Consider the following 55,594-nt stretch of genomic DNA (forward strand, 5'->3'; position numbering starts at 1 on the left):
CTCCGCTCAGTCATACGAAAGAATGTTGTTCGATCGTTTGAGGGATATGCCCAAGGCGAAACAGCGGGAGCTGTTCGATCAGCTTGGCGTTGCTTAAGACGATTAGAAAGCGCCAGCCGCGAAGGCCGGCGCATGCTTTCAGTGTTATGCCAGGAAGGTTATTCGATGTCAGAAGGTTCAGCAAAATAGCCGGCAATGCGCTGAACCTGTTTACGGTCTTTTTCAGATATCTGTCGGTATAGCTTGATAAGCCGGATTTCTAAATCCGTCAGTTTCAGGCATTCACATCCCGCCGAGTCACGAAAACCACTTTCCAATTTGTTGCGATCCAACATGCGTACTGCTCCGTTTTTTGCATTTGCTGAATCGACGGTATTGGGCAGTGATCCCTGCCCTGACACAGCGATTTCATTGGAGATACGCAGTTTGTTACAAGTTAATCGAGTGGGTCAGCGGCCTCTGCAGCCATGGACTTAACGATACGCCGCACAGTTTTTTGATCATCAGGCGGTAGCCGCCTGAATTGTTCGACCAGATCCGCCTCTGCAGGAGCTAGCCCCTGGCCAGGCGGCGGAGATCGATGCCCAGAAAGCACGTAACCCGCGTCAACCTTATGTTCTACCAACGCAGAGACGTAGCGCAGGTCCAGCGAATTGGCGCCTAACTCATAATTTTTTTGAGTTCCACGGCTAACCCCCAACAACGTCCCAAAATCAGTTTGATTCAAACCTAAGCGCTCGCGCTCTTCCCTTAGGCGATCACCTACTCCGTCAGCTATGAGCATTTTTTTATTCACCAAACTTGACCTGATCAATTTTTTGACCAAGAATCGCCACAGACAAACAGAAACAACCACAAACGAACAGAGTAGACATGATGCCCGCCACCGTTACACCCGAGCAAGCCCGGGCCGCTCTTGATCACAAGGGAGTGAGCATCGCGGAGTTCAGCCGAAAACATGGACTGAACAAAAATTTAGTCAGCGACCTATTGAACGGTCGGATCAAAGGTCGCCGGGGGGAGGCACATCGCGCCGCCGTGTTACTCGGTATCAAAGACGGCGTAATTGCACAGTAATGGTCAGCACACGTAGGGAACAGCAGAAGATGGAAAGCCAGGTTCTAAAAACACGCCGTGAAGTTGTCAGTGCCATTATTTGCACCTTTGAAGGTGGCCGCGAATGCGCCGCCGCCCTAATCGGTTTACCACTCAAAAAGTTTGATAACCACGCCTATGAGAACAACAACTGCCGTCCTTTGACAGACGCCCAGATCTTCCAACTGGAGCAAGTTACCGGCACCCAGCACTTGGCCAACTACGTGGCGGCAATGTACGGCGGCATGTTCGTACCTGTCACCAGCCCTGAGAAACTGGATAACGTGGAGATGTACTCACGAGCTATACAGAGTGCGGCCAAACGGGGAACGGTCGATCAGATCATTGCTCAGGCGCTTGATGATGGCGTGATCACCGAGGCCGAAGCCCAGGCAATACAGAACGCTCACACCCTGCACTTGGCTGCACGGACTGCCGAAGTTTATGCCGCCATCGACCTCTACCGCGCCAAGTTGGGGAAAACCATATGAACGCTCAGACCAATACCCTGGACTATCAGGAATGCATACAAAACGCTGCACTGGCCTTCCTTGAGCGTCATCAAGCCGAACACCTGGGCGACCTGTCTGCGCTTTTCAACCACACCATCAATCACCTGGTGAGCAGCTTCGACGTGGCGGAATCGATTGCAATCAAATTGACTTCGCTTGCCCACATCGAGTTGGTGGAAATTGCCTTCCGCCAGCGCCTTGATCTGGATTACAGCAGTGACACCGTTGTGGTGATCAAGGATCCGATCAAGGGACTGTGCTGGTCCGTACCCGTCAGCCTGATCTACGAACGCATCTTGAACGCCCCTGACAACGTGCGTTTGCGCTCCACGAACCCGTAACACCCGCCCCCAATCAATCGCCGGTCCCACATCCCGTGGGTATGGGTGAGCTGCGCCCGAAAACGAGGTTTAACGATGGCAAACGCCGTAATTGTCACCACTCAACTGCCCCCCGCAGAGGCCGAAGCGTTATTGGCGGCCCTGCGCGAACAGTATCGCTTGAGCCTCAACGAGCATTGGTACGCCGACCAGTTTCGCCTTGTTGCAGACGGCCAGCGCCACGGCGCAATTCTCGCCCACGTCCCGGTAATGGCTGCGCAAAAACGCCTTATGGCAGCCCTGTCCCACAGCCTTAAAGCAGTGAAGTAACCCATGAAAGAAGATCTTCGCCACGACGTGCTGCAACGCCTCCAATCTGACTTCGGGCTCAAGCACCGCGTGGGCACCGACTACATGCGCGGCGGCACCTGCCCAAAGTGCAAAAAGAAAGAGCTGTATTCCCGGTTTGATACGCCCTGGATGGTGATTTGTGGTCGCCCTGAGAAGTGTGGCCACACCCTGCACGTAAAAGAGTTGTACGACGATCTGTTTGAAGATTGGAGCAAGCGAGCGCCGGCAACAGACCAGCACCCCAACGCGACGGCACGCGCTTACCTGGAGTTCGCCCGGGGCTTTCGGTTTGAGCTGATCCAAGGCTGGTTCACCCAGGAAACCTTCTACTCTGCTGAACACAACGCCGGCAGCGCCACTGTGCGCTTCGCACTGGAGAAAGGCGGCTGGTGGGAACGCCTGATTGATCAGCCCCACCGCTTCGGCAAGATGAAAGCCCGCTTTAAATCCAAGGACAGTTATCGCGGCGTCTGGTGGTGCCCGCCTTGCGTAGACCTTCTTGAGGCCAAGGAAATCTGGATTGTCGAAGGGATCTTCGACGCCATCGCCCTGGTGCATAACGACATCGCTGCTGTCTCGGCCATGTCTTCCAATGCGTTCCCTGGCGATTCGCTCAAGGCCCTAATTAAGGCCCGCGAGGGATTGAAGCTGCCCAAGCTGGTTTGGGCGCTTGATAACGAACCCAGCGCCAACGCATACACCCGGCGCTGGGTGCGCGAAGCCCGAGCCCTAGGTTTCGTCTGTGAGTCTGCACAAATCCCCCAACGCGACGGCCGCAAGTCTGATTGGAACGACCTACATCAGCGGTGGACCTTCATCCAGGACGATACCAAGCGTGCCGACCAGATCGCTACCGACCTCAAGCAAGCCCGTCACCAAGGAGCCTTGCTACTGGCAGAGAGCGCAGCGGAAAAAGCGTTGCTCATGTACGACTGGAACAAGCGAGGTGAATTTCACCTGGGCTTTGGTAGCCGTCTGTACTGGTTCAAGTTGGACATGGAGAAGTTCAACCGAGCCATGTCCGACATCGAGGACAGCGAGAACCACGACGACCAGTTGCTCAACCAGGCGCAACAACGCGAAAAGGCGCTGCAGCAGTCGGGCAGTGTTGTAGAGATTGCCAACTGTTATCCCCAGGCCCTGTACTTCCAGCGTAACGAGGTAACGGACGAGTCCTGGTACTACATGCGTGTGGACTTCCCCCACGACTCCGAAAGCGTAAAAAACACCTTCACCAGCGGCCAGTTATCGGCCGCAAGTGAATTCAAAAAGCGGCTGCTCGGCATGGCGGCGGGCGCCATGTTTACCGGCAGTGGCCAGCAGCTCGACAAGCTCATGAAAGATCAACTGTTCGGCATCAAAACCGTTTCGACCATCGACTACGTGGGCTACAGCAAGGAATACGCCTGCTACGTCTATGGCGATATCGCGATCAAGGACGGCGCCACCTACAAGGTCAACAGCGAAGACTATTTCGAGTTCGGCAAGCTGCGCCTAAAAACGCTGCAGAAAGGCGTCCCCATCAAGCTGCAGCGCGAAGCAAAGGGCTTCGACGAGAAGTGGGTGCAGTTGCTGTGGACCTGCTTCGGTGCCCAGGGATTCGTCGCCCTGGTGTTCTTTTTCGGCTCGCTGTTCTGCGAACAGATCCGCGCTCGCTACCAGTCGTTCCCATTCCTGGAAGCCACTGGTGAAGCCGGCGCGGGCAAAACAACCCTGTTGAACCTCCTCTGGAAACTACTCGGCCGCGAAGGCTACGAAGGATTTGACCCAATGAAATCTACCAAGGCCGGGCGTTCTCGCTTAATGGGCCAGGTCTCCGGTATGCCGGTGGTATTTCTGGAAGCTGATCGCCACGGTGACGATCGAGCGCACGCTAAGACCTTTGAATGGGACGAGCTGAAAGACTTCTTCGGCGGCGGCACCCTGGCCACGAAAGGGGTCAAGACGGCAGGCAACGAGACGTACGAGCCGCCATTCAGGGGAACGATTGCTATCAGCCAGAACGCGGCCGTGGTTGCCCACGAAGCGATCATGACGCGGATTGTGAAGCTGCATTTTGTGCGCCCGACCGTCACGCCGGAAAGCCGTGCTGCAGCTGATCAACTCAACGCTCTGGACGGCGGCACCCTCAGCCACTTCCTGTTGCGGGCCGTGGGCAAGGAATCTGCGGTGCTTGAGCTGTTCGCCCAACGTATGCCCGAACACGAATCGAAGCTGCGCCGTTTACACACCCATTGCTTCGCCTGCAGCACGGCCTATGCCAGTGACCAGGGCAATTGCACCAGTTGCGGCTATGACCTGCGAGGCTACATCCGCGTGGAGCGCATCAGCAAAAACCACGCGCAAATGCTCTCGCTGCTGGACGGCATTCGCCTGGTACTGAAATTGAGTGCCCCCCAAGTCGCTGCCACCCAGCGCCAGATCGTGCGGATGGCCATCGAGCGCCAGGCGTCGATCAGCTCCGACCATGCCGCTGTGGCCGAGTTTTGGGAGGTTTACGACTACCTCGAATCCTTGAGTGAGGATCCGGTCGTTAACCACAGCAGCGATCCGGCCGTGATCGCAATCAACCTCAATGAATTCTGCGAGCGCGCCGCCGAACACAAACAGAAGTTGGCCGACGTGGCCACGTTGCGCGACCTGCTCAAAGAATCCCGCTCCCGCAAGTTTCTGGATAGCAACAAGGCCGTTCACAGCGCTGTACGTGCTGCGTTCAACAGCCGAAATCCCTGTTCACAACCCCGGCCGACGACAGTGAAGTGCTGGACATTCAAGGCGTAAAGGAGAGCAAGACCGATGCAAATCCAAGTGTTTATGGGCAGTGCCGGCGACGGCAAAACAAGCAAACTGCAGTCAATGCAAGACCGTTTGGACTTCACAGGGCAAAGCGCGCCAGTCATCCAGGCAGGTGCTTATGGGGAGGATGGTTTGCTGGAGATCCTAGAAGTCCGGGCAGCAGGTGGCCAGCGTGAAATCCTGGTGGACGACTGCAGCAGGCAACAGATTTTGAGGGTATTGGAATGGCAGTCATGTGTTGAACATGAGCCAGATTTTGACGACCTGGTGATTCACCTGGCCCGTAAGGACTGACCTTGTAAGAAACAGTGCCGAGGAGTTGCAGCTCCTCGACACCTAACCACCACCGAGGGCTATACCATGCAAGCACAGAACCAAAGCAGCAGCGGCACGAAGGCTACCACACCGGCGCGGCACCTGGTGGCCACCGCGATTATCGGCGCGGCCGTCATTGGCTACTTGGTACACAAAACCCCTGAATCACGAACCCGCCTCGAAAGCCTGAGCCAGATGGCCAGCACCCTGGGCGAACTGAGCGAAACAGATGCAGCCGTGATTGCCCAACTGTTGGCCAACCCCGCAACCCGGGGAAAACCGCGCCATGTCTAACAGACCCCCTGCCATGTCATCACGACGCTTTCCCTGGAACATTGACTACACCAGCGTTTGCGACCAATGCGGTAAGTGGCGCGCCCACGGCAACCATCTGAAATGCAGCCGGCGACGCCAGCTGCAGAATGCTCATTTACGTAACCACAAGCCGAAACGGTAAGTCGCGTCCACCAGAAGATGTGCTACCAGATACTTGGCCCGGAAACGGGCCTTTTTGTTTCCGATCGTCAGACTGTCGATACACGAGCACAGCGTTAGGGGTTTACATGAGTGGGGTCGAAGCTCGCGGCAATTCCGTGAGAGTCTATTTTCAATACAACGGCGAAAAATGCCGCGAAACGATACCAGGAGGAAACAAACCGGCCACTGTGACCCAGGCGAAGCGCTTGCTCGCCATTATTGAGTACGAGATCGACTCCGGCACCTTTGATTACGCACGCCATTTCCCTAACTCGGCCAGATTGGTGGAAAACACCTTCGGCCACTACCTAGACCTATGGTTGCGTATCAAGGCCAACAGCGTGGCCGCATCCAGCTACCGAGGATATGCCAATAAAGCTGAAGTGCATGTGCGACCACGCTGGGGCAAGGTCCAAATCAACGCGATCGACCATCTTGACCTGCAGGAGTGGATCCAGGGACCACTGTCTAAAACACTCAAAAACAAGACCATCCGCGACATTATCAGCAACGTGCGCCAGGTGTTTCGGCTCTACCGTACACGGATGAAAGTCGCCCACGATCCTACCGAGGGTTTGATGGTACGCCTGCCAGATCCCGAAGCGCCGGACCCTTTCACCCGGGCGGAAATCAAGCAGATCCTGGAGACACCAACCACCCGCACGCATGAGTTGCTAATGGTGCAGTTTATGCTGTGGGCCGGTCCTCGGGTGTCTGAAACCATCGCATTGGCGTGGGAGGACGTCGACCTGGAACAAGGCACGGTGACGTTTCGCCGATCGAAGGTGCGTGGTGCCTACAGAGTCACAAAAACCCGGCGCTCGATGCGCAAAGTTCGTCTGTTGGCCCCTGCGTGGGACGCCTTGCGCAAGGTGGATGCGCTAACGCGACATCGAAAAGCAGAAACCGTGGAGATTGTTGAGCGGGACAATAAGACCGTACGCCGGCACACGCTGAATTTTGTTTTCTTAAACACTAAAAGCGGCTTGCCACACGCTAACGATTTTGTCGTGCGTGACCGGTTTTTCAAAGCTCATCTACTCGCTGCCGGCGTTCGCTACCGTGGACCAGGTCAATGCCGCCACACGTACGCCAGTCAGTTGCTGACCACTGGTATTGCCTCAATCGATTGGATTGCCGAGCAGATGGGGCACACCAACGGCAATATGATCCGTCAACACTATGGGACCTGGATCAATGAGGACGGGCCAGACGTGGTAGGAATGCTACAACTGGCACTCAAACTTTAACCAGCTAACGGGGGATTGGTTTCCATGCCCACACAAAAAGCCCCCCGCACCTGGTTAAAGTGTGGGGGCCTTTTTGACATAAGCGGCGTTATTGGAAAGACCTCGCTTAACGGCATCAATGCCCCATCAAGGTATCGATCCCGTCCGGTTTATCATGAACGCCAAATCGGTCAACCAGCGTTGCAGTGGCCTGGTTCATTCCAATCACATCCACAACTGCGCCAGCTTTACGTAATTTCAAAACCACCTTATCCAGCGCAGCTACCGCTGTAATGTCCCAAAAATGAGCCTCTCGCAAATCAATGGTCAAGGTTTCCAATTTCTCTTTGAGATCAAAAGCGCTCGTAAAACGATCGGCAGAACCAAAAAACACCTGCCCTACGACGTAGTAGGTACGGCGGCTGTTTTCAGGGTCTCGCTTGGACGTGACATCCAGGTAATGGCCGATTTTGTTAGCGAAAAACATCGCTGCAAGCAAAGTCCCCGCAACAACGCCGTAAGCCAAGTTGTGCGTGGCAACAACGACAACTACGGTGACCACCATTACGATGTTCGTAGACAGCGGGTATTGTTTGAGATTACGAATAGAAGCCCAGTTAAATGTGCTGATCGATACCATGATCATGACGGCTACCAGAGCGGCCATAGGAATCCGAGCCAGCCAGTCACCAAGAAACAACATCATTACCAACAACAGGACCCCAGCGCTCAACGTGGACAGACGCGTGCGTCCGCCCGACTTCACGTTAATCATTGACTGGCCAATCATTGCGCAGCCCGCCATACCTCCGATCATGCCGGTAGCAATGTTTGCGATGCCCTGACCTTTACACTCACGATTTTTATCGCTGGGGGTATCAGTAAGATCGTCAACAATCGTAGCCGTCATCATCGATTCAAGCAGACCTACAACGGCCAGCGCAGCCGAATAAGGCAGGACGATAAGCAACGTATCGAGGTTTAACGGAACACTTGGCCACATGAAAATTGGCAAGCTATTAGGCAACGCCCCCATATCACCCACCGTATGTACCTTGAGTCCAAGATACATAGCGATCGCGGTCAGCACGATGATGCACACCAATGGCGAAGGCAGCAGTCGGCCAATCACCGGAACGCGAGGAAAAAGATAAATGATAGCCAGACCGCCTGCTGTCATCGCATACACCGGCCAGGTCACTCCGGTCAACTCTGGCAGTTGAGCCATAAAAATGAGAATGGCCAGTGCATTGACGAAGCCCGTGACTACGGAGCGAGACACGAAGCGCATCAGTTCACCGAGCTTAAGGTATCCCGCGATAATCTGGATAACGCCACACAGCAGTGTGGCGGCCAAAAGATACTGAAGTCCGTGATCCTTAACCAGGTTCACCATAAGCAAAGCCATTGCACCGGTAGCGGCGGAGATCATCGCTGGTCGACCGCCAACAAACGCGATCACAGTACAGATACAGAACGATGCGTATAGACCCACTTTAGGGTCAACACCAGAGATGATCGAAAACGCGATAGCCTCAGGAATGAGCGCCAGTGCAACTACGAGGCCAGCCAGAACGTCAGCTCGCACATTAGATAGCCAGTTGGCTTTGATCGTTTCAAACATTGAATTACCCATAGGCAGACGCAGCAAGATGCACAGCGACTCACGCTGTGGATTGCGGCTATGTCTGATTCGTTAGAAGTTTGGGATCGCTACGACAATTAATGGACGCAGCAGAAGGTGACCGCAGCTAGATGGCAGTCAGGGTATTGCGAGAGGGCGTAGCGCTAAGGCGGCGTAGGCAACCAATTTTGAAAAGACAAGAGTTATTCCATAGTCGGTCAATTTTCGACCGTGAAATCATACGGGACCAGTCCATAGTTATCAAATCGTTGCACGGAAAATGCCCCAAACCCTGAGCAAGGTAATCACCGCGATTTACGCACCAAAATAGAGCGCCAGTCCCATGATGGTCCCATGGGGTTATTTTCTGGCCTCTAAAAACCGAAAACCCCCGACTTTCTCTAAGAAAATCAGGGGTTTGCGTTTTAATAATTTGGCGGTGAAGGAGAGATTCGAACTCTCGATACAGTTTCCTGTATACACACTTTCCAGGCGTGCTCCTTAAGCCACTCGGACACTTCACCGTATCTCTTCAAACTGATTCAGTCTGTCGAGGCGCGCTAATGTAGTCGAAAGCTTTTCTGATGGCAAAGGTTTTTTTCAGAATTTTCATGCGCTTAGCCAATTATCTCGGCGCGCGTCGCTCTGGCACGGTGTGAAGGGCGGCGATTCTGCCATTCTCAAGGCGCGGTGGCATAGCTCGATGGTAGCGGCTGAGCCCTGTTGTAGGCTGCTTCGGGCGGGGTGTACGGGAAAAGTCTGACTGCCCAGTCAGTCATGGTGCTTTACCAGGGCGGCCATGCTGGGTAACGTCTGCGACCTGCCCTTCTATTAAACGTATTACAAGGAATCGCGTCATGAGTGAGTTGATTGCCTACCACCTCGAAGACGGTATCGCGACCCTGACCTTGAGCAACGGTAAGGTCAATGCCATTTCCCCTGCCGTGGTCAGTGCGTTTAATGAAGCGCTGGACCAGGCCGAGAAGGATCGGGCGGTGGTGATTATCACCGGCACGCCGGGAATTCTGTCGGGTGGTTATGATTTGAAGGTGATGACTGCCGGCCCTAAAGAGGCAGTCAGCCTGGTGACATCGGGCTCGACCCTGGCGCGCCGTCTGTTGTCGCACCCGTTTCCAGTGATTGTGGCGTGCCCCGGGCATGCGGTGGCCAAAGGCGCGTTTCTGTTGCTGTCGGCTGATTACCGGATTGGTGTCGAGGGCCCCTTTAGCATTGGCCTGAATGAAGTGATGATCGGCATGACCATGCACCATGCCGGGATTGAACTGGCGCGTGATCGCCTGCGCAAGTCGGCGTTTCATCGTTCAGTGATCAATGCCGAGATGTTCACCCCGCAGGATGCCTTGAATGCCGGTTTCCTCGACAAGGTAGTGGCGCCAGAGGCGTTGCAGGCGGCGGCACTGGAAGTTGCGCGGCAGTTGAAGAAGATCAACATGAACGCCCATAAGCACACCAAGCTGAAGGTACGTAAGGCTCTGCTGGATCTGCTGGATAACGCGATCATCCAGGACCAGGAGCATTTGGGCTGAGTCGCCCAAGCCTGTAGTGAACAAAGCCCGACCTCGTGTCGGGCTTTTTCTTACAGCCGATTCGGAATCACCCTGCAAGCGCTCTAGATAGCATCTGTCGCCATCTGTTGAAACATGTACTTAAACATCGCCCATCTCCTACCTCTACAGGGGTAATTGCCGAATACAGTGCACATCCGTACACTGCGCCACCTTTTGTTCCGATGGTCCGTGTCGATGCTCTATTTTTTACGCATGTTATTGATGGGCCTACATTTTCTGATCGCCGGTGTACTCGGGGTGTTACTGGGCGTATGCCGGCCGTTCAACCCGGACAACAGCCGCCTTTGTGCACGCCTGTATGCACTGCCAGCCATGTGGATCCTGCGGCTTGGGCTCAAGACGCAAGTGGACTCGCTACGCAACAAGCCAAGCAGTTGCGTGATTATTGCCAACCACCAGTCCAACTATGATTTGTTCGTGTTCGGCAACGTAGTGCCCTATCGCACCGTCTGTATCGGCAAAAAAAGCCTGAAGTGGGTGCCACTGTTCGGGCAACTGTTCTGGCTGGCGGGCAATGTCTTGATTGACCGGGGCAATGCACAGAAGGCGCGGCGGTCGATGTTGACCACCACCCATACCTTGCAACACGAAAACACGTCGATCTGGGTGTTTCCGGAAGGCACACGCAACCTGGGTGAGTCGTTGTTGCCATTCAAGAAGGGCGCGTTCCAGATGGCGATTGCCGCCGGGGTGCCGATTGTGCCGGTGTGTGTCAGTACCTATGTAACGCAGATGAAGCTCAATCGTTGGAACAGTGGCGACATTTTGATCCGATCCCTGGCGCCGATTCCTACGGTAGGCTTGACGATGGATGACATGCCCGGGCTGATGGAAAAATGCCAGATTCAGATGGCCGAGTGCATCGAGGCCATGGATCAAGAACTGCAAAACCGCTGAATGGCAGGAGCCGTCTTACCAGCGATGGCGATCTTGAGGCTGCCATCGCCGGCAAGCCGGCTCCTACAATGTGGCGTTTCAGGCTAAGCTGGCCGGTTACTGCCACTTGTAAAGAAGCGATCCGCATTATGGGTAGAGTTGTTGCCGCAGCCGTCTACAGCGCCGGGAAAAAAGTCAGGGATATCACCCTCGATGAAGGCGCCGCCTGGGCCGCCAAGCCCGGTCACTTTGTGTGGATCGGCCTGGAAGAGCCCGACGCCCAGGAGCTGGCCAACCTGCAACGCCAGTTCAACCTGCATGAACTGGCCATTGAAGACGCCCTGGAAAAACACAGCCGGCCCAAGTTGGAAACCTTTGGCGACGCACTGTTTATCGTGACCTACTCGCCGGTACGCCATGAGGGCAAGCTGGAGTTTATCGAGACCCATATCTTCGCCGGCAACGGCTACATCATCACTGCCCGTAACGGCCACTCGGCGTCCTACGGCTATGTGCGCCAGCGCTGTGAGGCAAGGCCCCTGTTGTTGGAGCACGGGGAAGATTTCGTACTCTATGCGCTGCTGGATTTTGTCACCGAAAACTACCAGCCAGTGAGCGAGGCCATTCATGCCGAGATCGATGCGCTGGAGCACAACGTATTGTGCAATTCCCTGAATGAGCGGGACATCCAGAACCTGCACGGCCTGCGCCGGGATGTGCTGCGGTTGCGCCGGCATGTGGCACCGATGGTGGAAATCAGCGAAGAATTGCAGAAGCTGAATTTCCCGTTTATCGACAAGAACATGCGCCCGTACTTTCGCGATGTGGAGATCCACGTCACGCGGCAGATGGAAGACCTTTCGACCCTGCGCGACATCGCCAGCCAGACCATCGAGATCGGCGTGCTGCTCGAAGCCTCGCGCCAGAGCGTGGTACAGCGCAAGTTTGCAGCCTGGGCGGCGATCCTCGCATTTCCCACAGCGGTGGCCGGGATCTACGGGATGAACTTCCAGAATATGCCGGAGCTACAATGGCACTACGGCTATTTTGCGGTGCTGGGGTTTATCACGGTGGGGTGTACGGGGTTGTGGGCCAGCTTCAAGCGCTCGGGGTGGCTATAAGCCTGCCCACCCCAGCCGCTCAGGGTCAGGCAACCTGCGGTTTGTGAGCCACAAAGCGCATCATCCATTCCGCCACGGTGACGCCGTGGTGGTCGTGTGCAAGGCTGGCGACGCCTTGCCGGTAGATCTGCTCGCCCAGGTTGAGTTGGCGAATGTCGAGCAAGGCCCGGGAGTAATCGTGGATAAATTCTGGGTGCCCCTGGAAGCACAGGACCTGATCATTGATGTGATAAGCGGCAAACGGGCAGAAATCGCTGGAGGCAATCACCGTGGCGTTTTCCGGCAATGCCGTGACCTGGTCCTGGTGGCTGATCAATAGGGTCAGTTCCTCCACCACCGGGCTCATCCACGGCGCTTTGGCAGCCAGTTGATAGTTGTGGATGCCCACGCCCCAGCCCTGGCTTGCGCGCTCGCTCTTGCCGCCCAGCAGCAGCGCCAGCAGTTGATGGCCAAAACAGATACCGAGCAGCTTGTCGCCCCGCTCGTAGCGGTTCAACAGGTAGGCCTTGAGGGTTTCGATCCACGGGTCGGTGGCAAAGGAGTCCGCCTTGCTGCCCGTGACGAGGTACGCGTCGAACACTTCACTGTCAGCCGGATAGTCACCTTGCATCACGTTGTAGACGATGAACTCGGCGGCAATCGGCTGCTGCGAAAACAGACGCTGGAACATCTGCCCGTAACCTTGATATTGATCGACCAGTTCTGGACGCAGGATATCGGTTTCCAGAATGCAGACGCGTAGCGACATAAAAAATACCTGACACGGTGATGGGAATAACGCACACCCGCCAGCCTGCCCTGAAATACCCCTCCAAGGCAAGCCCCACCCATGCCTTGCAGGAGCCGGTTTGCCGGCGATGAGGCCCTTGAGTTCAACGTGGAATTCAAGATCGCTATCGCCGGCAAGCCGGCTCCTACGGGGGATCGGCGTGTGGCTAGAAGGTGGTGCCTTGGGCGGCCTTTTCCAGCAGCAGGGCCGGCGGGGTGAAGCGCTCGCCGTACTGCTCGGCCAGGTACCGTGCCCGCGCCACAAAATCGTTGAGTCCGTACTGGTTGATAAATTGCAACGCCCCGCCGGTCCAGGCCGCAAAACCGATACCGAAGATCGAACCGACGTTGGCATCGGCGGTGGACATCAACACGCCCTCCTCCACACACCGCACCGTTTCGATGGCCTGGATAAACAGCAGGCGGTCGCGCACGTCCTGGGCCGAAATCTGCTGGCCGGGTTTCTCGAAGCGCACCTTGAGTTCTGGCCACAGGTATTTCTGGCCACCGTTGGGGTACTCGTAGAAACCACCGCCCGCCGCCTTGCCCGGGCGCTTGTACTCATTGAGCAACAGATCGATCACCGCAAATGCCGGATGCTCGGGCAGTGTCTTGCCTTCAGCGTGCAGATCCTTGGCAGCCTGCTGGCGGATGTGGCTCATCAGGCTGAGGGAAACTTCGTCAGAGATCGCCAACGGACCAATCGGCATCCCAGCCTTGCGCGCCTCAGTCTCGATCATCGGCGCGGCCACGCCTTCGCCAAGCAGGGTGATGCCTTCGTTGGTGAAAGTGCCAAACACCCGCGAGGTGAAGAAGCCGCGACTGTCATTCACCACAATCGGGGTTTTCTTGATTTGCAGTACGAAATCAAAACCGCGAGCCAGAGTTTCATCGCTGGTATTGGCGCCCTTGATAATTTCCACCAGAGGCATTTTTTCCACCGGGCTGAAGAAGTGCAGGCCGATAAATTTCCCCTGATCGGGCACCGCGCTCGCCAGGCCGCTGATGGGCAAGGTGGAGGTATTGGACGCAATCACCGCCTCGGCTCCCACGACACGCTGGGCCGCCGCTGAAACCTTGGCCTTGAGGTCGCGGTCTTCAAATACCGCTTCGATGATCAGGTCGCAACCCGTCAGATCGGCATCGCTGTCTGTAGGATGGATCCGCGCCAGGGTGTTTTCCCGCTGTTCAGGCGTCAGTTGCCCACGGCTGACTTTCTTGTCCAGCAGCGTCGCCGAGTGGGCCTTGCCCTTCTCGGCCGCCGCCAGCGTCACATCCTTGAGCACCACATCCACCCCCGCCGATGCGCTGGCATAGGCAATCCCCGCGCCCATCATGCCTGCGCCGAGGATGCCGACTTTACGCGTGACATACGGCGCACACCCCGTAGGGCGTGAGCCACCGGCATTGATTTGGTTGAGCTGGAACCAAAAGGTGCCAATCATGTTCTTCGCCACCTGGCCGGTGGTCAGTTCCGTGAAATAGCGGGTCTCGATCAGGTGCGCAGTATCGAAGTCCACCTGGGCGCCTTCCACGGCAGCACAGAGAATTTTCTCCGGAGCCGGGAAACAGCCATTGGTTTTGCTGCGCAGGATCGATGGGGCAATCGCGAGCATTTGCGCGACTTTTGGATTGGACGGTGTGCCACCGGGAATCTGATGGCCCTTGATGTCCCAAGGCTGCCTGGCCGTCGGATTGGCCAGGATCCAGGCTCGCGACTTGGCGAGAAGCTCATCGCGATCCGCCGCCAACTCATCGATCAAACCCGCTTGCAGGGCTTTTTGTGCGGTGACCTTCTTGCCTTCCAGCAGGTACGGCAAGGCTTTCTCCAAGCCCAGCATGCGCACCATCCGCACCACTCCGCCACCGCCCGGCAGCAGACCGAGGGTGACTTCCGGCAAACCGATCTGCACGGCGGGATGATCCAGCGCCACACGATGCTGGCACGCCAGGCACAGCTCCCAGCCACCGCCTAAGGCTGCACCGTTGATCGCGGCCACCACCGGTTTGCCAAGGGTTTCCAGGCTGCGCAGTTGCGCTTTCAGGCCCAGGACCATGTCGTAGAACGCCTTGGCGTGAGGCTTGTCGACTTTGATCAGTTCATTGAGGTCGCCGCCGGCGAAGAAGGTTTTTTTCGCCGAGGTGATGATGACCCCGGCAACCTGATCTTTTTCCGCGTCCAGGCGCGCGACGGTGGCGGCCATGGCTTCACGGTAGGCCGCGTTCATGGTGTTGGCGCTCTGGCCAGGCATGTCGAGGGTCAGCACCACGATCTGGTCCTGGCCTTTTTCGTAACGAATAGCGTCGGTCATGACAAATTCCTTAGGCTCAGAGGCGTTCGATAATGGTGGCGATACCCATGCCGCCGCCCACACAGAGCGTGGCCAGGCCGTAGCGCTGCTGGCGCGCCTCCAGCTCGTCGAGCAGAGTGCCGAGGATCGCGCACCCCGTGGCCCCCAGTGGGTGGCCCATGGCAATCGAACCGCCATTGACGTTAACCCGGGCGGCGTCGATGCCCATGTCCTTGATGAACTTGAGCACTACCGAGGCGAAGGCTTCGTTGACTTCAAACAGGTCAATGTCCTCGACCCGCAGGCCGGCCTTGGCCAGGGCCTTGCGGGTGGCCGGCGCGGGGCCAGTCAACATGATCGTCGGGTCGGTACTGGTCACGGCGGTGGCGACAATGCGCGCACGGGGTTGCAGGCCCAATTCGCGGCCCCGGGCCTCGGAGCCGATCAGCATCAAGGCTGCGCCATCGACGATCCCGGAGCTGTTACCCGGGGTGTGCACATGGTGGATGCGCTCGACATGGCTGTAGACCCGCAGGGCGGTGGCATCGAAGCCCATCTGGCCGATCATTTCGAAGCTGGGCTTGAGTTTGCCCAGGCCCTCGAGCGTCGAGTCGCCCCGGATAAACTCATCGTGATCCAGCAACACGATACCGTTCTGGTCCTGCACCGGGATCAGGGATTTCTTGAAGGAGCCGTCTGATCTGGCCCGTGCCGCTTTCTGCTGGGAGTGCAAGGCAAAAGCATCGACCTCTTCGCGGGTGAAGCCCTCCAAGGTGGCGATCAAGTCGGCGCCAATCCCCTGGGGCGTGAAGTGGCTGTGCATATTGGTCTGCGGGTCCAACACCCAGGCCCCGCCGTCGCTGCCCATGGGCACGCGGGACATGGACTCGACACCGCCGACCACCACCAGGTCTTCGAAGCCGGACCGCACCTTCATTGCACCGAGGTTGACCGCCTCCAGGCCCGACGCACAGAAGCGGTTGACCTGTACACCGGCGACGCTCACATCCCAGTCAGCCACCAGGGCCGCAGTCTTGGCGATATCCGCCCCCTGGTCCCCGACCGGGGTGACGCAACCGAGCACAATGTCATCCACCTGACGGGTATCCAGGTCGCTGCGCTGTTGCAGAGCGGTAAGCAAGCCGGCCAGCAGGTTCACCGGCTTGACGCTGTGCAAGGCGCCATCGGCCTTGCCTTTGCCCCGGGGCGTACGTATCGCATCAAAGATCAAAGCTTGGGTCATGACGTCCTCGAACCACTGTGCAATGGAGCTCTCAAGGGGAGAGCCGACCGTGCTCTTACCTTAAGCGCCGCAAGGGCAGATTCAATGACCGATGCGCTCATTGACCTTGACGACCACGCTCAGACGAACGGTAAGAGACTACCGGAAACCTCGGGTTAATCGTTTTAGCTGTCTAGCCAAGGGGCTGGCGCGAAGATGGCTATATGCCTCATGCCTTTTTTAAAAGATTTCAATATAACTTGATATGAAAGCGATCTAAGCCACGCGCTACAAGGGCTCTAAGGTTGAATCAGTAAGACATATATGACGCTGCTGCCGGGTCTTGCTGGAGCAGCTGTAAGAAAAATGCCATCTAGCCGGCTTAACGTAGCCAATGATGGTGCATACATCGGCGCATTTGACGCTCAGGAATAACAACAAAAGGCAGTCAGCCATGTTCAAACAATCGAAAGTTCGCCAGGCGGGACTTATTCTCTTCGCCACCACACTGATTCTGATTTTGCCCAACCTGACCAAGATCATTGGCTGAACGGGCAGATCACACCCAGGCATTGCAACCCTTGGCAGCACCGCCCGGGAAACCGCGTAGAGCGTTCCCGTGGCTGGGGCTGTCTTTTTTGCATACGGTTAAGCGTCGGTTTTCCGGTATCGTGGGCCCGTATCGCCATTGCCACACGGGCTTCGTCTTGAAACACCTAATCGTCCTGCTGATGCTGGCGCTGACCTACCCCGCCAGCGCCGCCGAGTTGATCATCGAACTGGATCACAGCCGCACGGCCTGGCAAACCGCCGACCTGCTCAAGCACCCGGCTGCCCAGACCGTGCAGATTGTCGATGACGTTTCCTACAAGCGCGATATGACCTATCGCGCAGTGCCGCTGGCTGCACTCTTACCGGGCCTGGCGGCGCAAAGCCATGTACAGGCAGTAGCGCTCGATGGTTTTGCCGCCGAACTGGCTGCTGCGCCGCTGCTTGCGCAAAGCGGCGCACAGGCGTGGCTTGCGGTGGAAGATCCGGCCCATCCATGGCCCCCGTTGGCCAATGGCAAACCCAGTGCCGGGCCGTTCTACCTGGTGTGGACACAGCCGCAGGCAAGCAGGATCAGCCCGGAACAATGGCCATTTCAGCTCGCCTCTCTCCAACAACTGAAAACCGTGGCCGAACGTTTTCCAGCGCTGCTGCCAGACCCTGCCTTGGCAGCCGATGATCCGGTCAACCAGGGGTTTGCCCTGTTTCAACAGAATTGCCTGGCTTGCCATCGCCTAAATGGCGCGGGTGACGCGCAGCTAGGTCCGGACCTGAATGTGCCCTACAACCCAACCGAGTATTTCGGCAGCGACTTCCTCAAACGCTACATCCGTGATCCCCAGAGCCTGAGGCATTGGCCGCAGGCGAAGATGCCGGCGTTTACCGCCAGCGTGTTGCCGGATACCGACCTGGAGTTGCTGGTGGGGTATTTGAAGCATATGGCCACCCGCAAAACCGACGCGCCCTTGTAGGAGCTGGCTTGCCGGCGATGGCGATCTTTCAGGCCTCATCGCCGGCAAACCGGCTCCTACACAAGGGTGTGATAGTGGCTACTGCTGCTGCACCAGGATCACCGGGGTCGGCGCCACAAAGACCCTGGCATGCATCTGCTCATGCCCACCGCCACGGCGCATGCCGCGCACCGGGCATGCGTCGAGGTAATCCAGGCCCACTGCCAGTTTCAAATGCCGCTCCGGGCGCGCAAGCTGGTTGGTCACATCAAAGCTGTACCAGGCGTCATCCAGCCAGGCTTCAGCCCAAGCGTGGCTGGCCAGGTGTTCGCTGTCCTCGCTGTACAAATATCCCGATACATACCGCGCCGCGATCCCCAAACTGCGCGCGCAGGCCAGGAACGCATGGGCATGATCCTGGCAAACCCCGGCGCGTCCCGCAAACGCCTGCGCTGCACAGGTATCAACCTGTGTGGCACCCGGCTCGTAGACCATCTGCTGGTTGAGAGCGTGCATCAGGTCGATCAGGGCATTGCGATCCCGACGCTTGCCACAGTGCTGCCCGGCAAAACTGCGCAGGGCTTCGTCCGGTTCGGTCAGGCGTGTGCAACGCTGGAAGGGAAATGGCGACTGGCTGTCATGCTCGGCCTCGCGCCACTCGTCGATGTCTACCTGGCCACGGGCGCCGATGATGATCGATTCATGGGGTTCATCCAGGGTCAGCACATGCAGGATATTGCCAAACGGGTCCAACTGGGCCCGCACCGGACGCGGCAGATCCAGTTGCCAACTGAGTACGTGCTGGCGCTCACTGTCATGCGGGGTCAGGCGCAAGTATTGGATGCTGGCGCGCACCTGGTCTTCATAGCGGTAGGTGGTTTCGTGGCTGATGGAAAGTCTCATGCCGCCTCCAGGTAGGAATGATGAATGGCATTACCCAACTGGCGTACCAGAGGGATGAAGTCGGTCAGCCAGGCGTGCAGGCCTTCCTCAAGGATTTCGTCAATGGCGGTAAAGCGCAGGCGCGCGTCCATCTCGGCGGCCAGGCGCTGGGCCGGGCGGCCGTTGATGCCAGGCAGGCTCGCGAGGATCTGGTCGATTTCTTCGCTGCACGCACGCAAGGAGCGCGGCACGTCGGCGCGCAGCAGCAACAGCTCGGCCACCTGGCGGGCACCGGGCGCATCACGATAAATCTCGGTATAGGCCTCGAAGGACGACAAGGCCCGCAGCAACGCACTCCATTGGTAATAGGCATGGGCGGTGCCATCAATCACCACGTCGGCCTGGTCCCCGGCCATCTCATAACGGGCGTCCAACAGCCGCAGGGTGTTGTCGGCCCTTTCGATAAAGGTGCCCAGGCGGATAAAGCGGAAGGCATCGTTACGCATGATGGTCCCGTAGGTGGCGCCACGAAACAGATGGGAACGCTCTTTGACCCACTCGCAAAAACGGCTCATGCCGTAGCGGCTCAGGCCCTCTTGGGCGATGCCGCGAATATCCAGCCAAGTGGCGTTGATGTTTTCCCACATGTCCGCAGTAATCCGCCCACGCACGGCATGGGCACTGGCGCGGGCGGCGCCCAGGCAACTGTAGATGCTCGCCGGGTTGGCCGCGTCCAAGGCAAAAAAATGCAACAGCCGCTCGGCATGTAACTCGCCGTGGCGCTCACGGTAGTCGTCCAGGGTACCGGTGATCAGCAGGGGCATCGCCAGTTCATGCAGGCCATCGCCACGCCCATCCTGGGGCATCAGCGACAGTGAATAGCTGACATCCAGCATGCGCGCGAGGTTTTCCGCGCGCTCCAGGTAGCGCGACATCCAATATAAATCCGAGGCAGTTCTGCTCAACATGGTTTTATTCCTCGACCACCCAGGTGTCTTTAGTGCCGCCGCCCTGGGACGAGTTGACCACCAGCGAACCTTCGCGCAGCGCCACACGGGTCAGCCCGCCTGGCACCACGCGGGTTTCCTTGCCGGACAGGACAAACGGCCGCAGGTCAATGTGCCGGGGGGCGATGCCGTTTTCGACAAAGGTCGGGCACGTCGACAGACACAGGGTCGGTTGGGCGATGTAGGCATGGGGCTTGGCCTTGATCCGCGCACGAAAGGCTTCGATTTCGGCGGCCGTGGCCGCCGGGCCGACCAGCATGCCGTAGCCACCGGAACCCTGGGTCTCCTTGACCACCAGTTGCGGCAGATTCGCCAGCACATGGGACAGCTCGTCAGGCTTGCGGCACTGGAACGTCGGAACGTTCTTAAGGATCGGCTCTTCATCCAGGTAAAAACGGATCATGTCCGTGACGAAGGGATACACCGACTTGTCATCCGCCACCCCAGTGCCGATGGCATTGGCCAGTACCACGTTGCCCGACCGATAGGCGGCCAGCAGCCCCGGCACGCCGAGCATCGACTCCGGGTTGAAGGCCAGCGGATCGAGGTAGGCATCGTCAAGACGCCGGTAGATCACATCCACCGCCTTCGGTCCGTCGGTGGTACGCATGAACACGCGGTCGTCGCGTACGAACAGGTCGGCGCCTTCCACCAGTTCCACCCCCATTTCCCGGGCAAGGAACGCATGTTCAAAAAACGCACTATTGAAGCGCCCGGGCGTCAGTACCACCACGCTGGGGTTGTCCAGGGGGCTGGAGCTTTTCAGGGTGTCGAGCAGCAGGTTGGGGTAATGATCGATCGGCGCGATGCGCTGGGCGGCGAACAGTTCGGGGAACAGGCGCATCATCATCTTGCGGTCTTCGAGCATGTAGCTCACACCGCTGGGCGTGCGCAGGTTGTCTTCCAGCACGTAGTACGTGCCGTCACCATCGCGTACGAGATCGACACCAGAGACGTGGGAGTAGATATCTCGATGCAAGTCCAGGCCCTGCATCGCCAACTGGTATTGCTCGTTGGCCAGCACTTGCTCGGCCGGAATAATCCCGGCTTTGATAATGCGCTGGTCGTGATACAGGTCGGCAAGAAACAGGTTCAACGCCTTGACCCGTTGAATGCAGCCACGCTCGACCACACGCCATTCGCTGGCTGGAATGCTGCGCGGGATGGTATCGAAGGGAATCAGGCGCTCGGTGCCCTGCTCGTCACCGTACAGGGTGAAGGTGATACCGGCGCGGTGAAACAGTAAATCGGCTTCGCGCCGACGCTGTGCCAGCAACTCGGCAGGGGTTTCAGCCAGCCAGCGGGCGAACTCGCGATAGTGAGGCCGGACGTGGCCGGCCTCATCGTACATTTCATCGTAATAAGTGCGGATCATGCCGAACTCCTTGTCACCCGGACGCAACGGACTGTCGCAAGGCCCGTGCCAGCGGCATAAACACTTAAGTATCAATCAGTTGGATATAGTCAAAGGGCTTATCGCACCGTCCTGGTGCAGCAAATACCCGGGCCTTGCCACATGCGCTTCATAGAGGCGCAGGCATTGCCTATCAGCAGCATAGCCAGAGTTGATTTCACTGCCCGGTCAACCCTGCGGATAATCGCCTACATTCGCTGAACAGGATTCGTCCTACAGCATCAGCACATCACCGCCGGTACTTTGCTTGTGCAAGTATCGACCGGTTCCCCTTCTCTCCGGTCTTCCCTTTTGGCCACCCTGCTCGGGTGGCCTTTTTTTTGTCGAGGTTTTTTCGCAATAAGTTCCAAGTACCTTCTAGCACCACAAACAAAATCGGCCGACCCGAGGGTCAGCCGATACGCTGCTTTTTTCATAATGCGACTACATGGGTAACCCACGAACCTCGTGCTTCACGCCCCATCCCTCGATAATCCCGCCCAGGGGCTCGACTACCGCCTCAAAGTCCTGCTCGAAATCACCGATACCGTCATAGGTGGCGAACATGACTTTGCTCAATTCCAGGAACCAGGCACCGTCATCCCGTGCGCTGACCTGGGCATTGATCGATTCCCCACGAAACCGACCCGCAGCTCGCCGCGCACGTTCCTCATCCGGGAAAATGGCGTAGAACTCGATGGGGTGGAAACGCGAGAAGTCAAAGCCGCCCTCTTTCATGCGGCGTAGTACGTGGGTGCTGATGTCTTCTTGATAGGCTGTGCTCATGAAACGTCCTCCTAAACCGATGGATAGACTTTCCGTGCTTCCCAGGGCCTGTGCGTGAACAGCGCAGGTAGACGGCAATGACATCGCCGCAGGAAAACAAGCATGTAGCTGACAAGACCAGACCTTAGCGATCCATTCGCTGATCTCCCTTGCAGAGTAGCGCGAAGCTATCACCTCCACCAGCGGCGCTTTACGGCAGTCAGGGAATATTCAGGCGACGGGGGAAATGTCGAGGATCTGGATACTGTTCTGGTCCCTCAGGCTTTTGACCGTCGGCTCGGCGATACGCCCGTCCAGGTCATTGAGGTCCAGCTTGGCGGAAATGGGCAGCAATTTGGCGCGAATCATCTGCGCAGCGTCTTCGAGGCTGGGCTTTTGCGCGCAGGTGAACAGCTCAACGGACTTCTCGCCGTGATCATCAACGAAGGTAACTTGCCACTTTTGCATCAATGCCTCCTCGATAAAGCCCATGGATGGACTTACCTCTATCTGGACCTTGAGGGATCGATGATCGTTCCACCCAAGGCAGGAGGCAATTGCTGGGTTGCGCTTAAGGCTTCTCGGCACGTTCCTTGAGGGCTTTCAAGGTGTTGAAGGGGGCCTCAACCACAAACTTGTTGGCCAACCAGGAAGGTACGCTGCCGCCAGGCTCGGTGTGGACCTGGTAGGTCACTTCGGTCTGGTCGGCACCTTTGGGCACCAGTTTCCAGAAACCTTCGACCTGGGCCACACGCACATAGCCTTTCTCTTCCGGCAGATAGGTGGGCACTTCCAGCAGCTTGCGGGTCACGCTGCCGTCGGCATCCTGGGTGGTGGTGATTTCCAGGATCGAATCACGATCGGTCACTGGGAACGGAGCCTTGAACTGGGTGTAGGTCCAGCTCTTGTCGCCCTCCTTCTTGAGCAGCTTCTGCGACTTGCATTCGTGAATCCACTTACAGGCACCGACGACATCGTCCTGCAGCGCCTGGACCTTGGCCAACGGCGCCTTGATGACGGTAACGCCGCGATAAGCCTTGTATTTGGAGCCAGCCACCTCACTCAAGGAGACCTTGATACCTTCCTCATCCTTGGCAACCTGCCAGTCCTCTGCCTGTGCGGCAGTTGCAAACAACACCGTAAAACCGCACAACACAGCCATTCGTTTCAGCGAACCCATTGTTGTATTCCTTATTGTTGACGTTCTGACATTAAAGCCCACTAAGCCGCCGTCATCTGCTCCCACCAGCCGATCAACCTGATCGCTTCTTCCTGGCTACTGCCACAGACCTCAAGATCGGCCGCAAAAGCACTACACACCGCGGGCCGCTCCGGCTGGCCAAACAATTGGCACAGCTGTTCGACCGACAGATGCAGGCAGCGTTCGCCCGCAGGCTTGCCGTTGGGCATACCGGGCAACGGCGAACTGATGGAAGGGGCGATACAGCAGGCGCCACAGCCTTCACGGCATTTCATGACCAGCAGGTCCTCGACGACAAAGTGTTGATGGCCGGGCTAGAGTACGCCCTAAAACATCCGTTTTAAAATGGTCTAACAGGGGTTTTTCACAGAAAACAAAAGTGACCGACCAGTCTGCGACAGAAGGTCAGGGGCTCAGGTCACTTTGGCAGGCAAGATTAATTCTTGAACTCAAAATCCAGGGCTGCACCTTCCACATCGCGCCGCTCTTCATTGCGCATTTGCAGCTGCATTTCATTGCTCAGCAAACGCCCGTTGATCTGGAACGCACTATTGTCGACCGGCTTCTCGCCAAACATCGGCGGCAACAACGGCACGTTCTTGGGCTGTGGCATGGTACCGAGAGGCTGCAGATGCCGGACCATTTCCTGGGGCAGGCTGAGGTCCAGCTTCGCTGGTGCCAGCTTGGTCTGGGCCACTTCATGGGCCGTTTTTGACTTGCTGGCCACAGGCGCGCGTTTTTTTTCCTTGGCGGCTTTTTTAACCGGAGCAGCTTTTTTCGCCTGGACTGTTTTTTTGGCCGGTGCCGGCTTTTGTTCCGCGGCCGCCAGCACCACTGGCGCACTGGCAGGCGCTGCCAGTACAGAAGTGGCATTGCACAAGCTCGCCAGGCAAATCAACAGCGCGGCAGGAAAAATAGAGGTCATATCGCCAACAGCATTAACGGCAGAAGGCCATATGCTCGCTTGTTGAGCGCAGCATGACAAGCGCGGTGATTAGCCCACTAACGTTCATGCCCCACCCTGGTACTTCAAAAACCGCCCGCAGCCTCCTGGCACAACTGGTTGGCCAGCATGCCCAGAGTCATCAAGGCGCGCTCGGCTTCACGATTCCAAGGTGTGCCGCAGTTGAGCCGAATACAGTGGTTGAACTGTTCTGTATTGCTAAAGATCAGCCCCGGCGCAATGCTGATACCCTGCTGCAAGGCACGCACGTGCAGTTCCTGGGTATTGACCCGGCCCGGCAGGCTGACCCACAGGATAAAGCCGCCAGTCGGCCGACTCATCTGTGTCCCATCGGGGAAATACTGCTGCACTGCCAACTGAAAGGCACTGAGGTTCTTGCGATACTCCTGGCGGATATAGCGCAGGTGCCGGTCGTAACCGCCGTTCTCCAGGTACGCCGCCACCCCCATCTGGGTGACACTACATGCCGAATGGGTGCTGAACATCTGCAGGCGTTGGATTTCCTGCTGGTATTTGCCGGCAATCATCCAGCCGATGCGCACCCCGGGAGACAAAGTCTTGGAGAAGCTGGAGCAGTAGATCACCCGGTCCAGGCGGTCATAGGCCTTCAGCGCCTTGGTGCGGCCCAGCTCAAACATCAGCTCGCCGTAGATGTCGTCTTCAACGATCTGGATATCGAAGTCCGAGGCCAGGCGCAGCAACTGTTTCTGCCGCTCTTCCGGCATGGTGCCGCCCAACGGATTGCTCAGGCGCGTGGTCAGCACCAACGCCTTGATTGACCACTGGTTGGCCGCCAGTTGCAAGGCTTCCAGGCTCATGCCGGTGGCCGGATCGCTGGGGATCTCGATCACCTTGAGGCCGAGCAGATCCGCCAGTTGTAATAGGCCGTAGTAGGTGGGCGATTCAGCGGCGATCAGGTCGCCGGGCCGGGTCAGCACCCGCAGTGACATCTGCAATGCGTCGACACAGCCGTGGGTGATCACCACTTCGCTGGGGTCGACCACCACCCCGGCATCGCGCATGCGAATCGCGACCTGGCGCCGCAACGGCTCGAATCCCGGGCTGAACATATAGCTGAATGCCCGTGGGCTCTGGAAGCGCGTGACCTTGGCCAGTTGCTGGTGCAGTGCGCGCACCGGCAAGTAGTCGACACTGGGCACAGCGGCGCCCAGCGGGAATACCCCTTCGCGACGAGATTCGACCAATACCTGCTGGATGATGCTGCTGCGGGTGACCAGGCCCGGGCGCTCCACCCGCGCGATATCCGGTGTCGGTGCGGTCAGGGCCGGTGTCTGGTGCACGTAATACCCGGACTGCGGCCGCGCGCGGATCAACCCCTGATCTTCAAGGTTGGCGTAGGCCTGCAACACGGTCGCATGACTGACATTGAGCTGGGAGCTCATCTTGCGCACCGAAGGCACGCGCTCACCCGGTTGATAGACACCGCGCCGGATATCCTCAGCCAATTGCTGGGCGATACGCTGGTAAAGCAAGAGATTGGTCATGACGCAGCACTCGATTTCACGGGTATTTTATTTTTGTGTGAAACATACCGGCACAGTTTAGAAGTGTACGGGGACAGTTGCCACAATAGTCGAGGATGCGTGGCAGTGATAGAAAAAACTGTATGGGCCGAGAACTGAATCGCGGACATGAAAAACCCGATCTAAAGATCGGGTCGTTGTCCACCAGCGCCTATACGCCCAGAGGTTCAGCGCGCCGCGCCGAGCTGGCCCTTGTCATCAGAAAAGACAATTTCCACACGCCGATTCTGCGCACGGCCCCGCTCGGAAGCATTCACTTCCACCGGGTATTGATCGCCGTAGCCTTCTACCTGGATGCGCTTTTCATCAATGCCAAGGTCGACCAGGACATCCGCCACGGCCTGTGCACGGTCACGGGACAGTTTGAGGTTTTCCTGTTCGCCGCCAGTACTGTCGGTATAGCCCTCGATCCGCACTACTCGCTTGGGGTTCAACTGCAGGAATTGCACGATTTTCAGCACTGTGCGGTTAGCCGAGTTTTTCAGTTCGGCCTGGCCGGTATCGAACAGCACATCACCCAGGGTCATCACCAGGCCACGATCGGTCTGGGTGGTAGTCAGGCTGGCAATCTGCTCTTCGAGCCACTTGCCCTGTTGCTGCACGCTCAATAGCTTGGCCTCGCGCAGCGCCAGTTGCAGGCGTTGGCGCTCCAGTTCGAGCTTGGCCGCACGCTCTTCGTTGAGCACCAGTTCCGTATGCTCCCGAGCGATGGCGCTGTAGCGCTGGCTCAGGTAGGCGTAATGCACGACGTCGCCCCCGCTGCCCCAATAGCTGGACAGTCGGTCGGCGCGGGCCAGGGACTCACCAGCGCGGATCACATCCTTGGGCGCTATGCGCAACACGTTGGAATCTTCCTTGACCTTCTGGAAGTCGCCGCCGGCCTGCTGCAACGCAGTATCGCTATTGGGGTGGCTGGCACAGCCTGCGAGCAACACACTGCTCAATAGCAGCCCACCTGTCAGCCGGTTCATTGGGCATCTCCCAGCTGTTTGCGCAGGCGGGTGATACGGGTGTTGAGGACATTCAACTGTTCCTGACTTTTTTGCGTCAGCACCCGTGCCTCTGCCAGGCGGGCATCCAGTTCAGCCTGTTCCGCCTGCATGCGGGCATCCTTGTAGGACTCGTCAGCCATATCGGCCTTGGCCTGGGCCAACTTCATCTCGGCGAGTTTCAACTCAGGTACATCGTCAGCAACGGCCCCCACGGCGGCGGCTTGCTCCAAGGCTTGCTGGGTCAGGCGCATTTGTTCATTCGGCGCAGGATCTGCGGCACAACCCGCCAGCATTACTACGGCGAGGGCGGCGAAAAGAGGTCGAATAGTCACTAGAAATCCCTACTTTGTTGGGGTACCGACGGGTTGCTGCAACTGCGTCTTCCAGCGTTCGATATTGCGTTGCAACGCAGCTTCCGTCAGACCGGACGCGGCCAATTCTGTCATCTTTTTGGCGAGCTGTCCGCGCAACCACGGATCATTGCAGGCCGAGTTGTGGGAAATCGCCAGAAACAGCCCCGGCTGATCAATCGACAGTTCCCGGGCCAACAGGTCTTTGCTCATCCCCAGGGTCTGGGCCATGGCCATGCCGGAATAACGTCCGGCCAGCACGTAGTCCACTTCGCCAAGCAGCAGTTTCTGCAAGGCCGGGGTCACGGTTGGCACGCGCGCCAGGGTCAGGTGTTCGCTGGCAAAGGCTTCAAACTCAGGGGACAGCCGCGCCCGCTCCGAGACCGCGCCCTTGTGGCCATGCAGGTCGGCCGCATGGGTATAGATCAGGGGCGAGTCAACACGGGTCCACACCCGGTAATCGGCCTGCATCAGCGCTGGATGGATGTAGTCCAGGGTCTCCAGCTCGCTGATACTCAACGGCGCATCGACCAGCATGTCCATGCGCCCGCTACGCACCTCCTCCAGGGCCAGGGAACGCTTGCCGCCGTAGAGCAGGTCGATTTTCAACCCCAATTCCTTGGCCACTTGTTGCAGCACGTCGGCATTGGCGCCGATCAGGTGGGTGGGGTCTTGCGGGTCACGCCACAGATAGGGCGGCGCATCCGGGCTGCCGGTCACGACCAGGCGCTCGCATTTGCCGGCCGCGATAGACAAGGTCGGCAACAGTGACAGGCCCAGCAGTACAGTCCAGCGACGCAGTTCCATGGCGTGGTTTCCCGATCAAGAGTGGCGTGCAAAAAAAAGCCCGGTCATAAGACCGGGCTCTTTATAAGTGAAGCCGCTGGTTTAGACCAGCTTCTCCAACTCCGGCACAGCCTCGAACAAGTCCGCAACCAGGCCGTAATCAGCCACCTGGAAGATCGGTGCTTCTTCGTCCTTGTTGATCGCAACGATCACCTTGGAGTCTTTCATACCCGCCAAGTGCTGGATCGCGCCGGAGATACCGACCGCGATGTACAGCTGTGGCGCCACGATCTTGCCGGTCTGGCCGACCTGCATGTCGTTGGGGACGAAACCTGCGTCGACCGCCGCGCGCGACGCGCCCACCGCAGCACCCAGCTTGTCGGCCAGGGCATACAGGTGCTTGAAGTTGTCACCGTTCTGCATGCCACGACCGCCGGAAACGACGATCTTGGCAGCGGTCAGTTCAGGACGGTCCGACTTGGCCAACTCTTCGCCCACAAAGCTGGAGGTGCCAGCATCGTGAGCAGCAGCAACTGCTTCAACGCCAGCCGAACCACCTTCGGCTGCTACCGGGTCGAAGCCGGTGGCACGCACGGTGATGACTTTGACGCCAGCCGTCGATTGCACAGTGGCAATGGCGTTACCGGCGTAGATCGGGCGCTTGAAGGTGTCGGCGCTTTCGACCGAAACGATCTCGGAGATCTGGTCAACGTCCAACTGCGCAGCAACGCGCGGCAGGATGTTTTTGCCGTTGGAGGTCGCGGCCGCCAGGATGTGGCTGTAGGCAGCGCCCAGTTCTGCAACCAAAGGAGCGACGTTTTCCGGCAACTGGTGAGCGTAAGCGGCGTTGTCGGCCAGCAGTACCTTGCTCACGCCCGCGATTTTCGCAGCGGCTTCAGCCACGGCGCCAGCGCCCTGGCCGGCTACCAGCACGTGAATCTCACCACCGATTTTGGCGGCAGCGGCCACGGTGTTCAGGGTGGCCGGGGCCAGCACCTTGTTGTCGTGTTCAGCGATTACCAAGATAGTCATGTTTAGATTACCTTCGCTTCGTTTTTCAGTTTCTCGACCAGTTCGGCCACCGACTTGACCTTGATGCCCGCGCTGCGTGCAGCCGGTGCTTCAACTTTGACGGTCTTGTTGGTGGAGGCGGTGGAAACGCCCAAAGCCTCTGGAGTCACCGACTCAAGCGGCTTCTTCTTGGCTTTCATGATGTTTGGCAGGGACGCATAACGCGGCTCGTTCAAACGCAGGTCAGTGGTGACAATGGCCGGCAGTTTCAGGGAAACAGTCTGCGCGCCGCCATCGATTTCACGGGTCACGGCAACGCTGTCGCCACTGACTTCGACTTTCGAGGCGAAAGTGCCCTGGCCGTAACCGGTCAGGGCAGCCAGCATCTGGCCAGTCTGGTTGTTGTCGCTGTCGATGGCCTGTTTGCCGAGGATCACCAGTTGCGGCTGCTCCTTGTCGACAACGGCTTTGAGCAGCTTGGCAACGGCCAGGGAGGTCAGGTCTTCAGCGGATTCGACCAGGATGGCACGATCGGCGCCCAGGGCCAGGGCGGTGCGCAGCTGCTCTTGAGCCGTGGATGGTCCTACGGAAACCACGACGATTTCAGTCGCGACACCTTTTTCTTTCAGGCGTACGGCTTCTTCCACGGCGATTTCGCAGAAGGGGTTCATCGACATTTTGACGTTAGCCAGATCGACGCCGGAATTGTCCGCCTTGACGCGAACTTTCACGTTGTAATCGACAACGCGTTTGACAGCTACAAGAACCTTCATGGATTCCTCGTTACTCTCCGGTGAAAAGGAAGCCGCCCGGATAACCCTGGCGGTAGATGCTCAACGGCGCACAAGGGCACCTCTAAAAACGCAGGCCGTCATGACAGGTGACGTTGCACACACTCAATAATAAAGACCGTTCGTCAGGGGTGACTGACAAGTCATTCATCGTCGCAACGTGTAAACTGCGCGCCAGCATTACGTGCGCGTCAACCTGCATAAGCATTGCCCTGTCTTTGGACGTGGCCTTGAAACCGGCAGTCCGCCTACGAGAAGCGCAAAACCGACCGTATATTGACCGGAACGCCTTTTCCGGTCAATACAGCAAAATGGTCAGCTATAAGCCGCGCTGCTTTGATTTATCTAGCCCGCGGGCAATTCAAACAAACGTTTGTATTGGACGCTGAGAGTGGTGTAGATATAATGCGCCACCTAGAGAGAAAGGTGGATCGTCCCCTGCCCTTTTGTAAGAAATTGGCGCAGCAGACGACGGATAAAACACCGAACCTCCACCCATTAGAAAAAAAACTGTTGAGCCTTGAGTAGGAGATAGCCTGTGGAACGCGAATACATGGAATTCGACGTGGTCATCGTCGGCGCAGGGCCGTCGGGCCTGTCTGCCGCCTGCCGCCTGAAGCAGAAGGCCGCCGAAGCCGGTAAGGAAATCAGCGTCTGCGTGGTCGAAAAAGGCTCCGAAGTCGGCGCACACATCCTGTCCGGTGCCGTGTTTGAGCCACGCGCCCTGAATGAATTGTTCCCGGACTGGAAAGAACTGGGTGCCCCGCTCAATACCCCGGTCGTGCGCGACGACATCTATGTACTGCGCAGCAGCGACAGCTCCACCAAGGTTCCAGACTTCTTCGTGCCCAAGACCATGCACAACGAAGGTAACTACATCATTTCCCTGGGCAACCTGTGCCGCTGGCTGGCCCAGCAAGCCGAGAACCTGGGCGTGGAAATCTACCCAGGCTTCGCCGCCCAGGAAGTACTGTTCGACGAAAACGGCGTAGTACGCGGGATCATCACTGGCGACCTCGGCGTCGACCGTGAGGGCCATCCAAAGGAAGGCCTGTACACCCCAGGCATGGAACTGCGCGGCAAGTACACGCTGTTCGCCGAAGGCTGCCGCGGGCACTTGGGCAAGCAACTGATCCAGCGCTTCAACCTGGACAGCGACGCCGACGTGCAGCACTACGGCATCGGCCTCAAGGAAATCTGGGAAATCGACGAGGCTTTGCACCAGCCAGGCCTCGTCGTCCACACCGCCGGCTGGCCGCTGGATATCATGAGCAACGAAAACACCGGTGGTTCGTTCCTCTATCACCTGGAAAACAATCAGGTGGTGGTCGGCCTGATCGTCGACCTGTCCTACAGCAATACCTTCCTGTCGCCATTCGATGAGTTCCAGCGCCTCAAGCATCACCCGGTGCTGGCCCAGTACCTGAAAGGCGGCAAGCGCATCAGCTATGGCGCACGCGCCCTGGCCAAGGGCGGCATCAACTCGCTGCCGAAGATGGTCTTCAAGGGCGGCGCCCTGATCGGTTGCGACCTGGGCACCATGAACGTGGCCAAGATCAAGGGCAGCCACACCGCGATGAAGTCCGGCATGCTCGCTGCAGACGCCGTGGCCGATCGCCTGTTCGCCGAGTCCGAAGGCGGTGATGAGCTGACGGCCTACGTCGACAGTTTCAAAGCCAGCTGGCTCTACGAAGAACTGTTCGCCACCCGCAACTTCGGCCCGGCGATGCACAAGTTCGGCCCGATCATCGGTGCCGGCTTCAACTGGTTCGACCAGAACATCCTCGGCGGCAAGATGCCGTTTACCCTGCACGACACCAAGCCGGACTACGCCTGCCTCAAACTGGCTAAAGACAGCCAGAAGATCGAATACCCAAAACCCGACGGCAAGCTGAGCTTCGACAAGCTGAGCTCGGTGTTCCTCTCCAGCACCAACCATGAAGAAGAACAGCCGTGCCATTTGAAGCTCAAGGACCCGAGCATCCCGATCGGCACCAACCTGCCGCTCTACGATGAACCAGCGCAACGCTACTGCCCGGCCGGCGTATACGAAGTGATCACCCAGGAAGACGGCGAGAAACGCTTCCAGATCAACGCCCAGAACTGCGTGCACTGCAAGACCTGTGACATCAAGGACCCTTCGCAGAACATCACCTGGGTCACGCCGGAAGGTGCGGGCGGGCCGACTTACCCGAATATGTAAGCCATCTGCTTGAACATGAGGCTCTCCACGGGAGAGCCTTTTTTATGGCCGACACAAATCTAATGTGGGAGCGGGCTTGCTCGCGAAGGCGGTGTGTCAGCTAAGTATTATTAACCTGACACACTGCCTTCGCGAGCAAGCCCGCTCCCACATTTGGATCGAGGTATCTCTGGGGGTTTATGCGGCGCGTTCTTCACCCGGGTTACGCTCGAAATAGCGCTTGTATTCGCGACTGAACTGCGACGTACTCTGATACCCCACGTTATGCGCCGCCTGCGCCACGCCCATGCCTTCGACCAGCAACAACTGCTGGGCCTTGAGCAATCGCAGGCGCTTGAGGTACTGCACCGGCGACAACAAGGTGCAGCGCTTGAAGTGTTCATGAAAGGTCGATGCACTCATATGCGCATAACCGGCCAGGGTCTCGATATTCAGTGGTTCGGCGTAATGGGCATGCAGGTGATTCAATGACGTGGCAATCCGCGAAAACTGCCCCTGTTGCTCCACCAGCGCGCGCAGCACATCGGCCTGAGGCCCACGCAAAGCGGTGAACAATAACTCCCGCACCCGCGCCGGCCCCATGACCCGGCTTTCCAGTGGATCGTGCAGGCACTGCAACAGCCGTTCCACGGCACCACGCATCCCATCATCGAGTACGACCGAGCTCATCGACTCCAACGTCTGCGCCGTCGGCGGCGGCCCGGCCTGCATGCCCATGGCCATCACCAACTCGCCCAGTACCACCCGATCAATACCCACCGTCACCCCATACAGCGGTGCATCAGCGGCCATGGCAAACGTCTCGCACTCGAAGGGCACCGGCATCGCCTGGATCAGGTAGTGCCCGGCGCCATATTCCAGGGTGCGTGGGCCCAGGTAGGCGACCTTGCTGCCTTGGGCCACGAACATCAGGCTCGGCTCATAGATCTGCGGCCCGCGTGCTACGTCGCAACTGGCCCGCAGTACCTGAACGCCTGCCAGGTGAGTCGGGGAAAAGCCGTCACAGGGCGTAAGCCCCTCGATCAAGGACACCAGCGTGGCGTTGGCATCAAGATGGCGGGTCAACAACATGGCAAAAAACTTCGCGAAAAAGGGACAAGAACATCATCGCAGGTCTGGCGCCCCATGAATCCAATCCAGGGGCACTCCCGGACGAATAGGCATGAGACTCGGAGCATTTGCCATGTTCGCCCACCGGGTCCACGCGCAGAATTCGCCACCTTTCCCGCCCAAGCTTTTGCGAGGTTTTCACCATGTACACCGCCATCGGTTACGCCGCCCAGTCGGCCACCACCCCCCTCGCCCCCATGTCTTTCGAGCGCCGCAGCCCGCGGGCCGATGACGTGGCAATCGAGATTCTGTACTGCGGCGTCTGCCACTCCGACATCCACCAGGCACGCAACGAATGGGGCATCGCCGTCTACCCGCTGATGCCGGGCCATGAGATTGTCGGCAAGGTCACGGCCGTCGGTGCCAGCGTCAGCGCCCATAAAGTCGGCGACCTGGTCGGCGTAGGCTGCATGGTGGATTCGTGCCGCCACTGCGAAGCGTGCAAATCCGACCTGGAGCAGTACTGTCTCGAAGGCCCGACCATGACCTATGCCACCCCGGATCGCGTAGACGGCAGCAACACCATGGGCGGCTACTCCAACAGCATCGTGGTCAGCGAGCACTTTGTAGTGAAGATTCCGGCCACGCTCGACCTGGCCAGCGCCGCGCCGATTCTCTGCGCAGGCATCACCACCTACTCGCCGCTCAAGCACTATGGGGTCAAGGCCGGCGACAAGGTCGGGATTCTCGGCATGGGCGGCCTGGGCCATATGGGCATCAAGTTCGCCAAGGCCATGGGCGCCGAAGTCACCCTGTTCACCCGCTCGGCGAGCAAGGCTGAGGAAGGCCATCGCCAAGGCGCCGATCATGTGATCGTGTCTACCGATGCCGAGCAGATGAAGGCCGCCGCCGGCAGTTTCGACTTCCTGCTGGACACCATTCCGGTGCAGCACGACCTGAACCCCTACCTCGATGTCCTGCGTTTTGATGGTGTGCATATCCTGGTGGGCCTGATCGAACCGGTCGACCCACCGGTCAATGCCGCCAAGCTGGTATTGGGCCGTAAAGTCCTGGCTGGCTCCTTGATCGGCGGCATTGCCCAAACCCAGGAAGTCCTGGATTTCTGCGCCGAACATGGCATCACCTGTGACATCGAAATGCTCGATATCCGCCAGATCAACGAAGCCTATGCGCGCATGATTGCCGGCGACGTGAAGTACCGCTTCGTGATCGACATGGCCACTCTGAAGGCTTGATCAGGCCTTCGCCCCCAACTCCGCTGACAGCCGCGCTGCGACCTGTTTGACCACAGGAATCAGATCGGCCATTTTTTCCAGCGGCATGTAGGGCACCGTACTGGCGATGCTGATGCCGGCGACGATCCGCCGGCTGGCATCGCGCACAGGTGCGGCCACGCAGCGGATCGACGGTTCGTTGTCTTCCAGGTCGAACGCATAGCCGCCCACGACGTATTGCTCCATGCGCTGCTCGAACTGCTCCCAGGATTGCTCCGGGTGCTGGGGCCAGTGCAGGCTTTTCCCGCCTACCGGCAGGCTGGCCCGATACAGGCGCTGCCATTCCTCATGCGCGTCGTCGAGCAGCAAGGCCTTGCCGATCCCGGTGCGTGCCAGGGGCATGCGGTGACCGACCCGCGAACGCATTTCCGGACCATTGCGCCCAGGATTTTTGTGCAGGTACAGCACATCATCGTATTCGCGGATCGCCAGGTGGATGGTGTCACCGGTCAGCGCCGACAGCTCATCCAGATAAGGCATCGCCAACGTCACCAACGGCAGTTCCTCCCGCGCCTGGAAGCCCAACTCGATCAGCTTGGGGCCCAGCAGGTAGCCAACTTGCGGTACTACCCGCAGGTAGCGCTCGTCCACCAGGCAACTGGCCAGGCGATGCGTAGTGCTGCGGGTGGTGCCGATGCGCCGGGCAATCTCCTTGAGATCCCGCGCACCCGCCGCCACCGCCTGCACCACGGCCAGGCCACGCAGCAGGGTCTGGGTGCCCGTGGGAGCAGGGTCTTTGGCGGGAATCGGTGGGTTTTCCTGCATGTAGGGGCCTATGTGGAAATGCGAAAGCGGCGGCCATTATGACAAATGCCGGGACTCAAGACAGGGCCGATCTCAGCCCTGGGCAAACTCGCGCAACGCATCACCTTCCATACGGTAGCGCACCCATTCCTCCTGGGGTTGGGCACCGATGGATTTGTAAAACGCTATGGCCGGCTCGTTCCAATCCAGCACGCTCCATTCAAAGCGCCCACACCCATTGTCGTAGGCGATTTTTGCCAGGTGGCGCAGTAACTTCTTCCCCGCCCCGCCGCCACGCTGTTGCGGGTTGATATACAGGTCTTCCAGGTACAGGCAGTTGCTGCCAAGCCAAGTGGAATAACTGAAAAAGAACACCGCAAAACCAATCGGCAAACCATCACGCAGGCAGATCAGGCCATGGGCAGTAGCGCCTTCGCTGAACAGGCTGCGCTCGATATCCACCACACTGGCGATCACTTCGTGGCGGGCTTTTTCGTACTCGGCCAGCTCTGTGATGAAGGTCAGGATCTGCGCAGCATCGCTGGGCACGGCGGGACGAATCTCGATGGTCATGAACAGGCCTGCGGCTAAAAAAGAAAGGACACATACTAAGGTGCTTTGATGACCGCCTGCAGGGATTTATGCAGGTGCTCGCCCCCCTGTGCCGCCGCGCTGGCGCCAGTCACCACAGAGCAAACTTCGCGGCGGCGCAGGATAAAAAGCTCACCCTAAATCCAGCAGTTTCCTACCCTTGCCCATGCGCCCCACCGCTCCGGCTGGCAGAGCACTCTTCTCGGTGACCCAGCACCGTTCGTCGTGATCCAGGCACCAACGCTAAGGGTGGGCTGACCAACATAAGGCAAGGACCTTATTTCTATGGAGGCTCCACCATGAATAGTTCCAAAGTGACTGCCCTCGCCCTCGCAGGCTTACTGTCTGCGGTGTCCCTGGCTAGCGTCGCCGCGTCCGACCACTCCACCGGCAAGACCGATCCGATTGGCAGCCCGCCCAACCCTGCCACCCAAGAGAGCGAAAACTCCATGGGCACCGGCCTGGACACCAATGGCGGGGCCATCATGCAGGACGGTGCCGATCCTCGTACCCAAGGCAATGACGGCAACCGTCAGGGCCTGGGCACCGATGTAGAGAATGGCAAGATCGGCCCAGGCAAGAATGCCGCCCCAAGCGGCAACGATGACAACCTGCCCGGCACACCAAAACAGCCTTGAGCCACTGGCCGACAGACGAACACTACCCCACCACTAACCCTGAAGAGGTATGCATGAACGTCGATAAAAACCTTGAGAAAGAAGTCCTCACCCGCCTGCTGCACGCGCACCCGAACGGTTTGGGCAAGGAGGTGCTGGATAACTACCGGGGCGAAAAAGTCGTGGCCAGTACCCTGGCCACCCTGCAAGACCGAGGCTTGATCAAGGAAGGCCATGTGTCCTGCAACGAGGCCGGTGAACACGCGCTGCACCTGCCGATCAAGCTGACTGCATCCGGCGTGGACGCCGCTCGCAAGCTGGAAAACTCGTAGGCGCCGGCTTGTCGCGATGGCGGTGTGTCAGGTAACGATATAGCGACAGATAGGCCGTCATCGCTGGCAAGCCAGCGACTACAACAGCGCACACTTCAAACCCATGTAGGATCCGACTTGCCCGCGATAGCGGTATGTCAGTCAACGATACAGCCGGGATCAGTCCCTGGGCTCCAGACCTATGGGAAAGAACACCCCGCCACTCCAGACCCCCAACCAACTCTCGCCATCGACGAGGCGCGTCACCGCCAGTTCCACCATTTGGTAGAACACGTTGCGATGGACCAGCGCCTCAAGGTTGTTGCGCACCAGCACGTAGGGCGAGGGTTCCTGGGTGTGCGGATCAATCACCACCCGTAGCGGGTGCGACGGGCCGGCGTCAATCAGGTCTTCGACATTGGAGGTAAACCGCAGGAGCTGGCTTTCGCCCTGCCCCTCGACCTCCAGCGACACGGCCACAAAGGGCGCGTCATCCACCTGGATCCCGACCTTCTCTACCGGGGTGATCAAGAAGTAATCATCGCCATCGCGGCGGATGATAGTGGAGAACAGCTTGACCATCGGTTTGCGCCCGATGGGCGTGCCCAGGTAATACCAGGTGCCATCGCGGGCAATGCGCATGTCGATATCGCCGCAGAAATCCGGGTTCCATAGGTGAACGGGAGCCGGTCCCTTGCCCTTGGGCAACTGTGCCAACAAATCATTGGCCTTGGCCGAGTCCGTCATGCTGTTCTCCTTTGCATCACTGGTCGCTCATGCCCAGCAGGCTGCGGGCGTACTGCCGCAGCGGAGGGCCAAGCAGATCTTCGGGCTTGTTGTCGTGGAACGTCAGTAAACCGCCACGACTGCGAATCCGTGCAGTATCGATCAAATACTGGGTGCTGGTCTCGATCAACATGATCTGGATCACCCCGCTGTCGACTCCCAGGCGGTCCAGGGCTTCCTGGTCGGCCCACTCATCCGCATTGCCAATACGATCATCAGCCTTGGCGAACCGCGTATACAACAGGTAATGAGCGCCTACTTCACGGGCTTCAGCCATGGCCTGCTCCAGACCTTCCGGGGCGCGGGCGCGGCGGACCATGGGGAAGTACTCGATAAAGCCATTGAAAGCTTCCTCAGCCACCACATTGGGGCGCGGATAGGCACTGCCCGGCGGCGTGAATGCACCCTGGGCGATAAACACAAAGGAATCGGGTTGTATGCGAACCGAGTTGGAACGACGGGTATCGCTGTGATCCAGCAGACCGGCATCGCTCATCTGATAGCGAGTGCCTTCGGCCATATCGCTGACTGTCATGCAGCCACCCAGCGCAAACGACGCCAGCAACAAAACCAGACTACGCATCCTATCCTCCAGAGGCCGGTGACGGAAAACCGGCGAATGGGCACAAGATGCAGATTTTGCGCCAGCTTGCCTGGCTAGCCGCCAATGATCTTCATCACCGTCGCCCCGCCGGAAAACGCTACTTCCTGCTTGTCACCCAAAGCCTTGACCAATAGACGCTGCAACGCGGGCAACGCCTGGTGACGCGGCTTGTCCAACAGATCGCCGACGTAGTGGCGATTGCTCGAAGACAGGCAGCCGTGCAACCAGCCGGTGGAGGAAAGCCGCAGGCGGGAACAGGTACGGCAAAACGGCACGCTTTCATTGGCAATCACGCCGAAAAATCCCTGGCCGGGAACCTCATAACGTACAGCTGTGGCATCCACCGGCGCATCAGCCTGCAGGTATTCGTGATGGTCGCCAATCAGGCTCAGCAGTTGCTGGAGGCTGACAAATTGCTGCAGGAAGGCATTGGAGTCGCTGGCCAGGTGGCCCATGCGCATCAACTCGATAAAACGCAGTTCATAACCACGCTCCAGGCAATACTCCAGCAGCGGCATGACCTGGTCGAGGTTCTGCCCGCGCAGCGGCACCATATTGACCTTGATCTTGATTCCCGCTGCGCGCGCCTGGTCCATGCCATCGAGGACCGTGGCCAGGTCGCCCCCCCGGGCAATCCCGCGAAACGCGACGGCATCAAGGGTATCGAGGGACACATTGATACGGCGAATGCCGGCATCGACCAGCAATGGCAACTTGCGCGCCAGCAACTGGCCGTTCGTGGTCAGGCTGATATCGCTCAAGCCCATTTGCCCGACGGCCTGCATGAAGGTTTCGAGCTTGGGGCTGACCAGGGGCTCGCCGCCGGTAATGCGCAGACGATCGATGCCCGCCGCCTCGATCAGGTAGGCCACGCCACGGGCCATGGCCTCGGCCGAGAGTTCGTCCTGCGCAGCCACCAAGCGCTTGCCGTTGGGCACGCAGTAGGTACAGGCGTAATTGCAGGCTGAGGTCAGGCTGATCCGCAAATTGCGAAAACGCCTGCCTTGACGATCAACGATCATGGATCACTCCGGCAGAGGATAATTCGGGCGCGCTAAAACCTGACTCATAAATCAGATTTTAGCAAGGTCCATGCCTGAGTATATTCCTGGGTTACCACATACGGCAGTAAATCAACCGGCCATTGTCCGGGTGAATGCCTTAGGTGGCAGGTGTCTCGGGGTTCGGCAGATCGGTGCTGTGCTTGCGCTTGTTGCCCATGCGCACGCCGATATCCATCAGGAACTGGAAGAAGCCTTCCTGATCTTCCAGCACGTTGCTCCAGAATGGCGAGTGATACAGCGCCACGGCGCCATGTACCAACGCCCAGGCGGCGCAGTAATGGAAATAAGGGGGGACGTCTTCCAACTTGCCTTCGCTGATCCGGCCCTTGATCAGCAGGGTCAGGCGCTCAAAGTTAGAGGCCCGGATCTTGTGCAACTCCTCAACCATTTCCGGCACCTGGTGGCCCTTGACCACTTTTTCTTCCAGGCGGTCGAACAGGCGGTAGCGCTGCGGGTCACGCATGCGGAATTCAAAGTACGCCCGGGACAGCGCCTCCTTGTCCTTGTCGACATCGGCCGAGTGCAGCAACTCGTTCAAATCACGCTCATAGTCGAGCATCAGGCGCAAGTAGATCTCGGCCTTGGACTTGAAGTGTTTATAGATCGTGCCTTTGCCGATACCCACGGCATCCGCAATCATCTCGACGGTGACGCTGTCTTCACCCTGTTCGAGGAACAATTTGAGCGCGGTGTCGAGAATTTCCTGCTCGCGGCGGCGAAACTCACGGACCTTACGGGGTTCTTTGTGCATAGAAAGAGGTCTGCAGAGGTCAGTATGGAAAGGGTTGGGTGCCCCAATGACGGAACGTTTTACCCGGTGCGAGGGATTATCCCGACTGGGCGGTCGTTGGGCAACGTCTATATGAACAAGCCACACACTAAACCTACAGCGCGCCAACGAATCAGGCGATATGGGTCAAAAATAAAACACAGATTCGCGCAATGTATTACCACTCAATGAGAACTCAAGGGAAGCGCACGTATTCCAAATCTGTTTAAAAAACGATCAGATGCGGCTGGACTGCACGGAATACTGATCAATACTTCATCTGTCGGTGTGACATCTCCCCCAAGTGAAACACCGATATGGGTACCAACGGACCGCGTACCTTTGTTTACTCCTAATGGTCTTAACCCGGATTCACCCCCCAGAACCCGGGTTTTTTTTGCCTGGGATTCAGCGAACGTGCGCCAGCGGGAACAGACGCTTGAAGTTCTCGGTGGTTTGCTCGGCAAAACGCTCCACCGACTCACCACGCAACATCGCCAGGTAATCCGCCACATCCCGCACATATTCCGGCAGGTTCGGCTTGCCACGATGGGGAATCGGCGCCAGGTAGGGCGAGTCGGTTTCCACCAGCAGACGGTCGGCCGGCACCTGGCGCGCCACATCCCGCAGGGCATCGGCATTGCGGAAGGTGACGATGCCCGACAGGGAAATATAGAACCCAAGGTCCAGGGCCGCCTTGGCCATCTCCCAGTCCTCGGTAAAGCAATGCAGCACACCCGCTTGAGGCAATGCGGCTTCGCGTAGCAAGGCCAGGGTATCGGCACGGGCCCCACGGGTATGGACGATCACTGGTTTACCCGTCTGCTGCGCCGCTTGCAGATGCAGGCGGAACGAGGCCTGCTGCAAATCGGCGGCTTCCGGTTCGTAGTGGTAGTCCAGGCCGGTCTCGCCAATAGCCACCACTCGCGGGTGATTGAGTTCGCCCAGCAGCCAGTCAAGGGCCGGGGCTTCGCCAGGCTTGAGGTCCAGGGGATGGATGCCCACCGAGCAATCGACATCGGCATAGCGCTCGGCCAGTGCCTTGACGTCGGCAGCGTTCTCGGCACTGACACCGATGCACAGGAAGTGCCCGACACCACGCAGACGTGCAGCGTCGAGGGCGGCATCCAGGGAGCCGTCGTGGGCGGTGAGGTCGAGGCGATCAAGGTGGCAATGGGAATCTACGAGCATAAGAAGTTACAACTTGCGTCACAGGAAGTGTCTGGCCGACGAAACATCCGTCAGCCCCGAGAATATCAACGTCGGCCCAGCAGCCCGACCCACTGCACCAGCAGTGCCTCAAGCAACAGCACCCGGTTCAGGTTAGCCTTGCCCAGAACCTTCTGGCGCTGGGCGAGGATCCAGTCCTGAATGCTCAAAACCTTGTCCTGGGCACTCTTCTGCGCCAGGTATTGCACAACCTTGCGCATGTCCATCAAGCCCAGGCCGTTCTCGTCCTGGGTCAGTTGATAGCGCAGAATCAGGCTGGACCAGTCACAGAACCAGTCAAACAGCAGCAACAGCGGCACGTCTTTCCAACCCTCGGCCAGTTGCGTGGCAGACTGCTCCTGCTTGAGCAGCTTCTTCACCCCGTCGACCACCAGCGCACGCTGTTCGCGCACGCCCTGGGCCTGCAGGCTGACCGCCGCCAAGGGCGAACCCGCTGCCAGGGTCAGCAGTTCGACCCGCTCCTGCTCACTGCACGCCGGCAAGGCCTGGGCCAGCCACTGCAAGCTCATGGCCTCGCTTGGCAGCGGGCAGGCCTGTTGTACGCAACGGCTGCGAATGGTCGGCAGCAAGCGACTGGACTGGTGGCTGACCAGCAGCAGCACGGTGTCGCCCGAGGGTTCTTCAAGGCTCTTGAGCAGGGCGTTGGCGGCGTTGATGTTCATCGATTCCACCGGTTCGATCAGCACCACCTTGCGCCCGCCCATCTGCGCAGTCTGCACCACGAAACTCACCAGGTCGCGCACTTGATCGACCTTGATCGCCTTGTCGGCTTCCTCCGGCTCCAGCACGTAGTTGTCCGGGTGGCTGCCGGCCTTGAGCAACAGGCACGACTTGCATTGCCCGCACGCCTCCAGCCCTGCCGGCTGCTGGCACAGCAGGCGCGCCATCAAGCGCTCGGCCAAGGCACGCTTGCCGATGCCCACCGGCCCATGGAGCAGGTAGGCATGGGCGTGCTGGGCACGCCCGGCCAATTGCTGCCACAGGCTGTCCTGCCACGGATAGGCTTCAGCCACGGTAAAGCTCCAACAGTTTGGGGAGCAGCGCATCGATGGCCTGCTGCACCTGCTCCAGCGGCTGCGCGGCATCCAGCAGGCAGTAACGTGATGGTGCGGCCTCGGCACGCTTGAGATAAGCCGCGCGCACCGCCTCGAAAAAGGCCCGGCCTTCCATCTCGAAGCGGTCCAGGCGGCCACGGGCACTGGCCCGGGCCAGGCCGATATCTACCGGCAGGTCGAAGACCAGGGTCAAATGCGGACGCAAGTCGCCCTGGACGAACGTCTCCAGAGTTGCGATGCGCTCCAGGGACAAGCCGCGGCCAGCGCCCTGATAGGCGTAGGTAGAATCGGTGAAGCGATCGCAGATCACCACCGCGCCACGGGCCAGTGCCGGGCGGATCACTTCGGCCAGGTGCTGGGCACGCGCGGCAAACACCAGCAACAGCTCGGTGTCGGGGTTCATGACCTCGTCGCCAGTGGCCAGCAGCACCTCGCGGATCCTCTCCGCCAGGGGCGTACCGCCGGGCTCACGGGTCAGCAGCACCTCGATCCCTTCGGCGCGCAAGCGCTCGGCCAGGTATTCACGGTTGGTACTTTTGCCGGCGCCTTCCGGGCCTTCCAGGGTAATAAACAAGCCAGTCACAGGCAGTCCTTAGTCAGAGTCATTGTGGGCTTGGCACGGGCACAGCTTCAGGCGCGACAGGCTCAACGGTCGCGGGTGCGGCCGGCGCAGGGCTGGAGCGATAATCGGCGCGACGCTTGAGCTGGTACTCGCGCACGGCGGCATTATGGGCATCCAGGCTATCGGAAAAAACATGGCTGCCATCGCCCCGGGCCACGAAATACAGGCTGCTTCCCGGCAACGGATTCAAAGCGGCATGGATCGCTTCACGGCCGACCATGGCGATCGGCGTCGGTGGCAGGCCGCTGATCATGTAGGTGTTATAGGGCGTGGCTTCTTTCAGGTGCGCGCGCGTCAACTTGCCGTTGTAACGCTCACCCATGCCATAGATCACAGTGGGGTCGGTTTGCAGCAGCATGCCAATCTTCAGGCGCCGCACAAACACCCCAGCAATCTGCCCACGCTCTTCAGGCACACCAGTTTCCTTCTCGACCAGCGATGCCATGATCAGCGCCTGATAAGGATCGGTATAGGGTGCATCCGGCGCGCGTCGGCTCCACTCCTGATCAAGCACATCGTCCAGGCGGTTGTAGGCTTTTTTCAGGAACTCGACATCACTCATGCCGCGTACGAAGCGGTAGGTATCAGGGAAAAACCGCCCTTCCGGGAACACGTCGGGATGGCCGATTCTCTCCATCACTTCAGGATCACTCAACCCCGACAGGGTCTGCTCGATTTTTTCATGCTTGGCCAGCGCGCTGCGTACCTGACGGAAATTCCAGCCTTCTACCAGGGTGAGGCTGTATTGCACCACTTCGCCGCGCCGCCACAGGCCGATCAGGCCCTGGGCCGTCAGGCCTGGCGTCATGCGGTACTCGCCACTGTGCAGCGGCTGGCCATCAAGATTAAAGCGCCAGTAGAGGCGTAGCCAGAAGGCGTCCTCCAGCACACCCTCGTTTTCCAGACGATTGAACGTACCCGTAGGGGTGGCGCCAGCGGCTACATCCAGCAATTGCTCCTGGGACAGATTCAGCGGCTGCTTCAAGGCCGAGTCCAGTTTCCAGGCCGAAAAGCCCAGCAACAGACCCGCCAGGACCAGGCCGATCTCCAGCAGCAATACAATTTTACGTCTCAAATCAAACACCCAATAGCGCGCGAACAATGCCTTGCAGTTTACGGGTGAGCGGCCCAGCCGACCAGCTCATTGGCCCACATCCCAGCACCGGCCAAATGCCATATACGCTGTTGCAGACGAACACTTCGCGAGCCTGTTGCAGTTGCGCAAGGCTGAGATCGGCAACCGTGGTGACAATGCCCAGCGCCTCGGCCCTGGCCAGCAGCTCGGCGCGCATGACGCCAGCCACGCCACAGCGGCTCAGGTCGGCCGTCAGCAGTTGGCCGTCATGTACCAGGAACAGGTTGCTGAACACGCCTTCAATGACGCGCCCGGACATATCCAGCATCAAACCTTCTGCGTGATCGGCATCTTGCCACTCGGCGCGGGCCAGGACCTGTTCGAGACGATTGAGGTGCTTTAGACCTGCGAGCAAGGGTTGCTCGGACAAGCGGGTGGTACATGGAAACAGGCGCACACCTGATGAAGCGTGGGCCTGGGGATAGGTGGCAGGCGGGCTGCCCTGCAGAATACGGCGCGTCGGGGCCGCTGCGTCGATGCCATAACCGCGCAGGCTGTCGCCACGGGTGAGGATCAACTTGAGAACACCGTCACCAAGGGCTACCGCATAAGCCAGCAACTCGTTGCGGATCAGATCCGGTTCCATAATAAGCGCCAGGCGCCTGCAACCCTCCTCTAGGCGTTGCAGGTGGCGGTCAAGCAATACAGGCTGCCCGGCCCTGACCGCGATGGTTTCAAACAAACCATCGCCGTAGGCCAGGCCGCGATCTTTGAGCGGCACTGCGTCCGCTGGCTGACCGTCGACCCAGCTATGCATCACTCGGTGAACCGGCGGAACACCAGGGAACCGTTGGTACCACCGAAGCCGAACGAGTTGGACAGCACCACGTCGATCGGCATTTTCTGCGGTTCGTGAGGTACGAAGTTCAGGTCGCAACCTTCATCCGGTTCATCAAGGTTGATGGTTGGCGGCGCGACCTGGTCCTTGATCGCCAGCACGCTGAAAATCGCTTCTACCGCGCCTGCCGCACCCAGCAGGTGACCGGTCATGGACTTGGTGGAACTGACCGCCAACTTGTAGGCGTGCTCACCGAATACAGACTTGATGGCCTGGGCTTCCGCCAGGTCGCCGGTCGGCGTCGAAGTGCCGTGGGCGTTGATGTACTGCACCTGGTCGACGTTGATCTTCGCGTCGCGCAGGGCATTGCCGATGCAACGTGCAGCACCCGCACCGTCGGCAGGTGGCGAGGTCATGTGGTACGCATCGCCACTCATGCCAAAACCGATCAACTCGGCATAGATCGTCGCGCCACGGGCCTTGGCGTGCTCCAGTTCTTCGAGAACCAGGGCACCGGCACCGTCGGACAGTACAAAGCCATCACGGCCCTTGTCCCACGGGCGACTGGCGCGAGTCGGCTCGTCATTGCGCGTCGACAGCGCACGGGATGCGCCAAAGCCGCCCATGCCTAGCCCGCAGGCAGCCATTTCGGCGCCACCGGCGATCATCACGTCAGCCTCGTCATAGGCGATGTTGCGTGCCGCCATGCCGATGCAGTGAGTGCCCGTGGTGCATGCCGTGGAAATGGCGTAGTTAGGCCCCTGGGCACCCAGATGGATGGACAGGAAACCGGAAATCATATTGATGATCGAGCCCGGGACGAAGAACGGTGAAATTCGACGAGGGCCGGAGTCATGCAGCGTGCGGCTGGTTTCTTCGATATTGGTCAAGCCGCCAATACCCGAGCCCATGGCCACGCCGATGCGATCACGGTTGGCATCGGTGACTTCCAGGCCAGCATTACGCACTGCCTGAAAACCGGCTGCCAGGCCGTATTGAATGAACAGGTCGAGTTTGCGGGATTCCTTGATCGAGAGATATTCCTCGACATTGAAGCCCTTTACCGAGCCGCCAAAACGGGTGGAATAGGCAGAAAGGTCCGTATGCTCAATCAGACCAATACCACTGTGGCCAGCCAGAATGCCCTGCCAACTGCTCGGCACATCCGTACCCAGTGGCGACAACATACCCATACCGGTGACTACGACGCGTCTACGCGACACAGCACTCTCCTTTTTCTAATGACGACACTTTGTTTCAAAGCTCACTTTTCATCAGAGCTAAAGAAAAAACCGCACGCCGTTATAGCAGTGCGGTTTTTCCATGACAGCAAGCGACGATTACAAACTATTACGCCTGGTGGCTAGTAACGTAGTCGATAGCAGCTTGAACAGTAGTGATTTTTTCAGCTTCTTCGTCCGGGATTTCGGTCTCGAATTCCTCTTCCAGAGCCATCACCAGCTCAACGGTGTCAAGGGAGTCGGCACCCAGGTCTTCAACGAAGGAAGCAGTGTTGACTACTTCGTCTTCTTTAACGCCCAGTTGCTCGGCAACGATTTTCTTGACGCGCTCTTCGATGGTGCTCATACCTTGTTTTCACTCCTAATGGACAAATTCAGGCAGCTGGCCAGTGGGTAAGTGTATAGAAAGGCTTTTCAGCTTTTCAACTGAAAGCTTCACCCTCGTACCCTACCAACCACCTGCCTATAAATTAAGTTGCAGCTTTATAACGGATTTTAGACAGCTCGTATGACATTTTTTTGAAGCGATCCGTCACAATTTAACTCATGTACATCCCGCCGTTCACCGGGATTGTAGCCCCAGTCACGTATGCCGCACCGTCAGACGCCAGGAAAGTGACCACATTGGCGATCTCTTGGGCCTGGCCCAGACGGCCCAGCGGAATTTGCGTCAGCAACGCTTCACGTTGCGCTTCAGGCAGCTCGCGGGTCATATCGGTATCGATAAACCCTGGAGCCACCGAGTTGACCGTAATCGACCGCGAGCCAACTTCACGCGCCAGGGCACGGCTGAAACCTTCCAGGCCTGCCTTGGCAGAAGCGTAGTTTACTTGGCCTGCGTTACCCATGGCACCCACTACGGAACCAATATTGATAATTCGCCCCCAACGCGCTTTGGTCATGCCACGCAAAACACCCTTGGACAGGCGAAACAGACTGTTCAAGTTGGTATCGACCACGTCGTACCACTCGTCGTCTTTCATGCGCATCATCAGGTTGTCGCGGGTAATACCGGCGTTGTTCACCAGAATAGCCGGCGCGCCAAACTGGGAAGTGATCTGGGCCAGTACAGCAGCCACGGACTCATCGCTGGTCACGTTGAGTTCAAGGCCAGTCCCTTGTACGCCATTTTCCTTCAGGGTTGCGGCGATGCGCTCGGCGCCCGAGGCAGAGGTGGCAGTACCGATCACGATTGCGCCCTGACGGCCCAGCTCCAGGGCGATCGCCTGGCCAATGCCACGGCTTGCGCCGGTAACCAGTGCAACTTTACCTTGCAGACTCATGCAGGCTTCTCCTAAATTCAGGCCAGTATGGCGCGGGCGGCTGCGAAGCCGTCCGGAGTATTGAGGTTGGACGTCGACACGCCATCGGCGCAGCGCTTATTGAGACCGGCGAGGACTTTACCCGGACCACACTCAACCAGTTGGGTGGCCCCCTTGGCAGCCAGGGTCTGGACCGATTCAACCCAGCGCACCGGCTTGTACAGCTGCTCTAGCAGGTCGCGCTTGAGGGTTTCCAGGTCTGGCGCCACATCGGCGCTGACGTTTTGCACCAGCGGGATCTGCGGTGCTTGCCAATTGATGGCCGCGATGGACTCGGCAAAACGCTCGGCCGCCGGGCGCATCAACTCGCAATGGGACGGTACGCTGACCGGCAGCGGCAATGCACGCTTGGCGCCACGGGCCTTGCAACCCTCGATAGCACGCTCGACCGCAGCCTTGGCACCGGCAATCACCACCTGGCCAGGCGAATTGAAGTTTACCGCGCTGACCACTTCGCCCTGGGCCGCTTCGGCACAGGCTTCGATCACCACGGCGTCGTCCAGGCCCAGAATAGCGGCCATGCCGCCCTGCCCGGCTGGAACCGCTTCTTGCATCAGCTGACCACGGCGCTCTACCAGCTTGACCGCCTCGGCGAGGGTCAGGCTGCCTGCTGCGACCAGGGCGCTGTATTCGCCCAGGCTGTGACCGGCAACAAACGCCGGGCGCGAACCACCTTCAGCCAGCCAGACGCGCCACAGTGCAATGGAAGCCGTCAGAATGGCAGGTTGGGTTTTATCAGTTTGATTGAGCAGTTCTTCCGGCCCGTCCTGGGTCAATGCCCAGAGGTCGTAGCCCAAGGCAGCAGAAGCTTCCTTGAATGTTTCCAGGACTAGCGGGTATTGCGCGCCCAGCTCGGCCAACATGCCGAGGGACTGCGAACCCTGCCCTGGAAAGACGAATGCGAGGGATGTAGACATGTAACAAGCCCCTAATGATCTGGTCGTCGGTGAATTGACGCCCCACAGCTGGGAGCGCAAGAAACTGACAGATTGGATGGTCAATTGAACTGGCCGGTCACATTTAAGCATTCCCAGCCCGATTCGCCTAAGGCAACAGATCCTCAAGACGGCCATGCAAGCGCTGCGGCAGGTTCTCCTGGATCTCGATCAGCGCGCGCGCAATGGCGCTCTGAAAACCCTGGACCCCCGCCGAACCGTGGCTTTTTACCACAATACCCTGCAAACCGAGGAAGCTTGCGCCATTGTGCCGCGCCGGGGCCAAGTCCTCCTGCAGACGCCGCATCAACGGCAGCGCCAGGGCACCCACCAGCCGGGAAACCAGGTTGCGCGTGAACAACGCCTCGATCCGCGCGGCAATCATCGTAGCCAGACCCTCGCTGGATTTAAGCAGGATGTTTCCGACAAAACCGTCACACACCACCACATCGGCCTCACCGCGATACAGCCCATCGCCTTCGACAAACCCGATGTAGTTCAAGCCCCGCGCCTGCTGCAACAGGCTGGCGGCCAACTTGACTTGCTGGTTGCCCTTGATGTCCTCGGTGCCAATGTTCAGCAAGGCCACTCTCGGACGCACCACGCCCAGCGCTTCGGCCGCGACCGACCCCATCAGGGCAAAGTGCAGCAAGTGCTCGGCACTGCAATCGACGTTCGCCCCCAGGTCCAGCAACTGGCAGTAGCCACGCTGCGTCGGGATCGCCGCGACCATCGCTGGCCGATCAATGCCCGGCAGGGTTTTCAGCACATGGCGGGACAAGGCCATCAAGGCCCCGGTATTACCCGCACTGACACACGCCTGGACCTTGCCATCGCGCAGCAGTTCAAGGGCCACGCGCATGGAAGAGTCGGGCTTGCCACGCAGAGCCTGGGCCGGTTTTTCATCCATGCCGATGGTTTCGCTGGCAGGCGTTATCGTCAGGCGCGCGCGATCCACAGCCGGATGACTGGCAATCAATTCTTCAAGTAAGGAAGGTTGACCGACAAGGGTCAGGTGTAGCGAGGGCGTAGCAGACAGGCTGGCTATGCATGCCTGGACAATGCTGCGGGGACCGAAGTCCCCGCCCATTGCGTCAATCGCGATGACTTGAGCAGACAAGTGATTACTCGTCAGCGCCCTTGTCGATCACTTTACGGCCACGGTATACGCCTTCTGGCGATACGTGGTGACGCAGGTGAATTTCACCGGTGGTTTTTTCTACAGACAGAGTGCTTGCCGTCAGGGCATCGTGCGAACGACGCATGTCACGGGCAGAGCGGGATTTTTTGTTCTGCTGAACAGCCATAATTGATTAACTCCTAAACGTTTGGGTCACGCTTTAACTGCGCCAATACACTGAACGGGTTGGACCGCGTTACCTCGTCCTCGCTCGGTTCGGACTCGTCATCGAGCCCCGCCGGCTGCTGGCATTCTTCCGGATGATGAGCAGGCACAATGGGCAAGGCGAGCAAAAGCTCTTCCTCGATCAGTGCATGCAGATCCAAAGGATCTTCGCCCAGTTCCAGCACGTCATAACCTTTCGGCAACGACTGGGTATTCGCACCCTCTGTCACCACAGCATAACTGCATTCGCTGTGGATCGGCAGGGTGACCAGCTCAAGACAACGCTGGCAAACCATTTTGACCTCGGTGTCGATAAAACTGTGGATTACCACAGATTTACGTTCATCTCGTTCAAAAACGAATTTAGCCTGCACCGTACCGACAGTGTCGGAAAGCGGGTCGCAGAGTCTCTCCAAATCGGCCAGCAACACTTCACCTTGGAGGGTGGTGCCACGGTCAGCCAATTTGCGCGGGTCAACGTGAGGTGGAATCGGGTCATTCAACATAGGCGCAGCATTATAGGGATGCACCCGCCCATGTCAAAGGAAATTCAGCCCTGTGCGCCAGACTGCCTACTCGCTAGAATCCGCGACTGCCTTGAGGAGAGCCACATGTTGCCTTTATTACTCGCTTCCAGCTCGGTTTATCGCCGGGAACTGCTGAATCGCCTGCACCTACCGTTCATCTGCAGCGCACCGGATATCGACGAAAGCCATCATGCAAATGAGTCCGCGGCAGACCTGGTCAAGCGCCTGGCCGAAGAGAAAGCCCGCGCCCTTGCCGACAGTCACCCGGGGCACCTGATCATCGGCTCGGACCAGGTGGCGACGCTGGACGGCCAGATCATCGGCAAGCCCCACACCTTTGAAAAGGCCCGCGAGCAATTGCTGGCCGCCAGCGGCCGGCAGATCAGCTTCCTGACCGGCCTGGCACTGCTCAATAGCGACACCGGGCACTGCCAGGTGGACTGCGTCCCTTTCACCGTCACGATGCGCCAACTGGAGTCGGCGCAGATCGAGCGCTATCTGCGGATCGAACAACCCTATGACTGCGCTGGCAGCTTCAAGGCTGAAGGACTGGGGGTGAGCCTGTTTCAAAGCACCGCAGGGCCGGATGCCACCAGCCTCGTCGGCCTGCCATTGATTCGCCTGGTGGACATGTTGCTGGCCGAAGGCATACAGGTACCGTAAGCACATAACAAAACCCAAAGCGGGAGCAGGCAAGCCCGCCCCCACACTTTGCGCTATGCCAATTTCGAGATCAGCGCAGGGTCGGCCCCTGGAACCCCATATACAGCGCCAGCTTTTCCGCCACACTGGCGCCCAATCGCTTGGAGAAGCGGTCGAACGGCGACTCCTGAATGGTAAAGTCCACCAATTCCTTTTCGCCGACCACATCCCGCGCCACCGAACTGGCACTGCCCAGGCCATCGATCAAGCCCAGCGGCAACGCCTGCTCACCGGACCAGATCAGGCCGGAGAACAACTCCGGATGCTCTTTATCCTTGAGCCGCTCACCGCGCCCCTGCTTGACGCTGGCGATGAACTGGCGATGGGTGGTGTCGAGCACGCTCTGCCAGAACCGGGTTTCGTCAGCCTTTTGTGGCTGGAACGGATCAAGAAACGACTTGTGCTCACCCGACGTGTAGGTACGCCGTTCAACCCCCAGTTTCTCCATGGCCCCGACAAACCCGTAGCCGGCCGCCGTCACGCCAATGGAGCCCACCAGACTGGCCTTGTCGGCGTAGATCTGGTCGGCGGCGCTGGCGATGTAATAAGCGCCCGAAGCACCCAGGTCGGAAATCACCGCATACAGTTTGGTCTCGGGATGCAGCGCGCGCAGCCGGCGGATTTCGTCATACACATAGCCCGACTGCACCGGACTGCCGCCTGGGCTGTTGATGCGCAGCACCACACCCTTGACCTTGGGATCCTCGAAGGCTGTACGCAGACTGCTGACAATATTGTCGGCGCTGGCCGCTTCCTTGTCGGCAATCACCCCGCGCACCTCGATCAACGCGGTGTAGCTACCACTGCGGGCGGCGCTCTTTTCCATATCCACCAAGGGACTGAACAGCACCAGCATGCCAATCAGATAGGTAAAGGTCAGGAGCTTGAAGAAGATCCCCCAGCGCCGGGCGCGACGCTGCTCCTGAACGCCTGCCAGCAGTGTCTTTTCCAGCAACTTCCAGCTTTTATCATCGCCATTGTCAGCACCGGACTTGGTCGGCGCTTTCCACTCATCGGTCATGCCATCTACCCCAGCAAAAACTTAATGGACCTGGTTGAGCCAGGCATGCAATTGCGAAAACCGATCAATCATCAGTCGTGGCTCGTAAGCCTGCAAGGCCTCGGGGGACTGAGCCCCATAGCTGACAGCAACGCTGTCCATGCCGGCATTGCGCGCCATCAGCAGGTCGAACGAAGCATCACCGACCATCAACGATTCACGGGCAGACACGCCGCAATGGGCCATGATCTGCTCCAGCATCAACGGATGGGGCTTGCTCGCGGTCTCATCGGCGGCACGGGTAACATCGAAATAATCTTCCCAGCCATTGGCCTTGAGCACCCGATCCAAGCCACGCCGGGCCTTGCCGGTCGCTACAGCCAGGTGGTAACCCTGCTCACGCAATGCCGCCAGAGATTGCACCACCCCCTCGAACAAGGGCGACGGCTGCGCCTCCAGGGCAATGTAGTGATCGGCATAGTGCTCGCGAAACGCTACCAGCTCACTGTCAGCGATCTGCGGGTACAAGGTGCGAATGGCCTCCGGCAAGCCGAGGCCAATGATGCCCTTGACCGCCAGGTCACTGCACAGTTCGAAGCCGGAACGGGTCGAAGCCACATGCATGGACTCGACAATCCGGCCAATGGAATCGCACAGGGTGCCATCCCAGTCAAAAATCAGCAGTTTGTAGTCAGGGCGCGACACTCAGGCGCTCCACGGTCTTGGCCCACATCTCATCGACGGGGGCCTGCAACTTCAATTCACCACCATCGGGCAACGGCACCGTCAGCATGTACGCATGCAGGAACAGGCGCTTGCCACCAAGGTCGCGAATCTCCTTGGAGAAGCCCTCGTCGCCATACTTGGTATCGCCAGCAATACAGTGCCCAGCGTGCAGGGTATGCACACGAATCTGATGGGTCCGCCCGGTCACTGGCTTGGCCTCGACCATGGTCGCGAAGTCACCGAAACGCCGCAGCACCTTGAATAGGGTCAGCGCCTCCTTGCCCTCCTCGTCCACCTCGACCATGCGCTCGCCGGAGCGCAGGTTGCTCTTCTGCAACGGCGCACGCACGCTTTTGATCGAAGATGCCCAATTGCCACGTACCAACGCCATATAGCGCTTATCCACGCCATCGCCGCGCAAGGCAGTATGCAGATGGCGCAACATGCTGCGTTTCTTGGCGATCATCAACAGGCCGGAGGTGTCGCGGTCCAGGCGATGGACCAGTTCCAGCTCCTTGGCATCCGGACGCAACTGACGAAAGGCTTCGATCACCCCGAAATTCAGGCCGCTGCCACCATGGACCGCGATGCCGCATGGCTTGTTGATTACAATCAGCTTGTTGTCTTCGAAGACAATCGATGCCTCAAGGCGCTGCAACAGCCCCTGGGCCAATGGCACAGGCTCGTCACGCTCAGGCACGCGAACAGGCGGCACCCGGACGATATCACCCGCCTGCAGCTTGTACTCGGGCTTGATCCGACCTTTGTTCACCCGCACTTCGCCTTTACGCAAAATGCGATAAATCAAGGTCTTGGGCACGCCCTTGAGCCTGGCCAGAAGAAAATTGTCGATGCGTTGGCCGGCATATTCCGGCGAGACCTCAAGCAGCTGGACGCTGGGGGTCGGGGGGGTGGTAGTCGTCATGCCGGGAATGATAACAATTTTTTATGGAATTGAAGCACTTAATCATTGCTGCTATAGTCGCGAACGCCGCCAAAAGCGGCCTGGGCAGAGGACTCGCGGCAAACTGCCGCCCCTGACCATCGCAATTCATCAGGACGCGAGGCCGTCCTACGGGGCTCTTGCCACACTGGAAGGCTCAAGATTGTAACAAGCGCAGGTGACATGAGGCCTGAAGCGAGTGCAAGAAGCAGCGTGATTACTCGCCTCTTGCGCCGATATTTACGGCCAGTTCACAAAGTGCAGTCAGTCTTGTACCAGACCACGGCGAATGCTTCGGAAACAACGCCTGTTACTAGCCATGAGCGTGAACTCCCCATTGGAGAACACGGTAAATGCCAACCCGCTGCGGATTCTGCGCGCGGCAGCACCCGAATTATCAGGGATACGTGTAGGGTGGAGATGCACAACCGTCGGACTGTGTAGCACTAGGCTTATATTTAGACGCTTCATCTCGTCCACAGTCGCCGGTTGATTCCTCCTCCTGACTGAGTGCTTATTAAGTCACCACAGCAAGCAGGACGCGTAAGTCGCGATACCAGCCCAATTGGTCGGTATTGCTGGACACTGGAGTGGCCAACCACTCTTGACGCACCTGACACCGACCGTGAGAAGTCGTGTGTGCCGAACGCCGTTTCCGGCAGCCCGGAAACCGACGGTACAACATGAAAAGAATGCTGATTAACGCAACTCAACCCGAAGAGTTGCGTGTTGCACTGGTAGATGGCCAACGCCTCTACGACCTGGACATCGAGTCCGGTGCACGCGAGCAGAAGAAGGCCAACATCTATAAAGGCCGGATTACTCGCATCGAGCCGAGCCTTGAGGCTGCCTTTGTCGATTTTGGCTCTGAGCGCCATGGCTTCCTGCCCCTCAAAGAAATTTCCCGCGAATACTTCAAGAAAGCCCCTGAAGGCCGCGTGAACATCAAGGACGTCCTGAGCGAAGGCCAGGAAGTCATCGTTCAGGTAGAAAAAGAAGAACGTGGCAACAAGGGCGCAGCCCTGACCACCTTCATCAGCCTGGCTGGCCGCTACCTGGTCCTGATGCCGAACAACCCGCGTGCCGGCGGCATCTCCCGTCGCATCGAAGGCGAAGAGCGCAACGAACTGCGTGAAGCGCTGAACGGCCTCATCGCCCCTGCCGACATGGGCTTGATCGTGCGCACTGCCGGCCTTGGCCGCAGCAGCGAAGAAATGCAGTGGGACCTCGATTACCTGCTGCAACTGTGGACCGCTATCAAAGAAGCCTCCCTGGACCGTTCCGCGCCATTCCTGATCTATCAGGAAAGCAACGTGATCATCCGCGCCATCCGCGACTACCTGCGCCAGGACATCGGCGAAGTGCTGATCGACAGCGTTGAAGCCCAGGACGAAGCCCTGACCTTCATCCGCCAGGTGATGCCGCAGTACGCCAGCAAGATCAAGCTGTACGAAGACAGCGTGCCGCTGTTCAACCGCTTCCAGATCGAAAGCCAGATCGAAACCGCCTTCCAGCGTGTGGTCGAGCTGCCTTCCGGCGGCTCCATCGTGATCGATCCGACCGAAGCCCTGGTGTCCATCGACATCAACTCGGCACGCGCCACCAAAGGCAGCGACATCGAAGAAACCGCCCTGCAGACCAACCTGGAAGCGGCCGAAGAAATCGCTCGCCAACTGCGCCTGCGTGATATCGGCGGTCTGATCGTGATCGACTTCATCGACATGACCCCAGCCAAGAACCAGCGCGCCGTGGAAGAAAAAGTCCGCGAGTGCCTGGAAGCCGACCGTGCCCGCGTACAGGTTGGCCGTATCTCGCGCTTCGGCCTGCTGGAAATGTCCCGCCAGCGCCTGCGTCCATCCCTGGGCGAAAGCAGCGGTATCGTCTGCCCGCGTTGCAACGGCACCGGCATTATCCGTGACGTTGAATCGCTGTCCCTGGCGATCCTGCGCCTGATCGAAGAAGAAGCCCTGAAAGACCGCACCGCCGAAGTCCGCGCGCAGGTGCCGATCCCGGTTGCAGCCTTCCTGCTCAACGAAAAACGCAACTCGATCACCAAGATCGAACTGCGCACCCGTGCCCGTATCGTGATCCTGCCGAACGATCACCTCGAGACGCCGCACTTCGAAGTACAGCGCCTGCGCGACGACAGCCCGGAGGCCCACAGCGGCCAGTCCAGCTACGAAATCGCCGCTGCCGCTGCCGAAGTCGAAGAAGTCCAGCCAGCCGCC

At 58.7% G+C, this 55,594-nt stretch carries 61 protein-coding genes and 1 tRNA gene (2 of these 62 cut by a window edge); 19 read left to right on the forward strand and 43 right to left on the reverse strand.

Annotation, left to right across the window (positions count from 1 at the left end):
- A protein-coding gene (locus HZ99_RS27700; protein WP_080727692.1) for an ogr/Delta-like zinc finger family protein crosses the window boundary here: on the forward strand, positions 1-97 show its end. Its footprint begins 152 nt before the window's first position; only the last 97 of its 249 coding nucleotides appear in the window; its start codon lies off the left edge, out of view; its stop codon occupies positions 95-97.
- Between the two features lie 61 nt (positions 98-158).
- Here the strand turns inward: HZ99_RS27700 and HZ99_RS28990 are convergent, their stop codons facing one another.
- Complete coding sequence (locus HZ99_RS28990) at positions 159-335, reverse strand: hypothetical protein (protein ID WP_170059630.1); 177 nt, start codon at positions 333-335, stop codon at positions 159-161.
- Positions 336-436: 101 nt separating this feature from the next.
- Positions 437-784, reverse strand: coding sequence for a helix-turn-helix domain-containing protein (locus tag HZ99_RS08625; protein ID WP_038442398.1), 348 nt, complete (start codon positions 782-784; stop codon positions 437-439).
- Between the two features lie 92 nt (positions 785-876).
- Between HZ99_RS08625 and HZ99_RS08630 the strand changes: the two genes are divergently transcribed.
- The 8 genes from HZ99_RS08630 (at position 877) to HZ99_RS08665 (ending at position 7,116) form a co-directional block, all read left to right on the forward strand.
- Entirely contained in the window at positions 877-1,077 is a 201-nt protein-coding gene (locus HZ99_RS08630; RefSeq protein WP_038448017.1) for a DNA-binding protein, read from the forward strand.
- Positions 1,078-1,106: 29 nt separating this feature from the next.
- On the forward strand, positions 1,107-1,586 hold the full coding sequence (locus tag HZ99_RS08635; protein WP_235205578.1) for a YmfL family putative regulatory protein: 480 nt from the start codon (positions 1,107-1,109) through the stop codon (positions 1,584-1,586).
- On the forward strand, positions 1,583-1,948 hold the full coding sequence (locus HZ99_RS08640) for a hypothetical protein (RefSeq protein WP_038442402.1): 366 nt from the start codon (positions 1,583-1,585) through the stop codon (positions 1,946-1,948). Before HZ99_RS08635 ends, HZ99_RS08640 begins: the two co-directional genes overlap by 4 nt.
- Before the next feature lie 75 nt (positions 1,949-2,023).
- Complete coding sequence (locus HZ99_RS08645; protein WP_032863637.1) at positions 2,024-2,257, forward strand: hypothetical protein; 234 nt, start codon at positions 2,024-2,026, stop codon at positions 2,255-2,257.
- A 3-nt stretch (positions 2,258-2,260) separates the two neighbouring features.
- Positions 2,261-5,059 (forward strand): toprim domain-containing protein, encoded by a 2,799-nt coding sequence (locus HZ99_RS08650; RefSeq protein ID WP_038442405.1) that lies wholly within the window; start codon positions 2,261-2,263, stop codon positions 5,057-5,059.
- Between the two features lie 15 nt (positions 5,060-5,074).
- Positions 5,075-5,368: a hypothetical protein gene (locus HZ99_RS08655; RefSeq protein ID WP_038442407.1), complete on the forward strand. Its 294-nt coding sequence runs from the start codon at positions 5,075-5,077 to the stop codon at positions 5,366-5,368.
- A 66-nt stretch (positions 5,369-5,434) separates the two neighbouring features.
- Positions 5,435-5,683 carry a hypothetical protein gene (locus tag HZ99_RS08660; RefSeq protein ID WP_038442409.1) on the forward strand — a complete coding sequence of 83 codons (249 nt, stop codon included), beginning with the start codon at positions 5,435-5,437 and terminating at the stop codon, positions 5,681-5,683.
- Positions 5,684-5,952: 269 nt separating this feature from the next.
- Positions 5,953-7,116 (forward strand): Arm DNA-binding domain-containing protein, encoded by a 1,164-nt coding sequence (locus HZ99_RS08665; protein WP_038442411.1) that lies wholly within the window; start codon positions 5,953-5,955, stop codon positions 7,114-7,116.
- Between the two features lie 115 nt (positions 7,117-7,231).
- On the opposite strand, the gene HZ99_RS08670 is transcribed toward HZ99_RS08665, so the two are convergent.
- Together HZ99_RS08670 and HZ99_RS08675 are read right to left on the reverse strand one after the other, a co-directional pair.
- Positions 7,232-8,719, reverse strand: coding sequence for a SulP family inorganic anion transporter (locus tag HZ99_RS08670; protein WP_038442413.1), 1,488 nt, complete (start codon positions 8,717-8,719; stop codon positions 7,232-7,234).
- Positions 8,720-9,153: 434 nt separating this feature from the next.
- Positions 9,154-9,243 (reverse strand) — tRNA-Ser (locus tag HZ99_RS08675).
- A 333-nt stretch (positions 9,244-9,576) separates the two neighbouring features.
- Here HZ99_RS08675 and HZ99_RS08680 point away from each other — a divergent pair.
- The 3 genes from HZ99_RS08680 (at position 9,577) to HZ99_RS08690 (ending at position 12,305) form a co-directional block, all read left to right on the forward strand.
- Complete coding sequence (locus tag HZ99_RS08680; RefSeq protein WP_038442415.1) at positions 9,577-10,266, forward strand: crotonase/enoyl-CoA hydratase family protein; 690 nt, start codon at positions 9,577-9,579, stop codon at positions 10,264-10,266.
- A 216-nt stretch (positions 10,267-10,482) separates the two neighbouring features.
- Positions 10,483-11,205: a 1-acylglycerol-3-phosphate O-acyltransferase gene (locus tag HZ99_RS08685; protein WP_038442417.1), complete on the forward strand. Its 723-nt coding sequence runs from the start codon at positions 10,483-10,485 to the stop codon at positions 11,203-11,205.
- Positions 11,206-11,333: 128 nt separating this feature from the next.
- Positions 11,334-12,305, forward strand: a complete 972-nt coding sequence (locus HZ99_RS08690; protein ID WP_038442419.1) for a magnesium and cobalt transport protein CorA — start codon at positions 11,334-11,336, stop codon at positions 12,303-12,305.
- A 25-nt stretch (positions 12,306-12,330) separates the two neighbouring features.
- Here HZ99_RS08690 and HZ99_RS08695 read toward each other — a convergent pair whose 3' ends face one another.
- From HZ99_RS08695 to HZ99_RS08705, 3 genes are all read right to left on the reverse strand, one after another.
- On the reverse strand, positions 12,331-13,053 hold the full coding sequence (locus tag HZ99_RS08695; protein ID WP_038442421.1) for an amidotransferase: 723 nt from the start codon (positions 13,051-13,053) through the stop codon (positions 12,331-12,333).
- A gap of 187 nt (positions 13,054-13,240) precedes the next feature.
- Entirely contained in the window at positions 13,241-15,385 is a 2,145-nt protein-coding gene (locus HZ99_RS08700) for a 3-hydroxyacyl-CoA dehydrogenase NAD-binding domain-containing protein (protein WP_038442423.1), read from the reverse strand.
- Positions 15,386-15,401: 16 nt separating this feature from the next.
- Positions 15,402-16,607 carry an acetyl-CoA C-acetyltransferase gene (locus HZ99_RS08705; protein WP_038442425.1) on the reverse strand — a complete coding sequence of 402 codons (1,206 nt, stop codon included), beginning with the start codon at positions 16,605-16,607 and terminating at the stop codon, positions 15,402-15,404.
- Positions 16,608-17,317: 710 nt separating this feature from the next.
- Between HZ99_RS08705 and HZ99_RS08710 the strand changes: the two genes are divergently transcribed.
- Complete coding sequence (locus HZ99_RS08710; protein WP_080727693.1) at positions 17,318-18,106, forward strand: c-type cytochrome; 789 nt, start codon at positions 17,318-17,320, stop codon at positions 18,104-18,106.
- Between the two features lie 78 nt (positions 18,107-18,184).
- On the opposite strand, the gene HZ99_RS08715 is transcribed toward HZ99_RS08710, so the two are convergent.
- The 14 genes from HZ99_RS08715 to HZ99_RS08780 form a co-directional block, all read right to left on the reverse strand.
- Positions 18,185-18,988, reverse strand: coding sequence for a transglutaminase family protein (locus tag HZ99_RS08715; RefSeq protein ID WP_038442429.1), 804 nt, complete (start codon positions 18,986-18,988; stop codon positions 18,185-18,187).
- Complete coding sequence (locus HZ99_RS08720; protein WP_038442430.1) at positions 18,985-19,935, reverse strand: alpha-E domain-containing protein; 951 nt, start codon at positions 19,933-19,935, stop codon at positions 18,985-18,987. Before HZ99_RS08720 ends, HZ99_RS08715 begins: the two co-directional genes overlap by 4 nt.
- A gap of 4 nt (positions 19,936-19,939) precedes the next feature.
- The gene (locus HZ99_RS08725) at positions 19,940-21,349 is read right to left on the reverse strand and encodes a circularly permuted type 2 ATP-grasp protein (protein ID WP_038442432.1); all 1,410 of its coding nucleotides are present in this window, start codon (positions 21,347-21,349) and stop codon (positions 19,940-19,942) included.
- A gap of 462 nt (positions 21,350-21,811) precedes the next feature.
- Positions 21,812-22,153 (reverse strand): ribonuclease E inhibitor RraB, encoded by a 342-nt coding sequence (locus HZ99_RS08730; RefSeq protein ID WP_029299641.1) that lies wholly within the window; start codon positions 22,151-22,153, stop codon positions 21,812-21,814.
- Between the two features lie 210 nt (positions 22,154-22,363).
- On the reverse strand, positions 22,364-22,600 hold the full coding sequence (locus HZ99_RS08735) for a hypothetical protein (protein WP_080727775.1): 237 nt from the start codon (positions 22,598-22,600) through the stop codon (positions 22,364-22,366).
- Between the two features lie 103 nt (positions 22,601-22,703).
- Positions 22,704-23,312 (reverse strand): START domain-containing protein, encoded by a 609-nt coding sequence (locus HZ99_RS08740; protein ID WP_038442438.1) that lies wholly within the window; start codon positions 23,310-23,312, stop codon positions 22,704-22,706.
- 41 nt (positions 23,313-23,353) lie between these two features.
- Positions 23,354-23,608, reverse strand: coding sequence for a YkgJ family cysteine cluster protein (locus tag HZ99_RS08745; RefSeq protein WP_038442440.1), 255 nt, complete (start codon positions 23,606-23,608; stop codon positions 23,354-23,356).
- Positions 23,609-23,769: 161 nt separating this feature from the next.
- Entirely contained in the window at positions 23,770-24,258 is a 489-nt protein-coding gene (locus HZ99_RS08750) for a hypothetical protein (RefSeq protein ID WP_038442442.1), read from the reverse strand.
- A 104-nt stretch (positions 24,259-24,362) separates the two neighbouring features.
- Positions 24,363-25,802, reverse strand: a complete 1,440-nt coding sequence (locus tag HZ99_RS08755; protein ID WP_038442444.1) for a PLP-dependent aminotransferase family protein — start codon at positions 25,800-25,802, stop codon at positions 24,363-24,365.
- 206 nt (positions 25,803-26,008) lie between these two features.
- Entirely contained in the window at positions 26,009-26,812 is an 804-nt protein-coding gene (locus HZ99_RS08760) for an OmpA family protein (protein ID WP_038442446.1), read from the reverse strand.
- Entirely contained in the window at positions 26,809-27,165 is a 357-nt protein-coding gene (locus HZ99_RS08765) for a DUF4398 domain-containing protein (RefSeq protein WP_038442448.1), read from the reverse strand. The genes HZ99_RS08760 and HZ99_RS08765 overlap by 4 nt, the downstream gene beginning before the upstream one ends.
- Positions 27,166-27,174: 9 nt before the next feature.
- The gene (locus HZ99_RS08770) at positions 27,175-27,990 is read right to left on the reverse strand and encodes a substrate-binding periplasmic protein (protein ID WP_038442450.1); all 816 of its coding nucleotides are present in this window, start codon (positions 27,988-27,990) and stop codon (positions 27,175-27,177) included.
- An 81-nt stretch (positions 27,991-28,071) separates the two neighbouring features.
- On the reverse strand, positions 28,072-29,001 hold the full coding sequence (locus tag HZ99_RS08775) for an electron transfer flavoprotein subunit alpha/FixB family protein (RefSeq protein ID WP_038442452.1): 930 nt from the start codon (positions 28,999-29,001) through the stop codon (positions 28,072-28,074).
- Positions 29,002-29,003: 2 nt separating this feature from the next.
- A complete protein-coding gene (locus tag HZ99_RS08780; protein ID WP_038442454.1) occupies positions 29,004-29,753 on the reverse strand; it encodes an electron transfer flavoprotein subunit beta/FixA family protein in 750 nt (249 codons plus the stop codon).
- Between the two features lie 556 nt (positions 29,754-30,309).
- Here HZ99_RS08780 and HZ99_RS08785 point away from each other — a divergent pair.
- The gene (locus HZ99_RS08785; RefSeq protein ID WP_038442455.1) at positions 30,310-31,974 is read left to right on the forward strand and encodes an electron transfer flavoprotein-ubiquinone oxidoreductase; all 1,665 of its coding nucleotides are present in this window, start codon (positions 30,310-30,312) and stop codon (positions 31,972-31,974) included.
- Between the two features lie 177 nt (positions 31,975-32,151).
- Here the strand turns inward: HZ99_RS08785 and HZ99_RS08790 are convergent, their stop codons facing one another.
- The gene (locus tag HZ99_RS08790) at positions 32,152-33,045 is read right to left on the reverse strand and encodes an AraC family transcriptional regulator (protein WP_038442457.1); all 894 of its coding nucleotides are present in this window, start codon (positions 33,043-33,045) and stop codon (positions 32,152-32,154) included.
- Positions 33,046-33,227: 182 nt separating this feature from the next.
- Here HZ99_RS08790 and HZ99_RS08795 point away from each other — a divergent pair, with 182 nt between their 5' ends.
- The gene (locus HZ99_RS08795; protein ID WP_038442459.1) at positions 33,228-34,280 is read left to right on the forward strand and encodes an NAD(P)-dependent alcohol dehydrogenase; all 1,053 of its coding nucleotides are present in this window, start codon (positions 33,228-33,230) and stop codon (positions 34,278-34,280) included.
- On the opposite strand, the gene HZ99_RS08800 is transcribed toward HZ99_RS08795, so the two are convergent.
- Both HZ99_RS08800 and HZ99_RS08805 read right to left on the reverse strand, forming a co-directional pair.
- Complete coding sequence (locus HZ99_RS08800; RefSeq protein ID WP_038442461.1) at positions 34,281-35,084, reverse strand: IclR family transcriptional regulator; 804 nt, start codon at positions 35,082-35,084, stop codon at positions 34,281-34,283.
- A gap of 72 nt (positions 35,085-35,156) precedes the next feature.
- Positions 35,157-35,636, reverse strand: a complete 480-nt coding sequence (locus HZ99_RS08805) for a GNAT family N-acetyltransferase (protein ID WP_038442463.1) — start codon at positions 35,634-35,636, stop codon at positions 35,157-35,159.
- Between the two features lie 317 nt (positions 35,637-35,953).
- On the opposite strand from HZ99_RS08805, the gene HZ99_RS08810 reads away from it, so the two are divergent.
- The gene (locus HZ99_RS08810; protein WP_038442464.1) at positions 35,954-36,292 is read left to right on the forward strand and encodes a hypothetical protein; all 339 of its coding nucleotides are present in this window, start codon (positions 35,954-35,956) and stop codon (positions 36,290-36,292) included.
- A 53-nt stretch (positions 36,293-36,345) separates the two neighbouring features.
- A complete protein-coding gene (locus HZ99_RS08815) occupies positions 36,346-36,603 on the forward strand; it encodes a hypothetical protein (RefSeq protein WP_038442466.1) in 258 nt (85 codons plus the stop codon).
- A gap of 159 nt (positions 36,604-36,762) precedes the next feature.
- On the opposite strand, the gene HZ99_RS08820 is transcribed toward HZ99_RS08815, so the two are convergent.
- From HZ99_RS08820 to HZ99_RS08895, 16 genes are all read right to left on the reverse strand, one after another.
- Positions 36,763-37,329: a DUF1285 domain-containing protein gene (locus tag HZ99_RS08820; protein ID WP_038442468.1), complete on the reverse strand. Its 567-nt coding sequence runs from the start codon at positions 37,327-37,329 to the stop codon at positions 36,763-36,765.
- 16 nt (positions 37,330-37,345) lie between these two features.
- On the reverse strand, positions 37,346-37,951 hold the full coding sequence (locus HZ99_RS08825; RefSeq protein WP_038442470.1) for a DUF4823 domain-containing protein: 606 nt from the start codon (positions 37,949-37,951) through the stop codon (positions 37,346-37,348).
- Between the two features lie 74 nt (positions 37,952-38,025).
- Positions 38,026-38,994, reverse strand: a complete 969-nt coding sequence (locus tag HZ99_RS08830) for a GTP 3',8-cyclase MoaA (RefSeq protein WP_038442472.1) — start codon at positions 38,992-38,994, stop codon at positions 38,026-38,028.
- 139 nt (positions 38,995-39,133) lie between these two features.
- The gene (locus HZ99_RS08835; RefSeq protein WP_029299679.1) at positions 39,134-39,787 is read right to left on the reverse strand and encodes a TetR/AcrR family transcriptional regulator; all 654 of its coding nucleotides are present in this window, start codon (positions 39,785-39,787) and stop codon (positions 39,134-39,136) included.
- A 426-nt stretch (positions 39,788-40,213) separates the two neighbouring features.
- Complete coding sequence (locus HZ99_RS08840; protein WP_038442474.1) at positions 40,214-40,996, reverse strand: TatD family hydrolase; 783 nt, start codon at positions 40,994-40,996, stop codon at positions 40,214-40,216.
- 65 nt (positions 40,997-41,061) lie between these two features.
- Positions 41,062-42,048, reverse strand: coding sequence for a DNA polymerase III subunit delta' (locus tag HZ99_RS08845; protein ID WP_038442476.1), 987 nt, complete (start codon positions 42,046-42,048; stop codon positions 41,062-41,064).
- A complete protein-coding gene (tmk, locus tag HZ99_RS08850) occupies positions 42,041-42,673 on the reverse strand; it encodes a dTMP kinase (RefSeq protein ID WP_038442478.1) in 633 nt (210 codons plus the stop codon). The genes HZ99_RS08845 and tmk overlap by 8 nt, the downstream gene beginning before the upstream one ends.
- 19 nt (positions 42,674-42,692) lie before the next feature.
- Positions 42,693-43,787 carry an endolytic transglycosylase MltG gene (gene mltG / locus HZ99_RS08855; RefSeq protein ID WP_051903301.1) on the reverse strand — a complete coding sequence of 365 codons (1,095 nt, stop codon included), beginning with the start codon at positions 43,785-43,787 and terminating at the stop codon, positions 42,693-42,695.
- A 1-nt stretch (position 43,788) separates the two neighbouring features.
- Positions 43,789-44,604: an aminodeoxychorismate lyase gene (gene pabC / locus HZ99_RS08860; protein WP_038442480.1), complete on the reverse strand. Its 816-nt coding sequence runs from the start codon at positions 44,602-44,604 to the stop codon at positions 43,789-43,791.
- A complete protein-coding gene (gene fabF / locus HZ99_RS08865) occupies positions 44,604-45,848 on the reverse strand; it encodes a beta-ketoacyl-ACP synthase II (RefSeq protein ID WP_038442482.1) in 1,245 nt (414 codons plus the stop codon). Before fabF ends, pabC begins: the two co-directional genes overlap by 1 nt.
- A gap of 127 nt (positions 45,849-45,975) precedes the next feature.
- Positions 45,976-46,212 (reverse strand): acyl carrier protein, encoded by a 237-nt coding sequence (acpP, locus tag HZ99_RS08870; protein ID WP_005892238.1) that lies wholly within the window; start codon positions 46,210-46,212, stop codon positions 45,976-45,978.
- 193 nt (positions 46,213-46,405) lie between these two features.
- Positions 46,406-47,149: a 3-oxoacyl-ACP reductase FabG gene (fabG, locus tag HZ99_RS08875; RefSeq protein ID WP_038442483.1), complete on the reverse strand. Its 744-nt coding sequence runs from the start codon at positions 47,147-47,149 to the stop codon at positions 46,406-46,408.
- Between the two features lie 17 nt (positions 47,150-47,166).
- Complete coding sequence (gene fabD / locus HZ99_RS08880; RefSeq protein WP_038442484.1) at positions 47,167-48,105, reverse strand: ACP S-malonyltransferase; 939 nt, start codon at positions 48,103-48,105, stop codon at positions 47,167-47,169.
- A gap of 127 nt (positions 48,106-48,232) precedes the next feature.
- Positions 48,233-49,243 carry a phosphate acyltransferase PlsX gene (gene plsX / locus HZ99_RS08885; RefSeq protein ID WP_080727694.1) on the reverse strand — a complete coding sequence of 337 codons (1,011 nt, stop codon included), beginning with the start codon at positions 49,241-49,243 and terminating at the stop codon, positions 48,233-48,235.
- A 4-nt stretch (positions 49,244-49,247) separates the two neighbouring features.
- On the reverse strand, positions 49,248-49,430 hold the full coding sequence (gene rpmF, locus HZ99_RS08890) for a 50S ribosomal protein L32 (RefSeq protein ID WP_008152339.1): 183 nt from the start codon (positions 49,428-49,430) through the stop codon (positions 49,248-49,250).
- 13 nt (positions 49,431-49,443) lie between these two features.
- Positions 49,444-49,974 (reverse strand): YceD family protein, encoded by a 531-nt coding sequence (locus HZ99_RS08895; protein ID WP_038442486.1) that lies wholly within the window; start codon positions 49,972-49,974, stop codon positions 49,444-49,446.
- 105 nt (positions 49,975-50,079) lie between these two features.
- Here HZ99_RS08895 and HZ99_RS08900 point away from each other — a divergent pair, with 105 nt between their 5' ends.
- Positions 50,080-50,658, forward strand: coding sequence for a Maf family protein (locus tag HZ99_RS08900; RefSeq protein ID WP_038442487.1), 579 nt, complete (start codon positions 50,080-50,082; stop codon positions 50,656-50,658).
- A 70-nt stretch (positions 50,659-50,728) separates the two neighbouring features.
- On the opposite strand, the gene HZ99_RS08905 is transcribed toward HZ99_RS08900, so the two are convergent.
- Genes HZ99_RS08905 through rluC form a run of 3 tightly spaced genes read right to left on the reverse strand, consistent with a single transcriptional unit; the run spans position 50,729 to position 53,348 of the window.
- Positions 50,729-51,718: a S49 family peptidase gene (locus HZ99_RS08905; protein ID WP_038442488.1), complete on the reverse strand. Its 990-nt coding sequence runs from the start codon at positions 51,716-51,718 to the stop codon at positions 50,729-50,731.
- A 21-nt stretch (positions 51,719-51,739) separates the two neighbouring features.
- Complete coding sequence (locus tag HZ99_RS08910; protein WP_038442489.1) at positions 51,740-52,402, reverse strand: HAD-IIIA family hydrolase; 663 nt, start codon at positions 52,400-52,402, stop codon at positions 51,740-51,742.
- Complete coding sequence (gene rluC, locus HZ99_RS08915) at positions 52,389-53,348, reverse strand: 23S rRNA pseudouridine(955/2504/2580) synthase RluC (RefSeq protein ID WP_005790558.1); 960 nt, start codon at positions 53,346-53,348, stop codon at positions 52,389-52,391. The genes HZ99_RS08910 and rluC overlap by 14 nt, the downstream gene beginning before the upstream one ends.
- Positions 53,349-54,058: 710 nt before the next feature.
- Between rluC and rne the strand changes: the two genes are divergently transcribed.
- Positions 54,059-55,594, forward strand: partial view of a ribonuclease E gene (rne, locus tag HZ99_RS08920; RefSeq protein WP_038442490.1) — the 5' portion only. The gene runs 1,677 nt beyond the window's last position; 1,536 of the gene's 3,213 nt are visible here — the first part of the coding sequence; the start codon lies at positions 54,059-54,061; its stop codon lies off the right edge, out of view.

It is taken from the genome of Pseudomonas fluorescens, assembly GCF_000730425.1.
Lineage (GTDB): Bacteria > Pseudomonadota > Gammaproteobacteria > Pseudomonadales > Pseudomonadaceae > Aquipseudomonas > Aquipseudomonas fluorescens_X.

Bases quoted from the DNA above. Each gene is read 5' to 3' on its own strand.
- HZ99_RS28990 (WP_170059630.1), bottom strand. From the start codon at position 335: ATGTTGGATCGCAACAAATTGGAAAGTGGTTTTCGTGACTCGGCGGGA.
- HZ99_RS08625 (WP_038442398.1), bottom strand. From the start codon at position 784: ATGCTCATAGCTGACGGAGTAGGTGATCGCCTAAGGGAAGAGCGCGAG.
- HZ99_RS08630 (WP_038448017.1), top strand. From the start codon at position 877: ATGCCCGCCACCGTTACACCCGAGCAAGCCCGGGCCGCTCTTGATCAC.
- HZ99_RS08635 (WP_235205578.1), top strand. From the start codon at position 1,107: ATGGAAAGCCAGGTTCTAAAAACACGCCGTGAAGTTGTCAGTGCCATT.
- HZ99_RS08640 (WP_038442402.1), top strand. From the start codon at position 1,583: ATGAACGCTCAGACCAATACCCTGGACTATCAGGAATGCATACAAAAC.
- HZ99_RS08645 (WP_032863637.1), top strand. From the start codon at position 2,024: ATGGCAAACGCCGTAATTGTCACCACTCAACTGCCCCCCGCAGAGGCC.
- HZ99_RS08650 (WP_038442405.1), top strand. From the start codon at position 2,261: ATGAAAGAAGATCTTCGCCACGACGTGCTGCAACGCCTCCAATCTGAC.
- HZ99_RS08655 (WP_038442407.1), top strand. From the start codon at position 5,075: ATGCAAATCCAAGTGTTTATGGGCAGTGCCGGCGACGGCAAAACAAGC.
- HZ99_RS08660 (WP_038442409.1), top strand. From the start codon at position 5,435: ATGCAAGCACAGAACCAAAGCAGCAGCGGCACGAAGGCTACCACACCG.
- HZ99_RS08665 (WP_038442411.1), top strand. From the start codon at position 5,953: ATGAGTGGGGTCGAAGCTCGCGGCAATTCCGTGAGAGTCTATTTTCAA.
- HZ99_RS08670 (WP_038442413.1), bottom strand. From the start codon at position 8,719: ATGTTTGAAACGATCAAAGCCAACTGGCTATCTAATGTGCGAGCTGAC.
- HZ99_RS08680 (WP_038442415.1), top strand. From the start codon at position 9,577: ATGAGTGAGTTGATTGCCTACCACCTCGAAGACGGTATCGCGACCCTG.
- HZ99_RS08685 (WP_038442417.1), top strand. From the start codon at position 10,483: ATGCTCTATTTTTTACGCATGTTATTGATGGGCCTACATTTTCTGATC.
- HZ99_RS08690 (WP_038442419.1), top strand. From the start codon at position 11,334: ATGGGTAGAGTTGTTGCCGCAGCCGTCTACAGCGCCGGGAAAAAAGTC.
- HZ99_RS08695 (WP_038442421.1), bottom strand. From the start codon at position 13,053: ATGTCGCTACGCGTCTGCATTCTGGAAACCGATATCCTGCGTCCAGAA.
- HZ99_RS08700 (WP_038442423.1), bottom strand. From the start codon at position 15,385: ATGACCGACGCTATTCGTTACGAAAAAGGCCAGGACCAGATCGTGGTG.
- HZ99_RS08705 (WP_038442425.1), bottom strand. From the start codon at position 16,607: ATGACCCAAGCTTTGATCTTTGATGCGATACGTACGCCCCGGGGCAAA.
- HZ99_RS08710 (WP_080727693.1), top strand. From the start codon at position 17,318: ATGCTGGCGCTGACCTACCCCGCCAGCGCCGCCGAGTTGATCATCGAA.
- HZ99_RS08715 (WP_038442429.1), bottom strand. From the start codon at position 18,988: ATGAGACTTTCCATCAGCCACGAAACCACCTACCGCTATGAAGACCAG.
- HZ99_RS08720 (WP_038442430.1), bottom strand. From the start codon at position 19,935: ATGTTGAGCAGAACTGCCTCGGATTTATATTGGATGTCGCGCTACCTG.
- HZ99_RS08725 (WP_038442432.1), bottom strand. From the start codon at position 21,349: ATGATCCGCACTTATTACGATGAAATGTACGATGAGGCCGGCCACGTC.
- HZ99_RS08730 (WP_029299641.1), bottom strand. From the start codon at position 22,153: ATGAGCACAGCCTATCAAGAAGACATCAGCACCCACGTACTACGCCGC.
- HZ99_RS08735 (WP_080727775.1), bottom strand. From the start codon at position 22,600: ATGCAAAAGTGGCAAGTTACCTTCGTTGATGATCACGGCGAGAAGTCC.
- HZ99_RS08740 (WP_038442438.1), bottom strand. From the start codon at position 23,312: ATGGGTTCGCTGAAACGAATGGCTGTGTTGTGCGGTTTTACGGTGTTG.
- HZ99_RS08745 (WP_038442440.1), bottom strand. From the start codon at position 23,608: ATGAAATGCCGTGAAGGCTGTGGCGCCTGCTGTATCGCCCCTTCCATC.
- HZ99_RS08750 (WP_038442442.1), bottom strand. From the start codon at position 24,258: ATGACCTCTATTTTTCCTGCCGCGCTGTTGATTTGCCTGGCGAGCTTG.
- HZ99_RS08755 (WP_038442444.1), bottom strand. From the start codon at position 25,802: ATGACCAATCTCTTGCTTTACCAGCGTATCGCCCAGCAATTGGCTGAG.
- HZ99_RS08760 (WP_038442446.1), bottom strand. From the start codon at position 26,812: ATGAACCGGCTGACAGGTGGGCTGCTATTGAGCAGTGTGTTGCTCGCA.
- HZ99_RS08770 (WP_038442450.1), bottom strand. From the start codon at position 27,990: ATGGAACTGCGTCGCTGGACTGTACTGCTGGGCCTGTCACTGTTGCCG.
- HZ99_RS08775 (WP_038442452.1), bottom strand. From the start codon at position 29,001: ATGACTATCTTGGTAATCGCTGAACACGACAACAAGGTGCTGGCCCCG.
- HZ99_RS08780 (WP_038442454.1), bottom strand. From the start codon at position 29,753: ATGAAGGTTCTTGTAGCTGTCAAACGCGTTGTCGATTACAACGTGAAA.
- HZ99_RS08790 (WP_038442457.1), bottom strand. From the start codon at position 33,045: ATGTTGTTGACCCGCCATCTTGATGCCAACGCCACGCTGGTGTCCTTG.
- HZ99_RS08795 (WP_038442459.1), top strand. From the start codon at position 33,228: ATGTACACCGCCATCGGTTACGCCGCCCAGTCGGCCACCACCCCCCTC.
- HZ99_RS08800 (WP_038442461.1), bottom strand. From the start codon at position 35,084: ATGCAGGAAAACCCACCGATTCCCGCCAAAGACCCTGCTCCCACGGGC.
- HZ99_RS08805 (WP_038442463.1), bottom strand. From the start codon at position 35,636: ATGACCATCGAGATTCGTCCCGCCGTGCCCAGCGATGCTGCGCAGATC.
- HZ99_RS08810 (WP_038442464.1), top strand. From the start codon at position 35,954: ATGAATAGTTCCAAAGTGACTGCCCTCGCCCTCGCAGGCTTACTGTCT.
- HZ99_RS08815 (WP_038442466.1), top strand. From the start codon at position 36,346: ATGAACGTCGATAAAAACCTTGAGAAAGAAGTCCTCACCCGCCTGCTG.
- HZ99_RS08820 (WP_038442468.1), bottom strand. From the start codon at position 37,329: ATGACGGACTCGGCCAAGGCCAATGATTTGTTGGCACAGTTGCCCAAG.
- HZ99_RS08825 (WP_038442470.1), bottom strand. From the start codon at position 37,951: ATGCGTAGTCTGGTTTTGTTGCTGGCGTCGTTTGCGCTGGGTGGCTGC.
- HZ99_RS08830 (WP_038442472.1), bottom strand. From the start codon at position 38,994: ATGATCGTTGATCGTCAAGGCAGGCGTTTTCGCAATTTGCGGATCAGC.
- HZ99_RS08835 (WP_029299679.1), bottom strand. From the start codon at position 39,787: ATGCACAAAGAACCCCGTAAGGTCCGTGAGTTTCGCCGCCGCGAGCAG.
- HZ99_RS08840 (WP_038442474.1), bottom strand. From the start codon at position 40,996: ATGCTCGTAGATTCCCATTGCCACCTTGATCGCCTCGACCTCACCGCC.
- pabC (WP_038442480.1), bottom strand. From the start codon at position 44,604: ATGCATAGCTGGGTCGACGGTCAGCCAGCGGACGCAGTGCCGCTCAAA.
- acpP (WP_005892238.1), bottom strand. From the start codon at position 46,212: ATGAGCACCATCGAAGAGCGCGTCAAGAAAATCGTTGCCGAGCAACTG.
- fabG (WP_038442483.1), bottom strand. From the start codon at position 47,149: ATGAGTCTGCAAGGTAAAGTTGCACTGGTTACCGGCGCAAGCCGTGGC.
- fabD (WP_038442484.1), bottom strand. From the start codon at position 48,105: ATGTCTACATCCCTCGCATTCGTCTTTCCAGGGCAGGGTTCGCAGTCC.
- rpmF (WP_008152339.1), bottom strand. From the start codon at position 49,430: ATGGCTGTTCAGCAGAACAAAAAATCCCGCTCTGCCCGTGACATGCGT.
- HZ99_RS08895 (WP_038442486.1), bottom strand. From the start codon at position 49,974: ATGTTGAATGACCCGATTCCACCTCACGTTGACCCGCGCAAATTGGCT.
- HZ99_RS08900 (WP_038442487.1), top strand. From the start codon at position 50,080: ATGTTGCCTTTATTACTCGCTTCCAGCTCGGTTTATCGCCGGGAACTG.
- HZ99_RS08905 (WP_038442488.1), bottom strand. From the start codon at position 51,718: ATGACCGATGAGTGGAAAGCGCCGACCAAGTCCGGTGCTGACAATGGC.
- rluC (WP_005790558.1), bottom strand. From the start codon at position 53,348: ATGACGACTACCACCCCCCCGACCCCCAGCGTCCAGCTGCTTGAGGTC.